This is a genomic window from Kitasatospora sp. NPDC051984, from assembly GCF_044593455.1.
GTDB lineage: Bacteria > Actinomycetota > Actinomycetes > Streptomycetales > Streptomycetaceae > Kitasatospora.
Map to the genome: position 1 here is coordinate 248357 of NZ_JBIUCB010000005.1, position 57078 is coordinate 305434.

Annotated in this window: 50 protein-coding genes (1 of these 50 running past the window's edge); 26 read left to right on the forward strand and 24 right to left on the reverse strand. The window is 73.1% G+C overall.

All coding sequences use genetic code 11. From position 1 onward, the window contains the following. The 6 genes from ACIHEI_RS12635 to ACIHEI_RS12660 all read left to right on the forward strand — a co-directional run. Window positions 1–1584, forward strand: a 1584-nt coding sequence (locus ACIHEI_RS12635) for a LuxR C-terminal-related transcriptional regulator (RefSeq protein ID WP_396606610.1), incomplete at its 5' end; no start/stop codon positions are given. 107 nt (window positions 1585–1691) lie between these two features. After that, window positions 1692–2660: an alpha/beta hydrolase gene (locus tag ACIHEI_RS12640; protein WP_392944329.1), complete on the forward strand. Its 969-nt coding sequence runs from the start codon at window positions 1692–1694 to the stop codon at window positions 2658–2660. Between the two features lie 587 nt (window positions 2661–3247). Continuing rightward, on the forward strand, window positions 3248–4249 hold the full coding sequence (locus tag ACIHEI_RS12645) for a helix-turn-helix domain-containing protein (RefSeq protein ID WP_392944327.1): 1002 nt from the start codon (window positions 3248–3250) through the stop codon (window positions 4247–4249). Then, window positions 4246–5196 carry a helix-turn-helix domain-containing protein gene (locus ACIHEI_RS12650; protein WP_396606611.1) on the forward strand — a complete coding sequence of 317 codons (951 nt, stop codon included), beginning with the start codon at window positions 4246–4248 and terminating at the stop codon, window positions 5194–5196. The genes ACIHEI_RS12645 and ACIHEI_RS12650 overlap by 4 nt, the downstream gene beginning before the upstream one ends. Window positions 5197–5658: 462 nt before the next feature. Continuing rightward, on the forward strand, window positions 5659–8337 hold the full coding sequence (locus ACIHEI_RS12655; protein ID WP_396606612.1) for an SdrD B-like domain-containing protein: 2679 nt from the start codon (window positions 5659–5661) through the stop codon (window positions 8335–8337). Between the two features lie 101 nt (window positions 8338–8438). Continuing rightward, entirely contained in the window at window positions 8439–9209 is a 771-nt protein-coding gene (locus ACIHEI_RS12660; protein ID WP_396606613.1) for a hypothetical protein, read from the forward strand. Window positions 9210–9216: 7 nt separating this feature from the next. Here the strand turns inward: ACIHEI_RS12660 and ACIHEI_RS12665 are convergent, their stop codons facing one another. Further along, on the reverse strand, window positions 9217–10551 hold the full coding sequence (locus ACIHEI_RS12665) for a nitrous oxide reductase family maturation protein NosD (protein ID WP_396606614.1): 1335 nt from the start codon (window positions 10549–10551) through the stop codon (window positions 9217–9219). Between the two features lie 31 nt (window positions 10552–10582). Between ACIHEI_RS12665 and ACIHEI_RS12670 the strand changes: the two genes are divergently transcribed. Both ACIHEI_RS12670 and ACIHEI_RS12675 read left to right on the forward strand, forming a co-directional pair. Further along, the gene (locus ACIHEI_RS12670) at window positions 10583–11737 is read left to right on the forward strand and encodes a Dyp-type peroxidase (protein ID WP_396606615.1); all 1155 of its coding nucleotides are present in this window, start codon (window positions 10583–10585) and stop codon (window positions 11735–11737) included. A gap of 115 nt (window positions 11738–11852) precedes the next feature. Continuing rightward, window positions 11853–12740: a hypothetical protein gene (locus ACIHEI_RS12675; protein ID WP_396606616.1), complete on the forward strand. Its 888-nt coding sequence runs from the start codon at window positions 11853–11855 to the stop codon at window positions 12738–12740. A 101-nt stretch (window positions 12741–12841) separates the two neighbouring features. Here the strand turns inward: ACIHEI_RS12675 and ACIHEI_RS12680 are convergent, their stop codons facing one another. The 5 genes from ACIHEI_RS12680 to ACIHEI_RS12700 are packed head-to-tail and all read right to left on the reverse strand — an operon-like array spanning window position 12842 to window position 19097. After that, complete coding sequence (locus ACIHEI_RS12680) at window positions 12842–13939, reverse strand: XdhC family protein (protein WP_396606617.1); 1098 nt, start codon at window positions 13937–13939, stop codon at window positions 12842–12844. 15 nt (window positions 13940–13954) lie between these two features. Further along, a complete protein-coding gene (locus ACIHEI_RS12685) occupies window positions 13955–15385 on the reverse strand; it encodes an NCS2 family permease (protein WP_396606618.1) in 1431 nt (476 codons plus the stop codon). 15 nt (window positions 15386–15400) lie between these two features. Beyond that, window positions 15401–17749 (reverse strand): xanthine dehydrogenase subunit D, encoded by a 2349-nt coding sequence (pucD, locus tag ACIHEI_RS12690; RefSeq protein WP_396606619.1) that lies wholly within the window; start codon window positions 17747–17749, stop codon window positions 15401–15403. Next, entirely contained in the window at window positions 17746–18231 is a 486-nt protein-coding gene (locus tag ACIHEI_RS12695) for a (2Fe-2S)-binding protein (protein ID WP_396606620.1), read from the reverse strand. The genes pucD and ACIHEI_RS12695 overlap by 4 nt, the downstream gene beginning before the upstream one ends. Continuing rightward, window positions 18228–19097 carry an FAD binding domain-containing protein gene (locus ACIHEI_RS12700; RefSeq protein ID WP_396606621.1) on the reverse strand — a complete coding sequence of 290 codons (870 nt, stop codon included), beginning with the start codon at window positions 19095–19097 and terminating at the stop codon, window positions 18228–18230. The genes ACIHEI_RS12695 and ACIHEI_RS12700 overlap by 4 nt, the downstream gene beginning before the upstream one ends. Window positions 19098–19384: 287 nt before the next feature. On the opposite strand from ACIHEI_RS12700, the gene ACIHEI_RS12705 reads away from it, so the two are divergent. Then, entirely contained in the window at window positions 19385–20944 is a 1560-nt protein-coding gene (locus ACIHEI_RS12705; protein ID WP_396606622.1) for a PucR family transcriptional regulator, read from the forward strand. Between the two features lie 52 nt (window positions 20945–20996). Here the strand turns inward: ACIHEI_RS12705 and ACIHEI_RS12710 are convergent, their stop codons facing one another. From ACIHEI_RS12710 to ACIHEI_RS12720, 3 genes are all read right to left on the reverse strand, one after another. Continuing rightward, entirely contained in the window at window positions 20997–22235 is a 1239-nt protein-coding gene (locus ACIHEI_RS12710; RefSeq protein ID WP_396606623.1) for an acyltransferase, read from the reverse strand. Window positions 22236–22237: 2 nt separating this feature from the next. Beyond that, window positions 22238–24325, reverse strand: a complete 2088-nt coding sequence (locus ACIHEI_RS12715; RefSeq protein ID WP_392945454.1) for a bifunctional polysaccharide deacetylase/glycosyltransferase family 2 protein — start codon at window positions 24323–24325, stop codon at window positions 22238–22240. Window positions 24326–24421: 96 nt separating this feature from the next. Then, window positions 24422–24865 (reverse strand): hypothetical protein, encoded by a 444-nt coding sequence (locus ACIHEI_RS12720; protein WP_396606624.1) that lies wholly within the window; start codon window positions 24863–24865, stop codon window positions 24422–24424. A 339-nt stretch (window positions 24866–25204) separates the two neighbouring features. Here ACIHEI_RS12720 and ACIHEI_RS12725 point away from each other — a divergent pair, with 339 nt between their 5' ends. Then, on the forward strand, window positions 25205–26170 hold the full coding sequence (locus ACIHEI_RS12725) for a glycoside hydrolase family 16 protein (protein WP_396606625.1): 966 nt from the start codon (window positions 25205–25207) through the stop codon (window positions 26168–26170). A gap of 54 nt (window positions 26171–26224) precedes the next feature. Here ACIHEI_RS12725 and ACIHEI_RS12730 read toward each other — a convergent pair whose 3' ends face one another. Then, window positions 26225–27304, reverse strand: coding sequence for an alpha/beta hydrolase (locus ACIHEI_RS12730; RefSeq protein ID WP_396606626.1), 1080 nt, complete (start codon window positions 27302–27304; stop codon window positions 26225–26227). Between the two features lie 323 nt (window positions 27305–27627). Between ACIHEI_RS12730 and ACIHEI_RS12735 the strand changes: the two genes are divergently transcribed. Then, a complete protein-coding gene (locus ACIHEI_RS12735; protein ID WP_387636799.1) occupies window positions 27628–28689 on the forward strand; it encodes an ROK family glucokinase in 1062 nt (353 codons plus the stop codon). Between the two features lie 70 nt (window positions 28690–28759). Here the strand turns inward: ACIHEI_RS12735 and ACIHEI_RS12740 are convergent, their stop codons facing one another. After that, window positions 28760–29074, reverse strand: coding sequence for a hypothetical protein (locus ACIHEI_RS12740; RefSeq protein WP_396606627.1), 315 nt, complete (start codon window positions 29072–29074; stop codon window positions 28760–28762). Window positions 29075–29262: 188 nt separating this feature from the next. Next, window positions 29263–29571, reverse strand: a complete 309-nt coding sequence (locus ACIHEI_RS12745) for a hypothetical protein (RefSeq protein WP_396606628.1) — start codon at window positions 29569–29571, stop codon at window positions 29263–29265. A 246-nt stretch (window positions 29572–29817) separates the two neighbouring features. Here ACIHEI_RS12745 and ggt point away from each other — a divergent pair, with 246 nt between their 5' ends. Both ggt and ACIHEI_RS12755 read left to right on the forward strand, forming a co-directional pair. Further along, window positions 29818–31611: a gamma-glutamyltransferase gene (gene ggt / locus ACIHEI_RS12750; RefSeq protein WP_396606629.1), complete on the forward strand. Its 1794-nt coding sequence runs from the start codon at window positions 29818–29820 to the stop codon at window positions 31609–31611. Between the two features lie 149 nt (window positions 31612–31760). Next, window positions 31761–32564 (forward strand): exodeoxyribonuclease III, encoded by an 804-nt coding sequence (locus tag ACIHEI_RS12755; RefSeq protein WP_396606630.1) that lies wholly within the window; start codon window positions 31761–31763, stop codon window positions 32562–32564. A gap of 7 nt (window positions 32565–32571) precedes the next feature. Here ACIHEI_RS12755 and ACIHEI_RS12760 read toward each other — a convergent pair whose 3' ends face one another. Then, the gene (locus tag ACIHEI_RS12760; RefSeq protein ID WP_396606631.1) at window positions 32572–33078 is read right to left on the reverse strand and encodes a hypothetical protein; all 507 of its coding nucleotides are present in this window, start codon (window positions 33076–33078) and stop codon (window positions 32572–32574) included. A gap of 115 nt (window positions 33079–33193) precedes the next feature. Between ACIHEI_RS12760 and ACIHEI_RS12765 the strand changes: the two genes are divergently transcribed. The 4 genes from ACIHEI_RS12765 (at window position 33194) to ACIHEI_RS12780 (ending at window position 37586) form a co-directional block, all read left to right on the forward strand. Beyond that, entirely contained in the window at window positions 33194–33721 is a 528-nt protein-coding gene (locus tag ACIHEI_RS12765) for a PadR family transcriptional regulator (protein ID WP_387634446.1), read from the forward strand. Further along, complete coding sequence (locus tag ACIHEI_RS12770) at window positions 33718–34404, forward strand: ABC transporter ATP-binding protein (protein ID WP_396606632.1); 687 nt, start codon at window positions 33718–33720, stop codon at window positions 34402–34404. The genes ACIHEI_RS12765 and ACIHEI_RS12770 overlap by 4 nt, the downstream gene beginning before the upstream one ends. Beyond that, a complete protein-coding gene (locus ACIHEI_RS12775) occupies window positions 34401–36815 on the forward strand; it encodes an FtsX-like permease family protein (RefSeq protein ID WP_396606633.1) in 2415 nt (804 codons plus the stop codon). The genes ACIHEI_RS12770 and ACIHEI_RS12775 overlap by 4 nt, the downstream gene beginning before the upstream one ends. A gap of 153 nt (window positions 36816–36968) precedes the next feature. Further along, a complete protein-coding gene (locus tag ACIHEI_RS12780; RefSeq protein ID WP_396606634.1) occupies window positions 36969–37586 on the forward strand; it encodes a hypothetical protein in 618 nt (205 codons plus the stop codon). 66 nt (window positions 37587–37652) lie between these two features. On the opposite strand, the gene ACIHEI_RS12785 is transcribed toward ACIHEI_RS12780, so the two are convergent. Continuing rightward, window positions 37653–38342, reverse strand: coding sequence for a lysoplasmalogenase (locus ACIHEI_RS12785; protein WP_392944283.1), 690 nt, complete (start codon window positions 38340–38342; stop codon window positions 37653–37655). Next, window positions 38339–39214 (reverse strand): sterol desaturase family protein, encoded by an 876-nt coding sequence (locus tag ACIHEI_RS12790; protein WP_387634433.1) that lies wholly within the window; start codon window positions 39212–39214, stop codon window positions 38339–38341. The genes ACIHEI_RS12785 and ACIHEI_RS12790 overlap by 4 nt, the downstream gene beginning before the upstream one ends. Before the next feature lie 241 nt (window positions 39215–39455). Between ACIHEI_RS12790 and ACIHEI_RS12795 the strand changes: the two genes are divergently transcribed. Both ACIHEI_RS12795 and ACIHEI_RS12800 read left to right on the forward strand, forming a co-directional pair. Next, entirely contained in the window at window positions 39456–40670 is a 1215-nt protein-coding gene (locus ACIHEI_RS12795) for a DUF2398 family protein (protein WP_396606635.1), read from the forward strand. A 78-nt stretch (window positions 40671–40748) separates the two neighbouring features. Next, entirely contained in the window at window positions 40749–40937 is a 189-nt protein-coding gene (locus ACIHEI_RS12800; RefSeq protein ID WP_396606636.1) for a hypothetical protein, read from the forward strand. Here the strand turns inward: ACIHEI_RS12800 and ACIHEI_RS12805 are convergent. The 6 genes from ACIHEI_RS12805 to ACIHEI_RS12830 all read right to left on the reverse strand — a co-directional run bounded on the left by ACIHEI_RS12805 (window position 40927) and on the right by ACIHEI_RS12830 (window position 46173). Next, a complete protein-coding gene (locus tag ACIHEI_RS12805; RefSeq protein ID WP_392944278.1) occupies window positions 40927–41139 on the reverse strand; it encodes a cold-shock protein in 213 nt (70 codons plus the stop codon). The genes ACIHEI_RS12800 and ACIHEI_RS12805 overlap by 11 nt on opposite strands. A gap of 76 nt (window positions 41140–41215) precedes the next feature. After that, on the reverse strand, window positions 41216–41392 hold the full coding sequence (locus ACIHEI_RS12810) for a hypothetical protein (RefSeq protein WP_387634423.1): 177 nt from the start codon (window positions 41390–41392) through the stop codon (window positions 41216–41218). Between the two features lie 32 nt (window positions 41393–41424). Next, window positions 41425–42534: a hypothetical protein gene (locus ACIHEI_RS12815; RefSeq protein ID WP_396606637.1), complete on the reverse strand. Its 1110-nt coding sequence runs from the start codon at window positions 42532–42534 to the stop codon at window positions 41425–41427. Between the two features lie 274 nt (window positions 42535–42808). Next, on the reverse strand, window positions 42809–44470 hold the full coding sequence (locus ACIHEI_RS12820; RefSeq protein ID WP_392944274.1) for a BCCT family transporter: 1662 nt from the start codon (window positions 44468–44470) through the stop codon (window positions 42809–42811). Between the two features lie 72 nt (window positions 44471–44542). Further along, window positions 44543–45163, reverse strand: a complete 621-nt coding sequence (locus tag ACIHEI_RS12825) for a TetR/AcrR family transcriptional regulator (RefSeq protein ID WP_392944272.1) — start codon at window positions 45161–45163, stop codon at window positions 44543–44545. Window positions 45164–45252: 89 nt separating this feature from the next. Continuing rightward, on the reverse strand, window positions 45253–46173 hold the full coding sequence (locus tag ACIHEI_RS12830) for an acyl-CoA thioesterase (RefSeq protein WP_396606638.1): 921 nt from the start codon (window positions 46171–46173) through the stop codon (window positions 45253–45255). A gap of 88 nt (window positions 46174–46261) precedes the next feature. On the opposite strand from ACIHEI_RS12830, the gene ACIHEI_RS12835 reads away from it, so the two are divergent. From ACIHEI_RS12835 to ACIHEI_RS12855, 5 genes are all read left to right on the forward strand, one after another. Next, the gene (locus tag ACIHEI_RS12835) at window positions 46262–47563 is read left to right on the forward strand and encodes an SWIM zinc finger family protein (protein ID WP_396606639.1); all 1302 of its coding nucleotides are present in this window, start codon (window positions 46262–46264) and stop codon (window positions 47561–47563) included. Then, window positions 47560–50211, forward strand: a complete 2652-nt coding sequence (locus tag ACIHEI_RS12840) for a DUF6493 family protein (RefSeq protein WP_396606640.1) — start codon at window positions 47560–47562, stop codon at window positions 50209–50211. Before ACIHEI_RS12835 ends, ACIHEI_RS12840 begins: the two co-directional genes overlap by 4 nt. Window positions 50212–50699: 488 nt before the next feature. After that, entirely contained in the window at window positions 50700–51764 is a 1065-nt protein-coding gene (locus ACIHEI_RS12845; protein WP_392944264.1) for a sodium:calcium antiporter, read from the forward strand. Window positions 51765–51873: 109 nt separating this feature from the next. Further along, window positions 51874–52407, forward strand: a complete 534-nt coding sequence (locus ACIHEI_RS12850) for a TetR/AcrR family transcriptional regulator (RefSeq protein WP_392944262.1) — start codon at window positions 51874–51876, stop codon at window positions 52405–52407. A 49-nt stretch (window positions 52408–52456) separates the two neighbouring features. Further along, complete coding sequence (locus tag ACIHEI_RS12855) at window positions 52457–52810, forward strand: hypothetical protein (protein WP_387634395.1); 354 nt, start codon at window positions 52457–52459, stop codon at window positions 52808–52810. Window positions 52811–52813: 3 nt separating this feature from the next. On the opposite strand, the gene ACIHEI_RS12860 is transcribed toward ACIHEI_RS12855, so the two are convergent. From ACIHEI_RS12860 to ACIHEI_RS12870, 3 genes are all read right to left on the reverse strand, one after another. Next, on the reverse strand, window positions 52814–54109 hold the full coding sequence (locus ACIHEI_RS12860) for an MBL fold metallo-hydrolase (protein WP_396606755.1): 1296 nt from the start codon (window positions 54107–54109) through the stop codon (window positions 52814–52816). A 371-nt stretch (window positions 54110–54480) separates the two neighbouring features. Then, window positions 54481–54939, reverse strand: coding sequence for a MaoC family dehydratase (locus tag ACIHEI_RS12865; RefSeq protein WP_392944260.1), 459 nt, complete (start codon window positions 54937–54939; stop codon window positions 54481–54483). Window positions 54940–55055: 116 nt separating this feature from the next. Further along, window positions 55056–55475, reverse strand: coding sequence for a pyridoxamine 5'-phosphate oxidase family protein (locus tag ACIHEI_RS12870; protein ID WP_392944258.1), 420 nt, complete (start codon window positions 55473–55475; stop codon window positions 55056–55058). A gap of 167 nt (window positions 55476–55642) precedes the next feature. Between ACIHEI_RS12870 and ACIHEI_RS12875 the strand changes: the two genes are divergently transcribed. Then, complete coding sequence (locus ACIHEI_RS12875; protein ID WP_396606641.1) at window positions 55643–56479, forward strand: hypothetical protein; 837 nt, start codon at window positions 55643–55645, stop codon at window positions 56477–56479. Window positions 56480–56620: 141 nt separating this feature from the next. Then, on the forward strand, window positions 56621–57078 hold the 5' portion of the coding sequence (locus ACIHEI_RS12880; protein ID WP_396606642.1) for a hypothetical protein. The gene runs 172 nt beyond the window's last position; only the first 458 of its 630 coding nucleotides appear in the window; it begins with the start codon at window positions 56621–56623; its stop codon lies off the right edge, out of view.

Here is a 57078-nt window from a genome sequence, read left to right on the forward strand (position 1 = left end):
CCGGTGGCCGGGTCGGCAGTTGACGCCGTCCTTGACGCGAAGCGGTCGTCCGAGCCCGCAGTCGGCGTCTTGGCCGGCGCCGCGCTGGACGCGAAGCCGGTGGCCGACGCCGCGCTCGACGCGAAGCCCGCAGCCGGTGCCGCATTGGACGCGAAGCCGGTGGCCGGGTCGGCAGTTGACGCCGTCCTTGACGCGAAGCGGTCGTCCGAGCCCGCAGTCGGCGTCTTGGCCGGCGCCGCGCTGGACGCGAAGCCCGCAGCCGACGCCTCGGCCGACGCCGCCCTCGACGCCAAACTGGCCGCCCTGGCGGCCGCCATCGCCGACCAGTCCGGCCTGCCCGAGCACCGCGGCCGGCTCGCCGAGCTGCTTGCCGCGCTCCGCGCACCCGCGCCGGGAGCACAGGACGCCACGGGTGTGCTCGCCGGTTTCGTGCAGGCCCTGGCCACCCGCCCCGGCGGCGCCCGCCGAGCCCCCACCCGCCGCAGCGCTCCCGGGAACGGCACCCCGGAAGCGCTGGTCCGCCGCCTCGCCGTCGCCTCCGTCGCCTACCTCTCCGACGAGCCCGACGACTGTCTGGAACACTTCCGCGCCGCCGACAGTCACCTGCGCGGCCGCCGGGCCTTCGGACTCCGGGCCTGGCACCTGCCAGCCCTGCTGGACAGCCTGCTGGGCACCGGCCAGTGGACGGAGGCGGCCGCGCTGCTGGACGAGGTGAAGGACCGGGCGGCCGTGCTGCGCCTCACCCGGATCCGAGCCGACCTGGACGCCTTTGACCTGTCGCTGCGCGCCCTGCGCGGCACCGCACCCACGGGCACGCCCGTCCCACCGCCCGTCCCGCTCGACGTGCACGAGAACCTCGCCACCCAGGTCCGGAGGGTGCGGGCGCTCGCCCAGGCCGCGATGGCCCATGGCGAATGGGCCGACGCCTACCGCAGGCTGCGCACGCTGTTCGCCGAGGACGGCACCCCCCGCCACCCCTTCCTCTCCTCGCGCTGCCTCGCCGACCTCGCCGTGGCCGCCCACCGCGCAGGCCTCGGCGACCGGGCGGCGCAGGTCCTGCACCGGGTGCAGGCCGCCCACGAGGAACGGCCGACCACCCGGATGACACTCCTGCTGCACCACGCCACCGCGTTGCTCGACCCCGGCCCCGACCCCGAACACCACTTCCGGCTCGCCCTGGTGAACGCCGACGGCGAACGCTGGCCGCTCGAACGGGCCCAGGCCCGGCTCAGCTACGCGATCTGGCTGCGCCGCGTCCGGCGCCCCTCCGAGGCCCGGCAGCAACTCGTCGCGGCCCTCGACACCGCCGAGGCGCTCGGAGCCCGCCCGCTCGCCGACGCCGTCCGCCACGAGCTGCGCGCCACCGGCGTCGCGACGGCCACCGACATCGGCCCGGCGCTGGGGCAGCTCACCGCCCAGCAGCAGCAGATCGTGCGGATGGCCGCCCAGGGCCTCTCCAACCGCGAGATCGGTGAACGGCTCTTCCTCTCACCGCGCACCGTGGGCACCCATCTGTACAACGTCTATCCCAAACTCGGTGTCAGCAGCCGCCACCAACTGCGCGACCTGCTACCCACCACGTAACCCGAAAGCCCCTGGTCGTCCACCGTGGGTACGGTTACGGTGGCCCCCGGGAGACGCCGGAGCGGACGCCGACCGCGGTGGCACAGCAGAACGAGAGATGAGGCGGCGTGGAGCCCGACGAGGACCTTCTGCCCCCGATCGTGCTGGACCCGGCGGTGGCGCGGCTGATCGCCGCCTCCGCCACCCCGCCCGGGCTCGACGAACTCGGGCCGGTGACCGGCCGGCAGGCCCTGCTGGAGTCCCAGGGCGATCTGATCGAGGACTGCGAGGTCGAAGCCGTCTTCCGGGTCGCCCCGGTCGGGCCCTGCGGACTGGTCGGCTTCTGGACCTTCCGCCCGGTCGGCGCCGAGGGCCCGCTGCCCGCGGTGTTCTACGTCCACGGCGGACGCTGGATGCTCGGCGACGCCCGGACCCACGCCCGCCTGATCAGCGACCTGGTCAACGGCACCGGCGCGGTCGCCGTCGTCCCCGAGTACAGCCGCACCCCCGAGGCCCGCTACCCCGTCGCACTCGAGGAGTGCTACGCCCTGCTCGAGTGGATCGCCGCGAGCCCCGAGCCGCTCGGCATCACCGCCGACCGCATCGCCGTCGCCGGTGACTGCGCCGGCGCCACCCTGGCCACCGCCGTCGCGATGCTCGCCGCCACCCGCGGCGGCCCCGCCCTGCGCGCCCAGGTCCTCTACTACCCGCTGGTGGACCCGGCCTGCGGAAGCGCGGCGCAGCGCCGCTTCAGCGCCGGCTACCTGCTCAGCCGCCAGGGCATGCGGCGCTACTGGCAGGAGTACCTCGGCTCGCCCGAGGACGGTTTCCACCCGACGGCCAGCCCGCTGCGGGCCGGCCCCGAACTGCTCGCCGGACTGCCCCCGGCCCTGGTCGTCACCGCCGAGGCCGACGTCGTCCGGGACGAGGGCGAGCAGTACGCCGACCTGCTGCGCGCCGCCGGCGTGCCGACCACCGCCATGCGGTTCCTCGGCACCGTCCACGACTTCGTCTCGCTGAGCGCGCTGCGCGACAGCCCGCCGACGCTGGCGGCCGTCCGGCAGGGCTGCACCTTCCTGCGCACGCACCTCGCCTGAGCTGTACCGCGCCTGGGCGGCACTGCGTCTAGGCGGCACTCACTGCGCCTAGGCCGCACCTCGCCTGAGCCGCACCTCGCCTGGGCCGCACCGCGTCTGAGCCGCACCGCGTCTGGGTGGCACTGCGCCTGGGCCGCACCGCGTCTGGGTGGCACTGCGTCTGGGTGGCACTGCGTCTGGGCGGTACTGCGCTTGGGCGGTACTGCGCTTGGGCCGCAGCGCGCTTGGGCCGCAGCGCGTCTGGGCGGCACTGCGTCTGGGCGGCACTGCGTCTGGGCGGCACCGCGCCTGGGCCGCACTGCGCCTGGGCCGCACTGCGCCTGGGCCGCACTGCGCCTGGGCCGCACTGCGCCTGGGCCGCACCGCGTCTGGGTGGCACTGCGTCTGGGCGGCACTGCGTCTGGGCGGTACTGCGCTTGGGCCGCAGCGCGCTTGGGCCGCAGCGCGCCTGGGCCGCACTGCGTCTGGGCGGCACCGCGCCTGGGCGGCACCTCGCCTGAGCCGCACCGCGTCTGAGCTGCACCGTGTCGGCAAGACCAGTCGTCCGACTCATGCGCCGGAGCCCACCGCTCAGGCATGCTGGCCGCATGCCCGCTCTCAACTCCCTGACCGCGCCCGGCCACCTGCTGACGACCCGTTCGGTCCCGGCGGCCGAGAGCCTGGAGTACTGGCACGACGCGGTGTTCGCCAACCTGGTCGGCATGGACATCCGGACCGCCGGCGACACCTACGACGCCGCCATGCACAACCGGACGGTCGGCGACCTGCGGATCAGCACCCTGGACTGCGACCCGGCGGAAGTCTCCCGCTCCCCGCGCTCCATCGCCCGCGGCGACGGGCAGTTCGTCTTCGTCGCCCTGCAGAGCACGGGCCTCTGCCAGGTCGAACAGGACGGCCGCATGAGCGAGCTGAGGGCCGGCGACATCGGCTTCTTCGAGACCATCCGGCCGTTCCGCAGCCGCTACCCCGAGCGCTTCCGGCTGAAGCTCTTCACCCTGCCGCGCGCCCTGCTCGGCCAGAGCGAGGGCGACATTCGCCGGCTCACCTCCCGGCCGCTGCACAGCGGCAGCGGACTGGGCCGGATGATCTCCCCGTTCCTGGAACGGCTCGCCGACACCGCCGGCGGCTACGCGGTGCCGCTCGCCGAGAAACTGGCCCGCAGCGCCGTGGACCTGCTCGCCGCCACCGCCGCCGAGCAGCTCGGCCGACCGGTGCAGGAACTGCCCGGCGCGCACAACGCCGTGCTGCTGCGCGTCCAGCAGTTCGTCCGCTGGCACCTGGCCGACCCGGGGCTGACCCCCGCCGTCATCGCCCGCGCGCACGGCATCTCCGTGCGCTACCTGCACCGGCTGTTCGAGGGCGAGGGGCGGACGCTGTGCCAGTGGATCCGGGAACAGCGCCTGGAGGAGTGCCGCCGCGCCCTCGCCACCGCCCCCGCCGACTCGGTGAGCGTGGGGCTCATCGCCCGGCGCTGGGGCTTCACCAGCGGTGCGCAGCTGAGCCGGGCCTTCCGCAGCGCCTACGGCCAGTCGCCGACCGACTGGCTGCTGACGGAACGCCACCGCCGCGCGACCGGGGAGGTCCGGTGACGGCCGCGGATCCGGTGCAGCGGGCCGCCGCCTGGCAACTGGCGCTGTCGCGGGCCTTCGCCCAGGTCGAGGTGGCCGCGCACGACCCGGCCTGGACGGGCTCGCTGGCCACCGTGCGCCTGGGCAGTCTGCAAATATCCGACGAGACCTCCGGGCCGGCCACCGTCCTGCGGGACGCGGCGGCCGTCGCGGCCGACCCGTGCTGGGACATCGCGGCCCGGCTGCAACTCGACGGCACCGCACGGGTGTTCCAGGGCGGCCGGGTGGTCGAGCTGCCGCCGCACTCGCTCACCTTCCTGGACCTGAGCCGCCCCTTCCGGCTCGTCCTCCCCCCGCTCCAGCGGGCCAGGACCCTGCTGGTGCCGAGGTCCGTCCTCGGGCTGGAGGAGAGCGCGCTGCGCCGGCTCACCGCGACCCAGGTCGGCTCCGGCGAGGGGAGCACCGGGGCGCTGGTGCTGCCGCTGCTGGCCAACGTGGGCGCCGCGCTCGGCGGGGCGTCGCCCGCGGTGCAGGAGCAGATCGCGCGCGCCGTGGCCGAGTTGCTGGCCGCGCTGGCCGTCGACCACGTGGCCCGCACCGGCCCGGACGGGCGGTGCGCCGCGCCGTCGCTGTTCGACCGGATCACCGCCTCCGTGGAGGCCTCGCTCGGCGACCCCACGCTGTCCCCGCAGACGATCGCGGACCGGCACGGCGTCTCGCTGCGCTACCTGCACCAGCTGTTCCAGCGCCGGGGCGACACCGTCGGCGGGTGGATCCGCGCCCGCCGACTGGCGGCGGCACGGCAGGAGTTGGCCTGCCCCGACGATCCGGGCCGGACCATTGCCGCCGTCGCCGCGCACTGGGGCTTCGCCAGCGCCTCGCACTTCAGCCGGGCATTCCGGGAGACCTACGGAATGTCCCCGAAGCAGTGGCGGGCGGAGCAGTCGGCCGACGAGGCGTCAGCGTGAATGTCTCAAAGTCGACTTGGCGGTAATGCCACACTTTGACAGCTGCGCAGTCGGGCCGTGATGATCTGCGGTCGTGCACCCGTGCCGCTCCCGGGAATTGGGGACGGGGATTTCCGGCCGTGCGCCCGGCGCTCGCGGAACGGGGGAGGGGCGCGGCCGAGGCGGTGTGCGCCCTGGTCGGAAGTGCAGGACGGTGGGTGCGGTCACCTGGGGGTGGTGGCCGAAAGCGCACGTCGGTGAGGTGCGGGGGGACCGGCCGCAGGGCGTGCGCAGGGGTCACCGGGGCGTGCGGAGCGCACGGCACTGATCGCTCGCGCTTCCTGATGAGACGTCAATTTGCGCGGCCGGTAAGCATGATGTGTCCATTCCGCTTATTATTCGGCCAAACGAGGCGCGCGCAGGACCGAATCGGTGATCTTACTGCGGGGGTTCGGCGTGCCTTCCTGACGACGAGAGCAGGGCATGACCCACACAGAACAGGAATCCCGAGCGCCCGCGCCCCGCGCGGGCCGGCGGACGGCCGAACGGGCCGCCGCCGTGGTGGCGGCCCTCGCCGCCGCCACCGCTGTCGCGGCTCCTTCCGCCTCGCCCCAGACCGCCGAAGGTTCGGTGACGGTCCAGGTGGTGCGGACGGTCGACGAGAGCGGAACGTGGTCGGGCCCGGCGATGGAACCGGGCATGGCCGGAGTGACGGTCACCCTGACCGGCGAGGACGGCACGGTCAGTACCGCCCTCACCGCCGCCGACGGCACGGTGACGCTGAAGCCCGGCAAGTCGACCGCCAGCGGCAAGTACCGTGTCCAGGTGGTCAACCCGAAGCCGGGCGTGCTGTACCCGGCGTTCGCCTCCCGCGAGGGCCTGACCGGCGCGCCGGACAAGCTCAGCAGCAACGAGGAGTTCGTCGACCTCTCGGCCGGCAAGCAGGCCAAGCTCACCACCGGCTTCTGGAACCCGTCCGACTACTGCCAGCAGAACGCCCCGCTGGCCACCGCCTGCCAGCCGGCCTCCCTGGACCCGGAGAGCGGGCGCACCCTGCTGACCTTCCCGTACCGGTCGCGTGGCGTGAACAAGGACGTCACCAACATCGGCACCACCGCCGACACCGGCAACATCTTCGGCATCGCCTGGAACCGGGACGACAAGCGGCTGTTCAGCTCCGCCCAGGCCAAGCGCGCCACCGTGTACGGCTCCGGCGGCCCGGGCGCGATCTACGTCACCGACCCGGAGACGAAGACCACCAAGCTGTTCACCACCGTCCCGAACGCCGGCAGCACCGCGCACGCCGGCAACGCCCAGGACGACGCCTTCGTCGCCCCGGTCGGCAAGGAGAGCCTCGGCGGGCTGAAGCTCAGCGAGGACGGCCGCGACCTGTTCGTGGTCAACCTCAACGACCGCAAGCTGTACCGCTACGACGCCACGGCGAAGTCGGTCGAGAAGCCGAAGGCCAGCTACACCATTCCGACCCCCGACTGCCCGTCGGCCGACGACTGGCGGCCGTTCGGCCTCGGCATGCAGGACGGCGTCGGCTACGTCGGCGGCGTCTGCTCCGGCCAGTCCACCCAGAAGATCAGCGACCTGCGGGCGATCGTGCTGCCCTTCGACCCGGCCACCGGGAAGTTCAGCGCGGCCGTCCTCGACCAGCCGCTCGACTACCACGGCACGCCGGCCGGGTGCAACGGCTACTTCTGGTACCCCTGGCAGGACACCGTGCCGATGACGAACGGGCAGGTCTGCGGGCTCAACCCGGAGCCCGAGCTCGGCGAGATCGGCTTCGAGACCGACGGCTCCATGCTGCTCTCGTTCCGCGACCGGTACGCCGACCAGGCCGCCGCCGCGCCGCCCGAGGGCCCGCTGCCGAACGGCTTCGTCTACGTGCTCGCCTCGGCCGACCTCAACAAGGCCTGCAAGTCCGGCGACAGCTACGTGATGGACGTCAACCTCGGCTGCGGGATCACCACCAAGGGCAAGGGCTTCTTCAACCTGAACCGCCCAGCCCCGGTCGGCCACCCCTACGCGTCGTTCGCCGGCATGGCACTGTCCAAGGTCGAGAACTCCATCGCGACCTCCGGCTACGACGTCTCCAACAACATCCTCACCGCCGGCACCATGTTCACCCTGCGCACCGGCGGCATCGACCCGGGCTTCGGCAACGAACTGTCCGACGGCCGCTCGCGCTTCGGCAAGGGTGCGGCCATGGCCGACCTCGAGGTGCTCTGCGACAAGGCGCCGCTCCAGATCGGCAACCGGGTCTGGTACGACCCGGAGCGCTCCGGCCTCCAACTGCCGCAGCAGAAGCCGGTTCCGGGCGCGACCGTCAATCTGTACGACGCCGAGGGCAAGAAGGTCGGCACCGCCAAGACCACCCCGCGCGGCGAGTACTACTTCGACAACACCAACGTCACCGGCGGGCTGAAGCCGAACACCAAGTACACGATCCGCCTCGACAACCCCGCCGACTACGCCAAGGGCGGCCCGCTGTACCACTGGGTCCCGACCAAGGGCAACGTCGGTGACAGCCGCCTGCTCGACTCCGACGGGACGATCCCGAAGGGCGGCAGCTACGTCGAGCGGGCGCTGACCACCGGTGGCCCCGGCCAGAACGACCACAGCTTCGACTTCGGCTTCATGCAGCAGCAGGGCGCGCTGCGCCTGGTCAAGCACGACCAGGACGGCAAGCCGCTGCCCGGCGCCGTCTTCCAGCTGTGGCACGAGACCAACGGCACCGACGGCCTCCAGGCCGACGGCGACAAGCCGGACACCAAGGTCGGCGACCCGTGCACCACCGGCGAGGACGGCACCTGTGCCAACAACGCCGACAAGGGCACGTACTACTGGCAGGAAGTCGCCCCGCCGAAGGGCTACCAGGCCCCGGAGCAGCCGGTCCTCGGACCGGTCGTGCTGGACGACGAACACCTGGAGGACGGCATCACCACCACCGCCGTCAACCAGCTGATCCCCCCGCCGCCCACCACCCCGGCCCCGACGCCCACGCCCACCCCGACGGCGTCGCAGCCCTCGGGCGGCCTGGCGTTCACCGGCACCAACGAGACGGTCCTGACGTACACCCTGGTCGGCGGAGCGATCCTGCTCGTCGCCGGCGCGGGTCTGCTGATCGCCGTCCGCAAGCGCCGCAGCCACTGACGCCTCGGCAGCAGTGACCAGGGGCCCCGGGATACTCTCCCGGGGCCCCTTCCCGCACCGAAAACCCCCGCACCGAACGCACCGAGGAGCTGGACGACCCGATGGCATCCGACAAGAAGCGCCCGTCCCGGCGCACGCTGATCGTCAGCGCCGTGGCGGCGGCCATGCTCGCGGGCGGCGGCGTGACGGCCTGGCAGCTGGTGGGCGGTCAGGAGGAGAGCCGTCCGCTGTCCACCGAGGAGGCGTCCCGGCTGGCGCTGTCCCGGCTGAACGTCTACCAGGCCAGCCCGCTCAAGGTGGCGCTGAAGGCCCAGGAGGGCGACGGCATGGTGGTCGAGGTGCAGGGCGTCGTCGACTACCGCACCAAGCACGCGGCGGGCAGCTACACCGTCACCAAGAAGGGCAGCACCGTCGACCACGGGCTGGTGGTGTGGGACACCGGCGGGCTGGGCCTGGCCAAGCAGCCCGACGGGGCGAGCGGCCCGGCCTGGGAGCAGGCCGAGCACGTGCCGCGGGCCGGCTGGACCTCGCGCAGCTACGGCACCGACCCGCTGGACGCCGGGCTCCAACTGCTCATCCAACTGGGCGCGGACCGGCCCGACAACCCGCTGCTGCTGGTCCAGGCCGGCCCGCGCTGGCTCGGCCGGGACCGCATCGACGGCCGCGACTACGACCGGATCGCCGGCCCCCGCGCGCGCGACGCCGCCGACAAGGACGCCACCTCGCCGGTCACCTACTGGATCGACGGCGACGGCGGCCTGCGCCGGGTCACCATGCGGATGGCCGGCCTCGGCACCCCGACCACCCTGGACCTCGGTGGCCGGGACGCCGAAGCCAAGCTCCCCGAGGCGCCCTGGGCGACGGCGGGCTGAGATGCCGTCAGACGGCCGCCGGCAGCGGGTAGCTGTCCGGATCGACCTTGCCCGGCAGATCGACGGCCGGGACGGCCGGCGCGTTCGGGTCGGCCATCGACGGCTGCGCGGGCGGTGCCGGTACGGCGTTGAACGCCATCCCCGGCGGGGCCTGCACCCCGGCGGCCCGGCCCGGCGGTACCTTGCCGCCGCCGCCCGCCCCGCACTTGGCCAACTGCTCAAGGTCCGGCGGGCTCTGGGTGCCCGGGCTGTTGTCGGAGAAGCAGTTGCCCGGGTCGGCGGCCGAACTGACCAGGTCCACCCCGTTGCCGGTGGCCTTGTTCCCGGTCACCCGGTTGTTGGAGGCGGGGTGCCCCGGCGGGTCGGTGACCACGACGCCCGCCGCCCGGTTGCCCTGGACGAGGTTGCGCTCGACCCGGTTGTCGGTGCCGCCGCCGATGCCGATCCCGATGCCGAAACCGCCGTCGGCCTGCTGCGGCGAGTCCGCCGAGTTGTTGTTCGCCACCACGTTGCCCGCGATCACCGCGGCGTGCTGCGGGGCCAGCGACTCCAGGTCGTTGGAGTTGATGGTCACCCCGACCCGGTTGTTGACGGCCCGGTTGCCCACCACGGTGAGGTTCTCCGAGGCGTTGGTGATCTCGATGCCGACCGCGTTGCGCTCCACCGTGTTGTTCCGCACCAGCGTGTTGCACGGCCTGCACTGACCGACGTAGATCCCCGAGTCGGCCTGCCCCGACGCGTACGAGTCCTCGATGATCCCGTCCCGCGCGTCGAACGCGTAGATGCCGTACAGGGCGTTCCCGTACGAGGTCACCTTGGTGGCCCGGAAGCCCTGCACAGCCGGGAAGCGGGTGGTGTCCAGCGGGTCGTACGCGGAGCCGCCCGCGCCGTGGCGCTGCAACTTCTCGTCGGTGACGCCGGTGAACAGCACGCCGTTGGCCAGGAAGCCGCGCACGGTGAGGTTCTCGACCACGGTGCCCGCGCCGGTCGCCGTGATGCCGTTGATCAGCTTCAGATCGCCGTCGAAGATCACCGTGTTGCGGTCCGAACCCCGAAGCACGACACGGGGCTTGGTGATCCGCACGCTCTCCTTGTAGACGCCCGGGTGCACCAGCACCAGATCGCCGGGATTGGCGACGTCCACCGCGCGCTGCACCGTCGGAACGTCCTCGGGGACCTGGATCACCGTGCCCGGCGGGTGACGGTCCGCGGACGGCGACGCCGACGAGGAACAGGCGGCCAGCGCCGGAAGCAGCAGACCCAGTGCCATCACGCCGGCCCGGAACCGGCGCGGACCGGTCCCTCGGCGTACCAACAGGTGGAAATCATGGAGGAGTTGCATGAAACGTGTTCTATCGTCTCCAATAGCGCCCATGCACATCGAATCGGGGAACCCGCAGGACACCGCCGCCGCCGGACGGCCCCGGTTCGGACGCCGCGCACTGCTGTCGGCGGGTGCGGTGCTGGCCGCGGGGGCGGGCGCGGCAGCCGCCACCGCCATCGGCCGTGACTCCGGGCACCCGGCCCCGGCCGCCACGCCCCCCGCCGCTGTTCCCCACTACGGCGCCCGGCAGTCCGGCCTGACGTACCGCCAACTCCCCGCCACCAGGCTGCTCGCGCTCGACCTGCCCGCCTCCGCCGACCGCGACGCGCTGCGCGGCCTGCTCGCCGCCCTCGACAAGGTGCTCGCCGCGGCCTCCGACGGCAGCCTCGCCGACCCGCGGCTGTCCGCCGCCCCGGTCTCCTCGCTGGCCGCCATCGGCCCGTCGCTGGCCGCCCGGCTGAAGCTGCCCGTGCCCGCCGAACTCGCCGAACTCCCCGCCTTCCCCGGCGACCGGCTCGACGCGGCGCGCAGCGGCGGCGACCTCCTCCTCCAGGTCTCCGCCGAACACCCGTGGACCACCGGCGTTCTGACGGAACACCTGCTCACCGCCGCCAAGCCGTTCGGTGTTTCGTCCCGCTGGAACCAGGCCGGCTTCCTGCCGTCCGTCCCCGACGGGGAGACCCCGCGCAACCTGTTCGGCTTCAAGGACGGCAGCGCCAACCCCGACCCCGCCGACCCCGGCCTGTGGAACGCCGACGGCACCATCCTGGTCTACCGCCGGATACGCATGGACACCGCCGCCTTCGCCGCTCTCCCGACCGACCGTCAGGAACTGTCCATGGGCCGCCACCTGATGTCCGGCGCCCCCCTCACCGGCACCGGCGAGCACGACGACCCCGACATCTACATCAAGCACCCCGACGGCTCCTACGTCATCCCCGTCGACGCCCACGTCCGCCTCAGCAGCCCCCGCCTCGACGGCGGCGCCCGCATGCTCCGCCGCGGCTACTCCTACGACGACGCCCCCGACGACCGCGGCCTGCTCTTCTGCGCCTTCATGCGCGACCCCGCCCTCTTCACCCGCGTCCAGAACCGCCTCGCCGAGAACGACGCCCTCAACCCCTTCCTCACCCACAACGCCACCGCCGTCGCCTGGGTCCTCCCCGGCTCCCAGCCCGACCGCCCGCTCGGTTCGACGCTCTGATCCCCTCCCGGCCGGACCATCGGTACCCTGGGGCCGCCGATCCCGGAACGTGCTCAACCACCGGGCCGGTGACGGGATCTGACGGATCCGAGGATTTGCCTGGATGGGGATGGACATGTCCGACAACGCACGGCTCGCCGGGGAAGTCCTGCTGGACGTCGGCAGCCCGGAGGAGTACCGGGCGACGGTCCTGCGATTCCTCACCGACGCGCTGGGCCGGATCGAAGTCCCGCTCGAGGCCCGGGTCGAGGAGCTTGCGGGCGGGAAGGCCGGACAGATCCACGGCGACGCGCTCACCGGCCTGATCCAGCTGTCGGCGGCCTCGTCGGAGCTCGGCGGCATGTTCCAGCACCGCCCGTACAGCCCGGAGAACCTCGACTGGCTCGCCGACCGGGCGGCGGAGGGCCGAAGCGTGTCCGCGACGGCGAAGATCGTCGGACAGGGTGGACTGACCGTCGAGGTCGTGGGCGTCCTGAGGGCCTGGCGGGACGACGCCGACGACCGGTGGGCCGTCCTTCGGATGGAGACCCCGACCCCCGGCACCCTGGTGGAGAGCATCCGCAGCGTGGCGGATGGGACGGACCCGGTGTTCGGCTCCATCGGCCACGGCGGAGACATCACGTGCACCGAGCTGGAGCACGCGCTGGGCCTCCGCGACCTGGGCGACACCTACGACGACGCCCGGCGGATCCTCCGCGGCTACGACTGGATCACCGTCGTTCCACGACAGTTGGCCACCGAACACGGCGGCGCCGCCGCCTTCGCCGGATCGAACCTGTCCTCCGTCGACGAGCTCCCGTCCGGCGCCCTGTGGCTGCGCGCCACCGACGACTTCACCGACTACCGCGGCTCGGCAGTGTGGGCGATGTTCCAGGCCGTGGCCCCCATGCTCCCGACCGGCCTGCCGGTCGAACGGGAGTGCCCGGGCGTGCCGCGGCAGGCGAGCCCGGTGGTCCTGGAGGACGCCGCGAAGTACGGCGCGACGCGGGCGTTCGATTCCTGATCACGATGGGCGGCACCCTCCGCGCGGATGTGGAACGCGAGGGCGGGGCTGCGGTCGAGGGCGTCGAGCTCACCGGCGGTTCCGAGGTGACCCGCTGAACCTCACCGATGGGTGGCACCGGGGTCGGGGTCGTGGTGGATCGGCCCCGTCGTCGTGGTGAGCGGGAGGTGGGTGCCGCCGCGGGTGTGGGCGACGATTTCGGCGGCGATGGAGATGGCGGTCTCCTCGGGGGTGCGGGCGCCGAGGTCGAGGCCGATGGGGGAGTGGAGGCGGGACAACTCGGCTTCGGTGAGGCCGGCTTCGCGGAGGTGGGCGAGGCGGTCGTGATGGGTGCGGCGGGAGCCGAGGGCGCCGACGTAGGCGACGGGGAGGCGCAGAGCCCGCTCCAGCAGGGGGAGGTCGAACTTGGCGTCGTGGGTGAGGACGCACAGGACGGTCCGGGCGTCCAATTGCCCGGCCTGGGTGTCGAGGTAGCGGTGCGGCCAGTCGACGACGATCTCGTCCGCGTCGGGGAAGCGGCGGCGGGTGGCGAACACCGGGCGGGCGTCGCAGACCGTCACCTGGTAGCCGAGGAACTTGCCGATCCGGACCAGGGCGGCGGCGAAGTCCATGGCGCCGAAGACCAGCAGGCGCGGGGGCGGGACGTAGGACTCGACGAAGAGGGTGCCGGAGTCGAGCGGGAGGAGGCCGGTGCGGCCGGCGGAGAGCATCGCGCGGGTCTCGGCGACCATCGGGTGTTCGACGGGGAGGAAGCCGTACTCCTCCAAGGGCGTGACGGTGAGGGTGCGGCCGAGGAGGGCTGACGGTCCGTCGACGATCCGGGCCACCGCGACGGGCACCCCGGAGGAGACCAGGGAGATCGCGGCGTCCAGGCCGGGGGAGGAGCCGGGGACGACGGGCTGGACGAAGACGTCGAGGGAGCCGCCGCAGGTCAGGCCGACGGCGAAGGCGTCCTCGTCGCTGTAGCCGAAGTGCTGGAGGACCGGGGTGCCGCTCGAGAGCACCTCCTGGCAGGTCTCGTACACGGCGGCTTCCACGCAGCCCCCGGAGATCGAGCCGACCGCCTCGCCGTACGCGTCGACGGCCAGCGCCGCGCCCGGCCCGCGCGGCGCGCTGCCCGAGGCGCGGACCACGGTGGCCACGGCGAAGGGTCGCCCGGTGGCGTGCCAGGCGTGGAGTTGCGCGGCGATGTCCTGCACGAGAACCGCTCCCTGTTAATGGACGCCCAGCCAGGTCTTGATCGGGGCGAGCGCGAAGTAGGCGACGAACACGAAGGTGAGGATCCACATCAGCACCCCGGGCTCGCGCCACTTGCCGGTGCCGGCCTTGACGACGGTGTAGGAGATGATGCCGGCGCCGACGCCCGCGGTGATGCTGTAGGTGAACGGCATGACCACGCTGGTGAGGAACGCGGGGATGGCGACCTGGCTGTCCGACCAGTCGATGAGCCGGGCCTGGCTCATCATCAGCGAGCCGATCACCACCAGCGCCGCCGAGGCGACCTGCACCGGCACGATGGCGGCGACGGGCGAGAGGAACAGCATCAGCGCGAACACGCCCCCGGTGACGATGGAGGCCAGTCCGGTGCGGGCGCCGTCGCCGACGCCGGTCGCGGACTCCAGGAAGACGGTCTGCCCGGACGCCCCGGCCACGCCGCCGATCGCGCCGCCCGCGCCGTCAATGAACAGCGCCTTCGACAGGCCCGGCATCCGGCCCTTGGAGTCGGTGAGTCCGGCTTCGGTGCCGACGCCGATGATGGTGGCCATCGCGTCGAAGAACCCGGCCAGCACCAGGGTGAACACCGCGACGGAGGCGCTGATCGCGCCCATGCTCTGTGAGCCGAACGCGCCGAACACGTCGACGTGGCCGAACAGCCCGAAGTCGGGCGCGGCGACCGGCGATCCGGGCCACACCGGTGCGGTGCCGCCCCAGTCCGCAGGGGTCAGGTGGGCGGCCTTGTTGACGATCATCGCGGCCGCCGTGCCCACCGCGAGGCCGAGCAGGATCGCGCCGCGCACGCGCCGGGCCAGCAGCACGAAGATCAGCAGCAGGGTGAGGCAGAAGAGCAGCACCGGCCAGCCCTCGAGTTCGCCGAACGGGCCGAGGGAGAGCGGAGTCGGCCCGCCGGTGTGCACGAATCCGGCCTTGACGAAGCCGACGATCGAGATGAACAGGCCGATGCCGATGGTGATCGCGAACTTCAGCGGCAGCGGAATGCCGTGCATGATCTTCTCGCGCAGGCCGGACACCACCAGCAGCACGATCAGCACACCGTAGATCACGCACAGGCCCATCGCCTGCGGCCAGGTGGAGTGCGGCACCACCAGCGCGGAGATCACGCCGGAGACGGACAGGCCGGCGGCGAGCGCGAGCGGAACGTTGCCGACCACGCCCATCACGATGGTGGTGACGGCGGCGGCGAGCGCGGTGGCGGTGGTCACCTGGGCATGGTCGAGCTTGTGGCCGGTGACGTCCGCGCCGCTCAGGATGATCGGGTTGAGCAGGATGATGTAGGCCATCGCCATGAAGGTGGTGAGGCCGCCGCGCAGTTCGGTGCCCACGGTGGAGCCGCGCGCCGAGATCTTGAAGTACGTGTCGAGCGTGCCGCGCGAGGTGGGGCCGGGCTCCACCGGGGTCTGTGCCATGTCGGTTCCCAAGGATCAGAGAGTCAGGTGCTCCGGCCGGACCGGGATGCGGGTGAGGGCCTTCCCCGTGGCTTGTCGGATCGCCGCCACGATCGAGGGGGTGGCCGAGACGGTGGGGGCCTCGCCGACGCCGCGCAGCCCGTACGGGGCGTGCGGGTCGGGGAGTTCGAGGAGTTCCACCGGGATCGGCGGGGTGTCGAGGACGGTCGGGATCAGGTAGTCGGTGAACGAGGCGTTGCGGACCTTGCCGTCGGCGATCACGATCTCCTCCATCACGGCCAGACCCAGTGCCTGCGTGCAGCCGCCCTGGATCTGGCCGACCACGGCGAGCGGGTTGAGCGCCCGTCCGACGTCCTGAACGGCCGTCAACTCGACCACCTTGACCAGTCCGAGCTCCACGTCCACGTCCACCACGGCGCGGTTCGCGCAGAAGGAGTACTGGACGTGGCCGAAACCCTGCCCGGTCTCCGGGTGCAGCGGGACGGTCGGGCGGTGGCGGTGCACCCGGGTCTGTTCGACGGCCTCGTCGCCGAGCAGCTCGGCCAGCGAGGTCAGCACCCCGGCGGACGCGGAGACCACCCGGCCGCCGGCCAGCGTCAGGTCGCGGTGCGTCCAGCCGTGCCGGCGCCGGCCCCGGTCGAGCAGCACCTCGCGGACCGCCTCGGCGGCGAGCTTGACGGCGCCGCCCGTCATGTAGGTCTGCCGGGAGGCGGAGGTGGAGCCGGCCGAGCCGATCTCGGTGTTGGCGGGGTGGATGGTGACGTGCTCGACGCCCAGCTCGGTGCGGGCGATCTGGGCGTGCACGGTGACGCCGCCCTGCCCGACCTCGGCCGCCGCCGTGTGCACCATGGCGACCGGCTCGCCGCCGATCACCTCCAGCCGGACCCGGGCGGTGGAGTAGTCGTCGAAGCCCTCGGAGAAGCCGACGTTCTTGATCCCCACCGAGTAGCCGACGCCGCGCACGATGCCCTCGCCGTGCGAGGTGTTGGACAGCGCCCCCGGCAGGTTGCGCAGGTCGGACGGGTCGAGCGGCGGCGGCAGCGGCCGGTCCTTGGCCCGCCGGAGCAGTTCGGCGACCGGCGCGGGCGCGTCGATCTGCTGTCCGGTCGGCATCAGGTCGCCCTGCGCGACGGCGTTCAGCTGCCGCAGCTCCACCGGGTCCATGCCGAGCGCGGCCGCGAGCTTGTCCATCTGCGACTCGTAGCCGAACGCGGCCTGCACCGCGCCGAAGCCGCGCATCGCCCCGCACGGCGGGTTGTTGGAGTACAGCGCCAGGGCGTGCATCGCCACGTTCGGGATGACGTACGGGCCGTGGCCGAGCGAGGCGGCGTTGCCGGCCACGGCGGGGGAGGTGGAGGCGTACGCGCCGCCGTCCAGCACGATCCGGCAGTCCGCGAACACCAGCTTCCCGTCACGGGTGGCGCCGTGCTCGTAGCGCATCCGGGCCGGGTGGCGGTGCACGTGCCCGAAGAAGGACTCGTCGCGGGAGTACACGATCTTGACGGGCCGCCGGGTGTGCAGCGCCAGCAGGCAGGCGTGGATCTGCATCGACAGGTCCTCACGGCCGCCGAACGCGCCGCCCACCCCGGCCAGGGTGAGGCGGACCTTCTCCTCCGGCAGGGCCAGCACCGGCGCCATCTGCTGCCGGTCCACGTGCAGCCACTGGGTGGCGATGTACAGGTCCACGCCGCCGTCCTCGGCGGGCACGGCGAGGCCCGACTCGGGGCCGAGGAACGCCTGGTCCTGCATGCCGACCTCGTACTCGCCGGACACGATCACGTCCGCCAGCGCCCGTACCCCGTCGGTGACGCCCCGGCCCGCGACCAGGCGCTGCTCGTGGCAGAGGTTGCCGTGCGCGCGGGCCTTGTACTCGTGCGGCTCGTGCACGTAGCCGTGGTGCTGAGGGTCGAGGCACTGCTCCTCGGTGGTGATCGGGGTGAGCACCTCGTACTCGACGACGATCCGTTTCGCCGCCCGGCGGGCCGTCTCCGGGTGGTCGGCGGCGACCAGCGCGATCGGCTCGCCCTGGTAGCGGACCTTGTCGATCGCCAGGGCCGGCTGGTCGGCGATCTCCAGGCCGTAGAACTTGGCGCCCGGGATGTCCTCGTGGGTGAGTACCGCGTGCACCCCGGGGACGGCGAGGGCACCCGAGACGTCCACGGACAGGATGTCGGCGCGCGGGTGCGGGGAGCGCAGCGCGGTGCCCCACAGCATGTCCTCGTGCCACAGGTCGGAGGAGTAGGCGAACTCGCCCTTCACCTTCAGCGTGCCGTCGGGGCGCAGCGGGGACTGCCCGATGCCGTGTTCGGACGCCTGGCTGATCTTCTGCAGGTTCTTCTCGGCCTGGATCGGACGGGTCGTCATTCCCGGCCCCCCGCCCCGTCGATGCGGGCCGAGGCCAGCCGCACCGCGTCCATGATCTTCTCGTAGCCGGTGCAGCGGCACAGGTTGCCCGACAGCGCCTCGCGGATGTCGGCGTCGGACGGCCGCGGGTCCCGGGCCAGCAGCGCGTCGGTCTGCACCAGCAGCCCCGGCGTGCAGAAGCCGCACTGCACGGCGCCCGCGTCCAGGAACGCCTGCTGGACGGGGCCGAGTTCGCCGTCCGGGCCGGTCAGGCCCTCGACGGTGCGCACCTCGCGGCCCTGCACCTGGCCGGCCGCCACCAGGCAGGCGCAGACCGGGACTTCGTCCAGGTAGACGGTGCAGGAGCCGCACTCGCCCTGCTCGCAGGCGTTCTTCGAACCGGGCAGGCCGACCCGCTCGCGCAGCACGTACAGCAACGACTCGCCCTCCCACACGTCGTCGGCCTCCACCGGCCGCCCGTTCGCGGTGAACGTCACCCTCATGCCGCCCTCCCGGGCCGATAGTCGTTCCAACACCACGTCAGCGTGCGCCGGGCCAGCACGGCCAGCGCGTGGCGCCGGTACGCGGCGGTGCCCCGGACGTCGTCGATCGGGTCGGCGGCGGCCGCGACCAGCTCGCCGAAGCGCCGCACCACCCGCGGGGCCGGCGGGTCGCCGGACTCCCACGCCAGTTCGCCCGCCAGGTACGCCTCGGCGTCCGAGGCCCGGCGCGGGGTCGGCGCGGCCGAGCCGATGCCGGTGCCGACCGTGCGGTCCTTCGGGTGCAGGGCGAGACCGAACGCGCAGACCGCGATCACCATCGCGTTGCGGGTACCGACCTTGGAGAACTGCTGCGGGCCGTCGGCGACCGGGATCCGCACCGCGCGGATCAACTCGTCCGGCGCCAGGCAGTGCCGCTTCACCCCGACGTAGAACTCGTCGATCGGGATCAGCCGCACCCCGCGCACCGAGTGCGCCTCCACCCGCACGCCCCGCCCGGCGGCCAGCAGCGCCGGATGCGCGTCACCGGCCGGCGAGGCCGCGCCCAGGTTGCCGCCGACACTGCCCCGGTTGCGGATCTGCGGCGAACCCACCGTCCGCGACGCCAGCGCCAGCCCGGGCAGCGGGCCGGACAGTTCGTCGATGATCCGCGCGTACGGCACCGCCGCGCCGAGGCGCACCGACGCCCCGTCACTGCTCCACCGGCCCAGCTCGGTGATCCGGTTCAGGTCGAGGATCGCGGACGGCCGGCGCAGGTCGAAGTTCAGCTCGACCATGACGTCGGTGCCGCCCGAGATCGGCAGCGCGCCGGGGTGATCGGCCATCGCCGCGAGCGCCTCGTCCCAGGTCGCGGGTCGAAGGAACTCCATGCGGTGTCTCCTCTCTTCGTCGACGCGGCTCGTCGTCGACGCAGCGCCCCCGGCCGGTGCGGCCCGGCGGTGTGCAGGCCAGTGAACCGCCGTCACCGGCATGGTCGGCAGTCACCGATGGCATGAGCGCCGACGGTGACCTGCGGCGCTGTCCTGTACGTTCGTCCAATGTGGACGATCCTCCAGCCCACCCGGGTCACCCTGGGCCGTCCCCGCCCCGGAATCACCCCCACGATTCATTCGCAGCACCCGCAGCACCAGCCGCACCGTCACGAAGGGCCCCGTCCATGCGCGTCCGCGACCTGCTCGCCCCCGGCGCACCCCGGCTGCGCCTGCTCGCCGGCGAGGACGAACTCGACCGGCAGGTCACCGGCGTGATGACCACCGACCTGCAGGACCCCGGCCGGTTCCTGCACGGCGGCGAACTCGTCCTCACCGGCATGCTGTGGCGCACCGCCCCCGCCGACTCCGCGCGCTTCGTGCGCACCCTGGTGGCCGGCGGCGCCGCCGCGCTCGGCGCCGGCGAGGTGGAGGTCGGGCCCGTCCCCGCCGACCTGGTCGAGGCCTGCCGCCGGCACCGGCTGCCGCTGCTCGCCGTCCCCGACGACATCGCCTTCGGCACCGTCACCGAGTACGTCGGCCGGCACGTCTCCGCCGGCCGGGCCGCCGACCTCGCCGCCCTCGTCGACCGGCACCGGCTGCTGGTCTCCGCCGCCGACACGGGCGGCCTCGACGCCGTCCTCGACCTGCTCGGCGGCGACCTCGACCTCGACTGCTGGGTACTCACCCCCACCGGCCACGTCATCGCCGGATCCGCCGACCGCCTCACCCCCGCCGACCGCGACCGCCTCGCCCGCGCCCACCTCGCCGCCCAGCAGCGCGGCCACCACCCCCCGCACCGGGTCCGACTCGCCGACTGCACCTACTCGCTGCTGCCCGCCGCCGAACCCGCCACCGCCACCGCGCTCGCCGACTGGATCCTCGCCGTCGCCGGCGACCTCACCGAATGGCCCGCCAAACGCCGCCAGCTCGCCGAGAACCTGTGCCGCCTGGTCGCCACCGAACGCACCCGCCGCGACGAGAGCCGCCGGCTGCGCCGCCGGCTCGCCGACGAACTCCTCGACCTGCTGAGGCACGGCGCCGCCCCCGCCGAGACCGCCCGCGCCCTGCGCGCCTCCACCACCGACGGCGCGGGCCACCCGCACTGGCTGGTGCTGTCCGCCGACGCCACCGGACTGCCCGACGGCGCGCTGCGCCCGGTCCTCGAAGAGGCACTGCCCGGTACGGCCCTGGTCGCCGCCGTCGGCCGCAGCGGCGCGGTCGCCGTGCTGCCTGCCCCGAACGCCGCCGACGCCGCCGTCCCCGCCGACGCGGTGCGCGCGCTGCTGGCCCCGCTGGAGGCCGGGCTCGACGCCGACGGGCGGATCACCGTCGGCGTGTGCGCCCCCGCCGCCGAGTCCGACGGCCTGCGCGGCGCCCTGGAGGAGTCCCGGCACGCCCGCCGGATCGCCGCCTCCCGCCCCGGCCGGATCCGGGTCGCCGGCGCCGAGGAACTCGCCTCGCACGTCCTGCTGCTGGCCGCCGTCCCCGCCGAGGTCCGGCGCGCCTTCCGGGCCCGGCTGCTCGACCCCGTCACCGCCTACGACCAGGAACACCAGGCCGACCTGCTGCACACCCTGGCCGCGTTCCTGCGCTCCGACGGCTCCTGGACGCGCTGCGCCGCCCAGCTGCACGTGCACGTCAACACGCTGCGCTACCGGATCGGCCGGATCGAGGAACTCACCGGCCGCGACCTGTCCCGGCTGGAGGACCGGGTCGACTTCTACCTGGCGCTGGAACTCGCCTGACCAGGGCCTGTCCGGCCGATCTTGCCGGGCGCGCGACGCCGGACAGGCCCCGTCAGGCGGCGCTCCGGCGCCGGCCGCGCGGGCGGCGCGGGTACGGGAACAGCCGGGGCCTGCGCTTTGCCGCCAGGTCCTCGACCCAGCCGAGGGCCATCACCAGCACGGCGAGCAGCGGGATCGCCACCAGCAGGCTGAACCACTGGCTGGTCAGCAGCCACCTGAGGTGCTCGTAGAAGTAGTCGACGTTCCACAGCGGGTCGATCAGCGGGAAGGCCAGCACCAGTGCCGGCACGTGCCACAGGTAGACGGTGACGGCCCGCGAGTTGAGCAGGCTCACCAGGCCGTTCCAGCGCTCCAGCCGCGCGGGCCACTGCTCCCAGGACGGGCTGATGTGCAGCAGCAGCGCGACGAAGCCGAAGGACCACAGGGCCTGGGCGATCGGCCAGAGCTCGATGTCGGCGGGCTGGCTCGGATCGACCGGCCGGGTCTGCAGGTACCAGAACCCCGCCACCATGATCAGCGGTGCGATCGACGGCAGCACGTACTGCGGGATCCGCCGCAGCAGGCCCTCCTGGTGGGCCATGCCGAGGATCCAGCAGGAGCCGAACATCGCGAAGTCGTTGACGGTCTCCCAGACCCGGCCCCAGACGACGTCCTGGCCGGCGAAGAACGCGTTCATGACGATCACCAGCGCCAGCGGGGCGAACAGCGTCACCACCGGGAAGCGGCGCAGCGCCTTCAGCATCAGCGGCGACAGCAGCACGTACCAGAGGTAGGCCCGCAGGTACCACAGCGGCACCACCAGCTGGGAGGCCCAGCCGGTCTCCAGGTGCCCGCCGAAGCCGTGCAGCTCGGTCGCGTACGGGGGAGTGCTCAGCGGCAGCACCCAGAACGCCAGCTTCGCCCACCACCAGGTGGAGTGGCCGTCGGAGTCCGGGCCGCCGCCGTCGAGGACCTGGAGGGTGACCACGACGGCGCCGAACAGCCACATCGGCGGCAGCAGGCGGCGCAGCCGGCCGCGGATCACGCTCAGCGCGGGGCGGCTCAGCGAACGCGTCATCAGCGAGCCGGCCAGGGCGAACATCACGCCCATCGACGGGAACACCAGCGGCAGCCAGAACCATTCGAAGTGGTGGTAGAGCACCACGCGGACCAGCGCCATCGCGCGCAGCAGGTCGAGGTAGCGGTCGCGGCCGGCCTTGCGCACGGACGCGACGAGCGTGTCCGGGGCGGTGTCGGGGGCCTCGTCCCGGCGCAGCTGCGGGGGGATCCGCAGTCGGATGGTGTCGCTCATGGTCAGGCCTCCACGGGGACAGCGACCTCGCCGGTGCGCCGGAGCTTGTGCCAGCGCAGCCGGCCGCCGGTCAGCGCGGTGATCGTGGACTGCAGCAGGACGATGTACATCAGCTGCCGGTAGACCACCTGCTGCAGCGGCAGGCTGATCAGGTGCCAGGGCTTCTCGTGGTCGAGCCGGAAGGCGTACCAGGACAGCAGGCCCTGGAGCGCGATGAACCCGCCCCAGCTGGCCAGCGTGATCGGCGCGTCCGTGAACAGCACGCCGTACAGCAGGAACAGGTCCACGAGCGGCGCCAGCAGCGGGGCGACCACGCCGAACAGCACCACCATCGGCAGGCCGATCCGGCCGAAGCGGCCGGCCGGGCCGCGGGAGATCACGGCGCGGCGGTGCTTCCACATCGCCTGCATCGAGCCGTAGCTCCAGCGGTAGCGCTGCGACCAGAGCTGCTGGAGGCTCGCGGGCGCCTCGGTCCAGGCGCGGGCGCGCTCGGCGTAGACGACCCGCCAGCCGGCGCAGAGCACCGCGATGGTGATGTCGGTGTCCTCGGCGAGGGTGTCGTCGCTCATCCCGCCGACCTGCCGCAGCGCCTCCTTGCGGAACGCGCCGACCGCGCCGGGAATGGTCGGGATGACGTTCAGCACGTCGTACATCCGGCGGTCCAGGTTGTGGCCGAGGACGTACTCGATGTGCTGCCAGGCACCGATCAGGCTGTCCCGGTTGCCGACCTTCGCGTTGCCCGCGATCGCGCCGACCTTCGGATCGGCGAACGGCTGGACCAGCTCGCGCACCGTGGACGGCTCGAAGACGGTGTCGCCGTCCATCATCACCACGATGTCGTACGAGGCGGCCGCGATACCGGCGTTGAGGGCGCTGGGCTTGCCGCCGTTGACCTTGCGGATCAGCCGGACGAACGGCAGGTTCATCTCCTCGACGATGTCCGCGGTGCCGTCCGTGGAGCCGTCGTCGATCACGATCACTTCGATCGGATAGTCGCTGGCGGCCAGCGAGTTCAGGGTGTTGGCGATGCACTCGAGCTCGTTGTACGCCGGGACGAGCACGGTGACCGGCTCGGTGACGGGCGGCCCCCAGGCGTCCTTGCGCTTGGAGCGGCGGGCGTGCACCGGGGCGAGGACGATCATCAGCGCGAACCGGCCGAAGTTCAGGAAGCCGACCAGCGCCAGCAGCCCGACCAGCACCGGCAGGGTGTACACGGCGACCTGGGTGGCCCAGATGAAGCCCTTGCCCGCCCACAGCTGGAAGCCGTGCACCGGCACCATCGCGTTGGACGCGCCGAGCGCGTCGGAGATGGTGGTGAAGCGGTAGCCCTCGCCCTGGAGCTTGACGATGATCTGCTCCAGCGCGGCGACCGTCTCGGTGCGGTCACCACCCGCGTCGTGCAGCAGGATCAGCTCGCCCGCGCCGGGCGTGGCCGGCATCGCGGCCTTCACGATCTCGTCGACGCCCGGGCGCTTCCAGTCGTCGGTGTCGCGGTCGATGAACGCCGTCAGATAGCCGTGCGCGCCCACGTACTGGATGACCGGGTAGTTCCAGTCGTCCAGCGCGTTCGCCTCCGAGGAGTACGGCGGCCGGAACAGCGAACTGTGCACGCCCGCGACACCGGCCAGCGCCAGCTGGGTCTGCGCCAGCTCCCAGCCGATCCGGGAGTGCGACTGGTACACCAGGTCGGGGTGGGTGAAGGTGTGCAGGCCGATCTCGTGGCCGCCCGCGACGATCTGCCGGATCAGGTCCGGGTTGCGGGTGGTCATCGCGCCGGTCACGAAGAAGTCCGCGCGGACGTCGTGCGCCTTCAGCACGTCCAGGATCTTCGGCGTCCACTCCGGCGAGGGGCCGTCGTCGAAGCTCAGCACCACCGTCTTGTCGGGGATGCGGTAGCTGACCGGGTTCGCCTTCCTGTCGCCGCGCGCGTCGATCACCGGGCCGCCCTTGAGCAGGTTCTCCGGCACGGTGTCCTTGTCCACCGAGGTCGCGATCCGGGTGTCGTGGAACACCTCGTTGGTGGCGAGCCCGCGCAGCACCAGCAGCGCCAGCAGGCACGCCAGCAGGGACAGCGGCATGACGAAGCGCAGCGGCGGCGCGGCCAGTCGGCGCGGCCTCAGCAGGGAATGCCGGCGGCGCTGGTGGCGGGACAAAGGGCGCTCCTGGAGGTGCGGTGGTGCGAACGATCAGGGGTGCTTGGTCGCCCGGCCCGAAGGCGTCCCCCCGGCGGGGGGCTTCGAGGTGCCGGCCGAGTTCCCCGCCTTGGGCGGCGAGGTGGAGCGGGAGGGTGCTCCGGACGCCGGCGCCGAGGCCGACGACGAGGCCGAGGGCGACGGGCCGGCCGACGGCGATGCCGAGGGCGCCGCGGCCGCCGGCGCGGGCTGCGCGGGGATCTCCATCGGCGGGGCGTCCGCCTGCACGCCGATCAGGCTGCCGCCCATCGCGACCGCCAGCACCGCGCCCACCACCGAGACCGGCCAGCCGAGACCGCGCAGCAATCGCCCGCGCAGGCCCGACTCGTCGACGAACACCGGTTCGGGCAGCGCCTCTTCGGGCAGCGGCTCGTCGACATCCGGGCCCGGGGCGCCGGACGGTGCCGGGTACGCCGATCCGGGCTCGGAGGACGTCATGACAGGGCGCACCGTGCGAGGCCTTTCAGGGCAGGGAGGGCGAAGACCGCGGGAGCGTGACTCGAACGCTAGTGCACCGACCTGGGCCGACCTGCGACGAATTGGGCCTGATGTCCACTTTCGACGCGTTCCCGGTCAGGGTTGTGACCGGATCGAGACCCCTACCGACGCGTACATGTTTAACCCGTGCACAGACCGTTCGACCTCGGCGGATGCGGGCCGTCCCGGCGGCGGAGCGGCCTGTGAGCCCCCGTTAGGATGACCGCCTCCGACCGGTCGTCGATTTCCCGCGCAGAGGGGCGTGTCCCAACTACCGCCGCTGCGCCCCAAGGAGCCCGTGTGCGAGCCCGTGTACGCCAGTCCAACCGCCTGCCCCGCCGTCGCGCGTGGAGCGTGATCGCGCTGCCGACCCTGCTGTGCACGCTCGCCGCGTGCAACGGCGACCCGGCCGCCGGTGGGGATTCCGCCGCGAAGGGCCGGTCCGCCAGCGCATCGCCGACGCCGTCCGGGCCGCCGGGAACGATGTTCGACACCTTCCACTACACCGGGCCCGACGACCCCCAGTTCGCCGCGCACGGCTGGCAGGTCCGGGACGGCGGCGGCGGCCCCGGCATCAAGGACACCTGGTCCGCCTCCGGCGCCGCCTTCCCCGAGGACCCGACCGCCAAGGGCGGCCGGGCGCTGCAACTGCGCTCGACCACCGACGGCACCAAGCAGGGCACCAAGCAGGTCGAGGTGCAGAGCACCGCCACCAACCTGTTCCACGGCACTTTCGCGGCCCGGATCAACTTCGGCGAGAAGCCCTCCACCGGCCGCACCGGCGACCACGTCGTCCAGACCTTCTTCCCGATCTCACCCGCCGACGACTCGGCGAACTACAGCGAACTCGACTTCGAGTACCTGCCGAACGGCGGCTGGGGCGCGCCCGGCCCGAAGCTCGACACCACCAGCTGGTTCAAGGCCGACCCGCCGGACCGCGTCACCAAGGCCGCCAAGCAGCGCCTCGAGGGCTGGCACACCATGATGATCACCGCCATGGACGGGAAGGTCACCTACTTCCTGGACGGCAGGGAGATGTTCACCAGCTCCGACAAGTACGTCGCGCGCGAGAAGATGGACATCCACTTCAGCAACTGGTTCATCGACCTGCTGCCCTCGATCAGCGGCCAGCGCAGCTGGGACATGAAGGTCAACTGGTTCTACTACAAGGCCGACCAGGCGCTCTCCGCGGCGGAGGTCGAGCAGACCGTGGACGGCTTCTACGGCGCCGGCACCGAGTACGTCAACACCCTGCCGAAGAACTGACGTTGGGCATGCGAAGGGCCCGGCCGCCGGCCGGGCCCTTCGGTGTGCGGTGGGTCAGTGCTGCGCGGGGATGATCGTGGTCAGCCAGGTGAAGATGCCCGGGACCAGCGGCTTCCAGACGTCGCTGCTGTGCGCGCCCGTGGTCTCCTGGATGGTCACCGTGGTCGGGGCCTTGGCGGCCGCCTTCAGCGCCTCGCCGCCCTCCAGACCGTCGCCCTTGTTGCCGGTGACGTACAGCGCGGTCTTCGGCGGGGTCTTCGCGGACTTCAGGATGTTCAGCGGGTTGGAGATCTCCTTCAGGTGCGGGTCCTTCGCGGTCAGCGACTTGTCCTCCGCGCCCGGGTCGTTGTAGCCGGAGAGGCTGATGCCCGCGCGGTAGCGGTCCGGGTGCTCCAGCGACAGCTTGGTCGCGCAGTGCGCGCCCGCCGAGTAACCGGCCACCGCCCAGCGGTCGGAGGAGGGGTCGGCCCGGAAGTTGTCCAGCACCATCTGCGGGACGTCCTTGGACAGCCAGGTGTCGGCGTTGACCTTGCCCGGGACGTCCGCGCAGCCGGTGTCGGTGCTGTCGCCCAGCAGGTTGGTGCGCGGCGAGATCAGGATGAACGGGGCGACCTGTCCGCTCTGCATCATCGGCTTCAACTGCTCGGAGACCCGCAGGGTGCCGAACCAGGTCTTCGAGGAGCCCGGCCAGCCCGGCAGCAGCTCGACCACGGGGAAGGTCTTGTCCTTGTACGCCGGGTCGTTGTACTGCGGCGGCAGCCAGACCAGCACCTCGCCGTCGACGCCGGAGACCGCGCCCTTCAGGTCGGTGGTCTGCACGTCGTTCGGCACCTTCGGGTCACCGACCGGCTTGAACTGCTGGATCACCTTGGTGTGTTGCTTGTTGTCGCTGCTCCCGCTGCCGCCGCCCTCGTTGGCAGCCACGTTCGGCACCGAGCGCACGTGGCTGCCGGTGCCCAGCAGGTCGTCCCAACTGCCGTAGATCAGGTTGGCGTTGTTGACCATGACGAAGACGGTGAGCACGGCGGTGATCTGGCAGAACAGCAGCATCACGATCCGGGACAGCGCCTGGACCGGCTTCGGTCCGCGCACCCGGCTCCAGAGCAGCAGGGCCGCCGCAAGGGAGATCGGCACCAGGATGATCGTCAGAATAAGAAAAGGGGTGCCTGTTAGCTGCATCAGGTCTCTCGAATCGGGTCGTCCGGCCGTCCGGGGCACGGTCCCCCGGTTCGCACATCACACTTGTCAGACTGCGTCAAACACACGATCAGTTGCTGGCAACACCCGCAGAAACCTGAGAGGAACATCACGTTTTCGTGAGAATCCGCTGTGCGTTCGCGGCCTAGTCTGCCAGCTCGTTCGGACCCCTCCAGCACCAGCCCGCACGTTTTACCGAAACCAGGAGCATTCATTCCGTGACCAGTGCCAACGGCCCCGCCCGCCCCGCCCTGCCCAGCCTGCTGGGCCTCGGCCCGCGCGCCGAACGCCGCCGCCGCACCCTGCCCGCCGGAGTGCTGCGGCTGCCCACCATCGGCGTGGACATCGGCGGCACCAAGGTGGTCGCCGGAGTGGTCGACGGCGAGGGGCGGGTCCTGGAGCGGCTGCGCACCGAGACGCCCGACAAGAGCAAGAGCCCCAAGGTGGTCGAGGACGTCATCGTCGACCTGGTCCTGCAGCTCGCCGACAAGCACGACGTGCACGCCGTCGGCGTCGGCGCGGCCGGCTGGGTCGACTCCGAACGCTCCACCGTGCTGTTCGCCCCCCACCTGAACTGGCGCAACGAACCCCTCCAGCAGGCGCTCAGCTCCCGGCTGCGGTTCCCCGTGGTGGTCGAGAACGACGCCAACGCCGCCGCCTGGGCCGAGTGGCGCTTCGGCGCCGGCCGCGGCGAGGACCACATGGTGATGATCACCCTCGGCACCGGCATCGGCGGCGCACAGGTCCGCGACGGCTTCGTCGACCGGGGCAAGCACGGCATGGCCGGCGAGTTCGGCCACATGCAGGTGGTGCCCGGCGGACACCGCTGCCCCTGCGGCAACCGCGGCTGCTGGGAGCAGTACTCCTCCGGCAACGCGCTGGTCCGCGAGGCCCGCGAACTCGCCGCCGAGGAATCCCCGGTGGTCCAGCCTCTGCTCGCCCGGGCCGGTGGCAGCCCGCTCGGCATCACCGGACCGCTCGTCACCGAGGCCGCACGCGAAGGCGACCCGGTCGCCACCGAACTGCTCTACGAGGTCGGCCGCTGGCTCGGCGTCGGCATCGCCAACCTGGCCGCCGCGCTCGACCCCGGCCGCTTCGTCATCGGCGGCGGCGTCAGCGAAGCCGGCGACCTCCTCCTCGGCCCCGCCCAGGACGCCTTCCGCCGCACCCTCACCGGCCGCGGCTTCCGCCCCGAGGCGGAAATCGTCCACGCCGCCCTCGGCAACGAGGCCGGCCTGGTCGGCGCCGCCGACCTCGCCCGCCAGGTCGCCCGCCGCTTCCGCACCGTCAAGCGCCGCCGGGTGGAACGCGCCACCCGCTGACGCGGGGCCGGCCCGGTGGGGCGTGAGGGGCTGGGGGTGGCCCGGCCCTGCCTGCCCCCGCCGGGCCGGGTCACTCGTTGCTGAGGAGGACGGCGTAGTCGATCGTGCTGCCTTCGATGCTCACCTCGGTGCAGACGTCGCGGCGGTCGAGCAGATAGCCGTTCGGCTCGCACCGCTGCCGGGGCCGGAGCCGGTCGGCGGCCTCCGCGGTCGGCACGCCGGGTGGGCCCGACAACTGGAGCGTGCGCCAGCAGACGGCGCTGTGGCCGTTGCCGCAGCCTTCGTCGGTGTCGAGGACGGTGTAGCCGGGCGGCGGCTCCGGCACGGCCCTCGCGGGCGGGAGCCTCGCCTCGTGGAAGGCCAGCAGCGCCGCCAGCGGGGTCATGGTGAGGACGAGGGCCAGCTGGATCTAGTGCCGCAACAGGCAACCTTTGCCCCGTCGCGGCCCGATGCATCCCGCCTGGACGCACCGCCAAAGCACCCAAGTACACCCAGTACGAGGGCGCTTCGGCGGCACGCCCAGCCGGGCGCCTCGGGCCGCTCCTTGACGGGCAAAAGTTGCCTGCCGCGGCACTAAAAGGCGATGCCCACCGCGCGGGGCCAGCCGGCCGGACGCCCGGTGCGCGGGCCGGCGATCCGCCGGTCCAGCCGCAGGCCGATCAGGACGGCCAGTTCGGCGAGCGGCGTGTAGAGCAGGTAGAGCTCGGCCCCGCTCCGCAGACGCGGCAGGTCGAACGCCACCGCGAGTACCAGCGCCAGCCAGAGCGTCAACGCGGCGGCGACGGGTACCCGGAGCGGCGTGGGACGGGCGCGCAGCAGCCAGTGGACGAGCGGTAGCAGCGCGAACAACACCCCGACGACGGCCCACATCACGATCCCCACGACCCGAAACCCCTCCCAGCGGTGGACGGCGGCAGCCCGGGAAGCGGGACGCCCGGGCAGTGATCGCCGGTTCCAGCGCGAAGGGCCCTGCCGGCCGGTGGCGTGGTGCCGGCGCGGGCTACGACCCGGTGGCGCTGAGGTGGCGACAGCGGGCTTGTGGTGTGCGGCAGTTGGCCGAACGTGCCGTTGTCGGGGGCGTGGTGGGTGTGGGAGAACGGGAGACCGTCGCCGTCCCAGGGAGATCGTATGAGAACCCTCGCCCGTCTCGTCCCCGCACTCGCACTCGTCACCGGACTGCTCTGCACCGCCGCGCCCGCCCAGGCCGACCCGTCCGCCGCCGTCACCGGGAAGCAACCCGAGGCGGTGGGCTGGGGCGGGGCGGTCACCAGTGTGGACGCCGATGCCACCGCCGCCGGGCTGGAGGTGCTGCGGCGCGGGGGGAACGCGGTGGACGCCGCCGTGGCCACCGCGGCCGCGCTCGGGGTGACCGAGCCGTACTCGGCGGGCATCGGCGGGGGCGGGTACTTCGTGTACTACGACGCCCGGACCGGGAAGGTCACCACGCTGGACGGGCGGGAGACCGCGTCCCGGACGGCCGACAGTTCGCTGTTCCTGGAGAACGGGAAGCCGCTGGCCTTCGCCGACGCCGTCACCAGCGGCCTGTCCGTCGGCGTGCCCGGCACCGCCGCCACCTGGGAGCAGGCGCTGCGCCGCTGGGGCAGCCGGGATCTCGCCGAGGTGCTGAAACCGGCCGAGCGGATCGCCGACCGCGGCTTCACCGTCGACCAGACCTTCCAGGACCAGACCGCCCTCAACCAGGCCCGGTTCCAGGACTTCCCGGCCAGCCGCGCGCTGTTCCTGCCGAACGGGAAGCTGCCCGTCGTCGGCTCCACCCTGCGCAACCACGATCTCGCCGCCACCTACCGGGAGTTGGGACGCGGCGGCACCGCCGCCCTGTACCGCGGCCCGATCGGCGCGGACATCGTCCGCACCCTCCAGCACCCGCCCGTCGACCCCGCCTCCGGCCGCAACGCCCGCCCCGGCAAGGTCGACACCGCCGACCTGGCGGCCTACCAGGTCCGCCAGCAGGACCCGACGCACGTCAACTACCGCGGCCTGGACGTGTACGGCATCGCCCCGTCCTCCTCCGGCGGGACCACCGTCGGCGAGGCGCTGAACATCCTCGGCACCAGCAGCGTGCCCACGGCCGACTCCGTCCAGTACGACCACCGCTTCCTGGAGGCCAGCCGGATCGCGTTCGCCGACCGCAACCGCTGGGTCGGCGACCCGAACTTCGTCCAGGTGCCGACCCGTCAGCTGCTCGACCCGGCCTACGCCGCCTCCCGGGCCTGCCTGATCAACCCCCAGCACGCGCTCAGCAGCCCGCTCGCCCCCGGCGACCCGTACCACCCCGCCGCCTGCGCGAGCAGCGGACAACCGGTCGCCGAACCGTACGAGGGCCAGAGCACCACCCACCTGACCGTCGCCGACCGGTGGGGCAACGTCGTCGCCTACACGCTGACCATCGAACAGACCGGCGGCAGCGGGATCACCGTGCCGGGCCGGGGCTTCCTGCTCAACAACGAACTGACCGACTTCAACTTCACCCCGCTCACGCCCGGCGTCCCCGACCCCAACCTGCCCGGCCCCGCCAAGCGCCCGCGCTCCTCGATCTCCCCGACCATCGTGCTCAAGGACGGCAAGCCGTACCTGGCGGTCGGCTCGCCCGGCGGCGCGACCATCATCACCACCGTGCTCCAGGTCCTCACCGGGCGGATCGACCGCGGCCTGACGCTGGAACAGGCCATCGCCGCACCCCGGGCCAGCCAGCGCAACACCGCCGCCACCCAGGCCGAACCGGCCTTCCTCGCCACGCCCGAGGCGGCGAAACTCCAGGCCATGGGCCACGTCTTCAGCGCCACCCCCGAGATCGGCGCCGCCACCGGCATCGAACGCCTCCCCGACGGCCGCTGGCTGGCCGCCGCCGAACCCGTCCGCCGCGGCGGCGGCTCGGCCGCCGTGGTGCACCCCTCGCGGTAGGGCCTGCCCGGCCGGCCGATCCGACGCGGTGTCGGGTCGGGCAGGGCCTGTCCGGCCGGGCGCTGTCGGCGGCGGGCGGTATGTTCGGACGGGGTGCCCGGCCTGTCGTCGGGTGGCCCGTCCGTCCGTACCGCCGAGGGAAGGCCGCCGTGACCGTCCGCATCGCCACCTGGAACATCAACTCCGTCACCGCCCGGCTGCCCAAGCTGCTGGAGTGGCTGGAGTCCGCCAAGCCGGACGTGCTGTGCCTGCAGGAACTCAAGTGCACCATCGAGGCGTTCCCCGCCGAAGCGATCGGCGAGCTCGGCTACGAGAGCGCCGCGCACGGCACCGGCCGGTGGAACGGCGTCGCCGTGCTGTCCCGGATCGGCCTGGAGGACGTCGTCCGTGACCTGCCCGGCCAGCCCGGCTACCTCGCCGAGGACGCCATGCTCCCGGTGGTCGAGCCGCGCGCCGTCGGTGCGACCTGCGGCCCCGTCCGGGTCTGGTCGGTGTACGTGCCCAACGGCCGCGAGGTCGACCACGCGCACTACCGCTACAAGCTGGAGTGGCTGGCCGCGCTGCGCGACGCCGTCCGCGAGGACGCGGCGGGCGAGCGCCCGTTCGCCGTTCTCGGCGATTACAACATCGCCCCCACCGACGCGGACGTCTTCGACATCGCCGCCTTCGAGGGCCTCACCCACGTCACCGCCCCCGAGCGCGCCGCGCTGACGGCCCTCCAGGAGATCGGCCTCCAGGACGTCGTCCCCCGCCCGCTCAAGTACGACCACCCCTACACCTACTGGGACTACCGCCAGCTGGCCTTCCCGAAGAACCGCGGCATGCGGATCGACCTCACCTACGCCAACAAGCCGTTCGCGGACGCGGTTTCGGACAGCTACGTCGACCGCGAGGCCCGCAAGGGCAAGGGGACGTCGGACCACGCGCCGGTGGTCGTCGACCTGGACCTCTGAGCGCCGGTCAGAAGAACGAGGTGACGGCCGACAGGATGACGCTGCCCAGCAGCGGATTGGCGTTGACGTAGTCCAGCTCCGCCCAGGTGTACAGGGCGACGGCGAGCACGTGCAGCCGGTCGGGCTCCGTCGGCGCCCGGCCGTCGGAGCGGGCCACCGTCCGGCCGTCTTCCAGGAGTTCGGCGCGGATCACCCCCCGGCGGACGAAGCGCAGGGTCCGGTCGCCGGTGCGGAACTCCACGAAGCGGCCGGAGCGCAGCAGGTGGCGGCCGCGGGCGCGGATGTGCAGTTCGGCGCCGTCGAAGGTGCCGGCGACGCCGCGGCGCGCCAGTTCGGCGACGTGGAAGCCGGGCTGCCCGAACCCGGGCAGCTCGGCCAGCGGGCGGCCGTCGAGTTCCACCCGCCAGCGCTCGGTCTGGTCGCTGTACAGCCTCGAAGGCGTCCGGTGCAGCGCCAGTTCGCCGAGCCGCGTGGTGGCTGACGCTCCGTCCGGCCGCATCTTCGTGAACTCCACCGCTTCGTCCCTCTGTTCGTGAAACCCCAGGTCAAGGCTAGTGGGTGGAGATTCCTGCGTCAGTATTCTCTGAGTGTATAGACGTGGAGTACACCTCCGGCGTACTCTTTCGATCATGAGCGTTCCACTCACCCTGCTCGGGCTGCTCGAACGCGAGCCCAGCCACGGCTACGACCTCAAACGCGACTACGACGCCTTCTTCGGGCGCGGCAAACCGCTCCCCTTCGGCCAGGTGTACGCGACCCTCGGGCGGCTCGCCCGGGACGGGAAGGTCGTCGTCGGGGAGCCCGAGGCCGGCGACGGGCCCGACCGCAAGCGCTACGTCATCACCGAGACCGGCGCCACCGAGTTCGAGGACTGGCTGCGCGAGCCCGTCGCCGCCGAACCCCACCTGCAGACCGTGCTGTTCAGCAAGGTCGTGCTCGCCCTGATGCTCGGCCGCGACGCCGAGCACTACCTCGACACCCAGCGCGCCGCCCACCTGCGGCGGATGCGCGAACTCACCGAGATCAAGCGCTCCGGCAGCCTGGTCGACGCACTCCTCGCCGACCACGGACTGTTCCACCTGGAGTCCGACCTGCGCTGGATCGACCTGACCGCCGCCCGACTCGACGCCCTTGCCGCAGAGGTGGCCAAGCAATGACCGACCCCCTGATCCACGCCCACGACGTCACCCTCGCCTTCGGCGAGACCCCCGCCCTGCGCGGCGCCGAACTCGCCGTCGAGGAAGGCGAGATCCTCGCCATCATGGGCCCCAGCGGCTCCGGCAAATCCACCCTGCTGCACTGCCTGGCCGGCATCCTCACCCCCGACAGCGGCGAGATCCGGTTCGACGGCCGCCGGATCGACAACCTCGGCGAACAGGAACGCAGCGCCCTGCGCCGCGACAGCTTCGGCTTCGTCTTCCAATTCGGCCAGCTGGTACCGGAGTTGACCGCAGAGGAGAACGTCGCCCTGCCGCTGCTGCTCGGCGGGCAGCGCCGCAACGCCGCGCTTCAGCGGGCCCGCAGCTGGTTCCCGAAGCTCGGCCTGGACGGCCTGGAGGCCCGCCGCTCCGGCGAACTGTCCGGCGGTCAGGCCCAGCGCGTCGCCCTCGCCCGCGGACTGGTCGCCGAACCGCGCGTCCTGTTCGCCGACGAACCCACCGGCGCGCTCGACTCCCTGACCGGCGAGCAGGTGATGGACCTGCTGGTCGGCTGCGCCCGCGAACAGGGCACCACCGTCGTCCTGGTCACCCACGAGGCCCGGATCGCCGCCTACGCCGACCGCGAGGCGATCGTCCGCGACGGCCGTGCCACCTCGCTGAGCGGACGGCTGACCTCATGATCCGGTTCGACATGGTACGGCTCGGACTGCGACTGGCCGTCAGCGGCGGCCGCGAAGCGCTCGTCCGCCTCGCCATCACCGCGGGCGCCGTCGCCATCGGCGTCGGCCTGCTGTTCACCACGCTCGCCGCGATCAACGGCGTGCACTCCCAGAACGCGCGCAACGCCTGGCTCAACACGCCGTTCGTCAAGCAGCTCCCCGCGAATCGGGAGGTTGCGGGGAGTTCCGGCGACGGTGGGGGCGGGACGGCGAATGCCTCCGGCGGTGCGGAGGGGGAGGGGAGTTCCGCCTCCGGCGGGGAGACGGGGGCAGGTTCGGGAACCGCCGGTGCGGCCGCGGGGGCCAACGGGCAGGCGAGCAACTCGGGGGTTGACCCGATGTGGTGGTCGACCCGGCGGGACACCGTGCAGGGCAAGGAGATCGGGCGGATCGACGTCGCGCTCACCGGGCCGCGGGCGGCGCTCTCGCCCGGGGTGCCGCGGATGCCCGGGCCGGGTGAGTACTACCTGTCGCCCGCGCTGGCGCGGATGGTCGACGAGATGCCGCCCGCGCAGCTGGGGGACCGGTTCCCCGGGCACCGGATCGGGATTCTCGGGGACGAGGCGCTGCCCGCGCCCGACAGCCTGCTGGCGGTGGTCGGCCGGGCCCCGCAGGAGATGAAGGGGCTGAGCGAGGCCGCGCTGGTTAACAAGGTGGCCACCACCAGGCCCGACCATTGCGCGGACTGTGTGGTGGGCATCAAGTCCGATGGTGTGGACCTGATCCTCACGGTGGTGAGCGGTGGGCTGGTCTTCCCGGTGCTGATCCTGATCGGCACCTCCACCCGCCTGAACGCCGCCCGCCGCGAGCAGCGCTTCGCCGCGATGCGGCTGGTCGGCGCGACCCCCCGTCAGGTGTCCGTGGTGTCGGCGGTGGAGGCGGCGGTCGCCGCCGCGGCGGGGGTGGTGCTCGGCTTCCTGCCGTTCCTGGCGATCCGCGGACCGGTCGCCAACACGGCGCTGACCGGCTCCAAATTCTTCCCCTCCGACATCTCCCTGACGCCGCTCCAGATCGCCGGCGTCGCCCTGGGCGTCCCGCTGGCCGCCGCCGTCGCCGCGCGGATCGCGCTGCGCCGGGTGCAGATCTCCCCGCTCGGGGTGACCCGCCGGGTGACGCCGAAACCGCCCCGGGCCTGGCGGGTGATCCCGCTGGTGGCCGGACTGGCGGAGCTGGTCGGGTTCCTGATCTGGCACCCCGGGACGGTGCCCGGGCAGATCAAGGGCTATCTGTCCTCGTTCCTGCTGATCGCGATCGGCCTGGTGCTGTCCGGCCCGTGGCTGACCATGAAGGGCGCCGCCCTCATTGCTCGCCGCACCCAGCGGCCGGCCACCCTGATCGCGGTGCGCCGGCTGGCCGACAACCCGGCCGCCGGGTTCCGGGCCGTCAGCGGACTGGTGCTGGCGCTGCTGGTGATGACCGCGACGCTCGGCGTCATTTCGACGATGACCGACGAGCGGGGCCGCCCCGCCGGCGGCCCGCAGTTCAACAACGTGCTGGTGAACGAGCTGAGCCAGGGCTACAGCAGCGACTACAAGCCGGTGTCGATGGGCAAGCCCGCCCCGCCCGAACTGATCGAGCGGCTGCACGCCGTCCCCGGCGTGCGGAACGTGCTGCTCGGGCACCCGGCCGACAAGGCCGTGGAGGTGCAGACCGCCGACGGCCCGGCCACCGCCCGGCAGGTCGTGGTCTGCGCCGACCTGGACCCGTTCAAGATGTACGGCCACTGCGCGCCCGGCGCGCAGACCGCCTACGTCCCGGCTTCCTGGTACGGCTGGAGCGACCAGCGCACCAGCGAGTGGCCCACCGCCCCGTTCACGCCCGAACAGCTCGCCGGGACGGGCGTGCTGAACGTGGTCGTGGAGACCGACGGCTCGACCGCCGCCGTCGAACAGACCCGCACCATGGTGGACGCCGCCTACCCGTCGACCCGGCAGGCGATGACGCTGAGTGAGGCGCGAACCCTCGCCGGGGCCGAACTGCGCGGCTACCAGCAGCTGGCCGACGTGGTGATCCTGGCGACCTTCCCGATCGCCGGCTGCAGCCTGGCCGTCAGCGTGGCCGGCGGCCTGAGCGAGCGCAAGCGCCCGTTCAGCCTGCTGCGCCTGACCGGCGTGTCGCTGGGCACGCTGCGCCGGGTGGTGGCGATGGAGTCGGTGGTGCCGCTGCTGGTGATGGCGGCGGTGGCGATCGGCGTCGGACTGCTCGCCGCCGACCTGTTCCTGCGCTCGCAGCTGCAGTACTCGCTGCACGCGCTCGGCGCCGGCTACTACCTGGCGGTGATCGGCGGCCTGACCGCCGCGCTGGCGATCATCGGGGCGACCATGCCGCTGCTGCGCCGGATCACCGGTCCGGAGACCGCCCGCAACGAGTAGGGCTGATCCCAAGGGGCCGTTCGGGTAAGGACCCGAACGGCCCCCGAGGTGTCGCCGGGCGCGGTGGGCCTGGCCTAGCGTGGTCGGCGACCAGGAGTAGCGGAACGGTTACGCAGCCGCTGCCCCCGCACCGATCCCCCCTGGAGGTACGGCATGCGCCCGACGCGCACCGTCGCCGCCGCCCTGCTCGGCACCACCGCCCTGTTCGGCCTGGCCACCGTCGTCCCCGCCCCCGCGTCCGCCAAGGGCAGCCAACCCGCCTGGGTCAGCCCGGCGCAGGCGCAGCCCGGGCAGTCCGTGTCGGTCAGTGTGAGCTGCGCCAGCAGTTCGACGAAGTCCGTCACCGCGTCCTCGCTGGCCTTCGCCGGCGGCTCGACCACGCTCAGCGTCGGCCCGGACGGCAAGTACTCGGGCACCGCGACCGTCATCTCCGAGCAGGAGATGGCCGGCGCCGCCGCCAAGCGGACCACCGCCAACGACCCGTCCTGGGGCATCGACGGCAAGTGCCCGAACGGGGACAGCTTCGTCGGCGCGGTCGCCATCGCCGTCGCCTCGGCCGGCGGGAGCGGCAGCAGCACCGGCGGCGAGACCGGCACCGGTGGCGAGTGGGAGGGTTCGCAGCTCCCGCACGGCGGGGTGGAGACCGGCGTGGGCGGCTCGGTCGGCATGGACGCCGGGCGGCTGGTGGCCGGGGCCGGGCTGGTGGCCGCCGGGGTGACCGGGTTCTGGCTGCTGCGCCGGCGCGGTACGGCCACCGACCGGGCGCTCTGAGCGGGCCCCGGGTACGGCGAGAGGGCGGCTTCCACCGGCGAGGTGGAAGCCGCCCTCTCGGGTTGCTCAGGCCGTCGCGGGGACGGTCTTCGGGGCGGGAGCGGCGTCGGTGCGCTCCAGGGTGCCGATGGTCAGCAGGTACTGTCCGACGATGTAGGTGAACATGATCAGGAAGCTGTGCGCGGGCAGGTGCTTCCAGCCGGCGATGTCGGTGGCGATCAGCGTGTCGGACAGCAGGAACAGCGCGCCGCCGACGCCCGCCCGCCAGTCGATCCGGGAGGACATCACCGCGGTGGAGGCCAGCAGCAGGCTGTAGCAGGCCATCGGGATCCGCATGCCGGCGTCCAGGTCGGGCAGCAGCATGGTGATCAGCGTCGCCCAGGCCACCGCGTAGCAGGCCGCGGTGATCGCGGTGCGGCGGCGGTCGGCGAGCGCGCCGAGCTTCACGAACATCGTCACGTAGCAGGCGTGGCCGGCCGCGAACGAGCCCATGCCGGCCAGGAACCCGGCGGTGCCGCCGACCTGCAGCAGGATGTCACCGCCCGCGCCGAACAGCAGCGCCGGAATCAGCAGCTTCGGCGTGCCGGGCCGCGCCGACGCCCACACCCAGGCGGCCAGCAGCGGCATCAGCAGCGGCTTGGTGGAGTACCGCAGGACGGGCACGTGAACGGCGATCGCCGTCAGGTGCGCCACCGAGACGACGGCGAAGGCGATCAGCAGGGCCCGCGTGGTACGCGGGTCGCGGGCGGAACTCATGCGGGGGCACTCTCCGGTGGGGCGGCGGGGGACTCGGGACGCGGCGCGGGCTGCCAGCCCGGGCCCTTTGCCAGGTGGCGCAGCCGGTCGCCCCAGGTGGTGGCACGGGCCACGTCGCGGGCGATCGCCGCGTACTCGTGGGTAGCGACCTTCAACGGATTGTAGGTCGTGATGTTCTTGGTCAGTCCGTACACCGGCTGCTCGGCCTCCGCCGCGAAGGAGCCGAACCAGCGGTCGAAGACGATCAGGATGCCGCCGAAGTTGCGGTCCAGGTAGCCGCCCTGCGAGGCGTGGTGCACTCGGTGGTGCGACGGGGTGTTGAAGACGTACTCGATCGGGCGGGGCAGCTTGCCGATCCGCTCGGTGTGGATCCAGAACTGGTACACCAGGTTCACCGAGCCGCAGAACGCCACCGCCGCCGGGTGCACGCCCGCCAGGATCATCGGCAGGTAGAAGATCCAGGTGGTGGCGGACGTCCAGGGCTGGCGCAGCGCCGTCGACAGGTTGTAGTGCTTGCTGGAGTGGTGCACCACGTGGCAGGCCCACAGCACCCGGATCACGTGGTGGCCGCGGTGCGACCAGTAGTAGAAGAAGTCGTAGGCGAGCAGCATCAGCGGCACCGTCCACCACAGCACCGGCACCCGAAGCGGCGTCAACTCGTACAGGAACGAGTAGATCCACACGATCGGGATCTTCCACCCGGCGTCGAACAGCAGTGAGCCCAGGCCCATCGACAGGCTGGTCGCGGTGTCCTTCGCGGCGTACCCCTGCTCGTCCTCGTCCGGGTGGAACCGGTAGGACACGATCTCCAGAACGGTGAGCAGCACAAAGGCCGGTATCGACCAGAGCACGACATTGGGTAGGTCAGGCATGCCGGAACCATAAGGGACGGTGGCGGGCGGCGGAAGAGGTAGTTACCGACGCGTAGTGTTCCGAACGGCGTCTAGGCTTGGGGGCGACATGGAGCGGCTTGAAGCAGCCGCCGGCGCCCTCGCGGCCACCGGCGGTACGGGGATCGGACGCGCGGGCGGGGCGAAACGGCCTGCGGCCCCGGCGCAGCCGTACCCGGGATCCGCCCGAAACGGAACCGAACTCGCCGATTCCGCACGGCAGTTGGCCGAACGGTTCGCCGCCGCCACGCCCGCCGGGGCCGAGCTGCTGGCCTCCGCCACCTTCGGCGTCCACGGTGCGCGGCACCTCGGCGGCGCACCCCAGCAGGCCGAACCCGGCCCCGGCACCAGCTGGTGGCACGGCCCGAGCGTCCACCACGCCACCTCGCCGCTGTTCCGGCCGCTCGGCTACCGCCGGATCCGGCGCGAAGCCCCCGCACTGCCCGACCCCCGCCCCACCGGCGGCGGCCGGCACCGCAAACCCGAACGCCCCACCACCGAACTGCGCATCGCCGCCCGGCTGCTGCTCGCCCACCCGCTGGTCACCGCCGACGGCCCGCACGGCGCCGCGCTCCCGCTGATCCGCCGTCACGCCGGCACCCTCGCCGAACGCTTCCACACCCTGCTCGGCTACCGGCTCACCCTCGGCCCCGCCCACGCCCGCCTGCACAAGGCCGCCCTGCCGGGCCGCGGCCTGCCCGGCCTCGACCCCGCCGGATGCGCCGAGTTGGTCCACGCGCTGGCCGCGATCGCCCACGGCGAGCAGCCGATCGCTCCCTCCGGGGCGGTGCGGGCGCTGCTCGACCAGTGGCGGCTGCCCGCCGAACTCGCCGCCGACCTGCTCACCGCACCCGAACTGCCGCCCGTCGGGCCCGAATTGACCGTCCGGCGGCTGCTCGCCGAAACCCCCGTCGTCCTGCTCGACGACCTCGCGCCCGCCGAACGCGCCCACCTGCGCGAGGCCGGCCCCGCAGAGACGGAACGATTCGCCGACGTACTCGGCCTCACCGCCGAGATCCGCGCCGAAGGCATCGCCCTGTTCGACCCCGCCGACGAACTCACCGACCTCGCCCTCCCCGGCACCGGCACCCTCGCCCAGGCCGCGCTGCTCCTCGCCGAACGCCTGGTCGAGGACCTCCGCCCGGTCGACGCCGAAACCGCCCCGCCCGCCGTCCTGATTCCCGACGCCCTCATCGACGGCACCCTCGGCGACATCACCGACGACTACGGCATGAGCGCCGGCTGGGACGCCGGCTACCTCGCCGACCTCGCCGCATTCCGCCGCGACGCACTCGACCTGCTCCACCGCATGGGCCTCGCCGCCCCCGCCGGCCGCAACTGGCTGCTCCGCGCCCCCGCCGCCCGCTACGCCCCCCGCGCCGAACTCCAGCCCGCCGCCGGCTCCGGCCGCCACTCCCGCGACCGGCAGGCGGTGTGAGGGCCACGGCCGGCAGGCGGCTCGCCCATGGGTATCGATAAAAAACGTGGTGGTCGGAGAGGGTCGGGTAGGACTCCGGTGGGTTCTGGTGCACGAGCCCGCACGCGGGGTGAGGTACGAGCGGAGCTGCCCCGCGGCCGGAGCGGCTGGTTCCTCGCGCTTGCCGCGCTGGAGGCGGCGGTCGTGGTCGGGCTGCCGGTGACGCTGCGCCAGGTCGGCCGGGTCGAGGCACGGCGGGCGGGCAAGGGCCGGACCGTCAAGGCGTGAGCGGGCGGACGTGTTCGGCGACCGGGCGGAATTCCTGGACGGTGGTGTCGTACTGGACGCGTTGGCCCTGGTGGAGGAAGCGGTTGTCGTCGGGGGCCAGGACGGAGTCGTAGTAGACGGCGACCTCGGGGCCGCCTCCGTCGGGGGTGATGTAGCCGTAGGCGTGGTGGATGTCGAACCATCGCACGGTGCCGGTCTCCATGGCGGGACTCCCTTCGGGCCGGTCGCCCTCAGTATCGGACGCGGCCGGGGGGGTCCACCACTCGTTCGGCCCAGCGTCAGCGCTGCGCGGCGCTCACGGCGTGGCCCTGGCGGACGGTTTCCACGGTGGCGGCGACGCCGAAGGAACCCAGGGCGACGGAGGCCGCGACGGCGGCGCAGGCGAGCATCCGGCGGTGGCGCTTGGGCAGGGGGAAGCGCGGAACCGAGGCGGACGCGGCAGTGCGGGCGTTCATGGCAGGGAGCCTGGCAGCTTGGCGTTACGCGGTCACGAAACGCGGGTGAAATCCCGACGGGATCTTGGCGTCGGAACCTCCATCACGGCATCGCCGCAGGTCGGACGCGTGATGGTAGGGGTACGCAGCAGGCCGGGAAGGAACGAGGCCAGCACCTGCTGGGCCGCGCCGTAGAAGAAGATCGGCAGCAGAACGGCGGGGTGGCCGCCGAACTGGGTACCGGCCAGGGCGGCCGCCGCGCTGGTGTTGTTCAGGCCGGAGGCGAGGGTCAGCGTGGTGCGGGCGGCCGGTGCGGTGGGGGAGCGGTGGACGGCCAGCCAGCCCGCCAGGAACGGCCCCGCGCAGACCAGCGCCCCGCACCCGGCGGCGACCGCGACCAGCCTGGGCTCGGGCCGCAGTTCGATCTCCCGGGCCACGCCCGCCGCGTTCAGGTAGGTGAGGGCGAGCGCGTTCAGCAGGCCGGCCAGCCGCAGCCGGGGGAGCAGTGCGGCGCGCAGCCGGCCGCGCAGCGGGCGGCGGGTCAGGCGGCGGGCGAGCAGCCCGGCCAGGCAGGGCAGCGCCACCCACAGCGCCATGAACCGGCAGGTGGCGTCGGAGTGGGCGAGCGTGTCGAGGATGCGGCGCGGGCCGCCGCTCTCCGGGCCCTCGGCGAGGGCCAGGCCGAGCGGGGTGGTGAGCGGGCTGAGGAGCGTGGTGGACAGGACCAGTCCGAGGCCCAGCGACGCGTCCCCGCCGACCCTGGCGCCCCAGGTCTGGGCGGCGCCGGCGACCGGCATCGCGGCGGTCAGCGCCAGCCCGACCACCAGCCAGCGTGCCTCCCGGACGTCCGGCCAGCACCCGGCGGCGGCCCGCTCCGCGCCGAGCAGCACCACCGCCCGCAGCACGAGTGCCACCCCCAGCCCGGCCAGCAGCAGCCCCGGCCGCAGCAGCGCCCGGCCGACGTCCGCCGCGCGGGTCTCGAACCCGCCGATGAACATCGCCGCCAGCAGCATCAGCATCGGCACCGTCACCCCGCCGGGACGGCAGTGCCGGATCGCGCCCGCCACGTCCGGCAGCAGGGCGCCCAGCAGGCAGGCGGCGAGGGTGGCGGCGGCGAGACGGCGGCGCAGGGCGCGGTCGAGAGCAGTGCAGAACGGGCGCATGGGGGCGGGGCTTTCGGACGGGGCACAAGGGGTCGCGAAGGGAGGGCAAGTGGGCGCGGGAGGCCGTGGCTTGTCGGACCGGCTCCGGCGGGCGCGGGCGGATGACGGCCGCCCGGCCACCGCTCGGCGTGGAGTCCGACCCGGCCCACCCTGCCACCGTCCCGGGGCGGCCTTGACCATTACGAACTCTTGGTAAAGGCAGACGAGTTGCCGCCCCGCCCAGACGCCGCACGGGGCCCGGGCCGCCCGGGCCGGACGCGGCGGCGCGGCCGTTTCACTCCTGCGGGCGAGACCGCTCGGGGTATTCGTCGCCGACGGCCGTGCCGACCGCCTCGCGCAGCCCGTGCGCGCCGGGCGCCCGCGCGGGCCCGGCGGCCGGGTCGGCGCGCAGCTCCCGCAGCAGCGCCACGCACAGCGCCAGCATCACCACCACGAACGGCAACGCCACCAGGATCGTGGCGTTCTGCAGCGCCGTCAGCCCGCCCGCCAGCAGCAGCGCCGCCGCGACCGCCGCCATCAGCGCGCCCCACACCACGACCAGCCAGGTCCGCGGGTGCAACGCGCCGTGCGAGGACAGCGAACCCAGCACCAGCGACGCCGAGTCGGCGGAGGTGACGAAGTACAGCATCACCAGCAGCACCGCGATCACGGTCGTCACCGAGCCCAGCGGCAGCGCCTTCAGCATCTCGAAGAGCCCGGCGTCCGCGCCGCGCGGAATGGTCGCCACCAGGTCGGCCGCGCCGGTGGACTGCAGGCGGATCGCCGAGGCGCCCATCACCACGAACCACACCGTGGTCGCCCCGCTCGGCACCAGCAGCACCCCGACCAGGAACTGGCGCACCGTGCGGCCGCGCGAGATCCGGGCGATGAACGTGCCGACGAACGGCGCCCAGGACAGCCACCACGCCCAGTAGAAGATCGTCCAGGAACCCAGCCAGTCCTCATCGGTGAACGCCCCCGTCTGGGTGGCCAGCACCGCCAGGTCCGACAGATAGCCGCCGACCGTCGACGGCAGCGCGTCCAGCACGAACACCGTCGGGCCGACCAGGAACACGAACGCCATCAGCGCCGCCGCCAGCACCACGCTGGTGGTGGACAGCCACTTCACGCCCCGGTGCACGCCCGACATCGCCGACAGCACGAACGCCCCGCCGAGCGCCGCGATGATGACCAGCTCCACCCCCTGGGTGGCCCGGACGTCCGTCACGTACCCCAGACCGCCCGCCACCTGGATCGCGCCCAGGCCCAGACTCGTCGCCGAACCGAACACCGTCGCGAACACCGCCAGCAGGTCGATCCCCCGGCCCGCCCAGCCGTGCGCCCGGCGCTCGCCGAGCAGCGGAACGAACGCCTCCGACATCCGGTTGCCCCGCCCCTTGCGGAACGTGGTGTACGCCAGCGCCAGGCCGCCCACCGCATAGATCGCCCACGGGTGCAGCGTCCAGTGGAACAGCGAGAACTCCAGCGCCCGCTGCGCCGCCGCCGGCGTCTGCGGCGCGATGTCCGACCCCGGCTGCGGCTGCGCGTACAGCTGGAGCGGCTCGCCGACGCCGTAGAACAGCAGGCCGATGCCCATGCCGGCGCTGAACATCATCGCCACCCAGGCCAGCGTCGAGAACTCCGGCCGCTCGCCGTCCCGGCCCAGCGGGATCCGGCCGAAACGGCTCACCGCGATCACCACCGCCAGCACCAGGAACACGTCCGCGGCCACCACGAACAGCCAGCCGAAGGAGTGCAGCACCCAGGACAGCGCCGTCCCCGACGTCCGGCCGAGCGAGTCCTGCGCGAACACCCCCCAGGCGACCACCCCCAGCACGGCGGCCGCGCCGACACCGAACACCACCCCGTCCAGCGGGAAGGCGTCGGTGCCCGGCGGCGCGGACCGGCGATCGGGCGCGGGTTGACGGTCCGGAGAAGGCTCTGAAGGCGTGGGCATACGCGGCACTATGTCCACAAACGTCCGACCGTCGAGGGCGGCACGCCGAGAGCCGGTACGGGCGGTCGGACGTCAGGCGGGCGGTGGTTCGTACGGCGCCAGCACCAGCCGGACCATCTCCTCCAGCCGGGTGCGGGCGTCGTCCAGGGTGGTCCGGCCGGTCACCCAGGCCGTCAACTCGCCCTGCCAGGCGTGCCCCACCATGTGCCGCACCAGATCCCCGGACGGCGACGGCACGTCCGGCAGCACCGCCCCCAGCGCGGCCCGGTCCGCCCGCGCCAGCCCCTGCAACGCCTCACTGGCGAACGGATCGGTGGACGTCGCCACCGCCACCCGCAGCCGGGCCAGTTCGGGCTGCCGCTGGTACGCCCGCATCCCCCGCCGCACGAACCGCACCGCCCGCTCGGTCGGCGAGGCACTGCGCCCCGCCCCCACCTCGCCGACCAGGTCGGCGAGCAGCAGCCGATGCCAGTCCGCCATCGCGGCGGCCAACAGGTGGTCCTTGGACGAGAAGTACCGGTAGGCCGTGCCGAGGGCCACTCCCGAACGCTCCGACACCTGTTTCATCTGGAGCCGCTCCACGCCGATCTCGGTCACCAGAGCCAGGGCGGCGGACAGGAGGGAGCCGCGGCGTTCGAGCTGACGGGGGGACATCGCCTCCACCGGACGAGGTGACAGGTCAACCTTGGTCACCCGAACCATGATAGGGGGCGGGCCCGCGCCGCGGTATGACGCGACAGGTCACCGCTCAGTGACGGTTGATCATCGGCCCCGGTGTGCGGCTACCGGGACTTGGCGCGCAGCTCGCGCAGCAGCGTCTCCTGGACGGCCGACGCCACCAGCGCCCCGTCCCGGTCGTAGAACTCGCCCATCGCCAGCCCCCGCCCGTCCGCCGCGGACGGGCTGCGCTGCGCGAACAGCAGCCACTCGTCGGCGCGGAACGGACGGTGGAACCACATCGCGTGGTCCAGCGAGGCCAGCGCCACCCGCGACTCCGTCACCCGGTGCACCGGGTGCGGCTGGAGGTGCAGCGCGGTGGTGGACGCCAACGTCAGGTCGGACAGGTAGGTGAGGGCGCACACCTGCAGCAGCGGATCGTCCGCAGGGAGCCGGGAGGCCGTCCTCAGCCAGACGAACTGCTGCGGCACACCCGGCAGTTCGGGCGGCAGGCCCGGGGCGTCGGCCGGGACGAAGCGCATCTGCAGGGCGTGGAAGATCGCGGACCGTTCGTACTCCTCGGGCGCGTTGTGCTGCCAGGCCGGGTACGGGTCCGGCAGCTCCTCCGGCCCCGGCACCGGCGGCATGGTGCGCTGACGGTCGCCCGAGGACTCCGGCCGCTTGAACGACGCCGACATGGTGAAGATCACCTCGCCGCGCTGCACCGCCGTCACCCGCCGCGTCGCGTACGAATTCCCGTCCCGGGCCCGGTCCACCTGGTAGACGATCGGCCGCCGCGGATCGCCCGGCCGCAGGAAGTACCCGTGCAGGCTGTGCACCCGCCGCGCCGCCTCCACCGTCCGCCCCGCCGCCGTCAGCGCCTGCGCCGCCACCTGACCACCGAACGCCCGCAGCGGCGCACCCGCGTGACAGTGACCCCGGAACAGGTTCTCGTCGAGCTCCTCGATGCCGAGCAGCTCGACGAAGGAAGGCGGGCTGGATACGGAAACTGGCGGCAGAGCGGCGGAAGCGGTCACGCGGCACATGCTAGAACACGTTGCAGTACGGATTGAGTGTGGAACGGGTCACGTCGGGCTGTGCCGATTGTCGGTGGTGATCGTTAGCGTTCGACGCATGACCACGGCCGTACACACCTTCCGGTACCCGCGGCCCTCCGCGCTGCACCCGCACCGCCTGGACCTCGCCACCCAGCACGGCCCGTTCTTCGACGGCGCCCTCCGCCACCCCGGACCGGCCGCCGCCGCACTGCTGGCCGTCGCCGATGTCGCCGCCGCCCGCTACCACCGCCCGCTCGCCGCCGCCTCGCTCGACCCCGTGGTCACCGCCGACGGCGACCGGCTGCGCTTCGAATCCTTCTCCGGCTGCGGCGGCGTTCACGCCCGGCTGGACCTGCTGCCCGAAGGACTCGACGGCGCCGGAACCGGCCACGGCACCACCAACATCGACATCGGCGCCCCGCTGCGCGAAGCCCTGCGCCTGCGCCTTCCGGACGAGCGGCTCACCCTCGCCGTCGGCACGGACGAGGTCGAAGTCGGCCTCGGCACCGACACGTTGATCGAACGGAAGGTGCCGCTGCCGCGGCGCTGGCTCAAGGGCTTCGCCGAAACCCAGGTCCTCACCGCCCGGTTCGACCTGCGCGCCGAACTGCCCGCCGCCGAAGCCGTCCGCTTCCTGCGCACCCTGCCCACCGGCGGCCGCAGCACCGTCCGCTGGATCCTGCCCACCGCCGGTGGACTGCGCGCCACCTCCCGGCCCGCCCCCGGCACCGTCTGCCTCCCCGGCCCCGAACGGCTCGCCGCGCTGCGCCCGTTGCTGCGGCACGCGCTCGGCCTGCGGATCTACGGCCCGCCCGGCACCCCCACCGCCCCCACCGCCTCCGCCTGGGAACTCGCCCTCCCCGGCGGCCGGATCACCCTCACCCTCTCGCCCGACGCCTCCCGCGGCTTCTCCGGCGAAGGCGCCCTGCTCGACCTGCTCGCCGCGTCGTCCGCCGCCGATGCTTTCGAGCTCGACGCGCTGCTCGACGCCGAGCCCCGGACCGACCTCACCGCGGACTGCGGCCTGCCGCCAGAGCGCCTCCGCGCCGCCCTGGCCCACCTCGCCACCGCCGGCCGGATCGGCTACGACCTCGCCGACGCCGCCCACTTCCACCGCCGCCTCCCGTACGCCGCAGGCCGGGTGGAGGACGCCAATCCGCGGCTGCGCGCTGCCCGCGAGCTGCTAGCCGCAGGGGCGGTAGGCCCGGTGGCCGGTGACGTGCGGGTGGTGGCGGTCGGCGACCACGTCCACCACGTCCGGATCGACGCGGACGGCCCGGTGGGCTGTACGTGCCAGTGGTGGGCGCGGCACCGGGGTGACCGGGGGCCGTGCAGCCATGTGCTGGCGGTGCGGATGACGACGGAGGAGACACAGTGAAGCAGCCCGAGACGGACCTGGTGGGGGCGATACGTCGGGCCGAGTTCGACGAAGTCGCGCGGCTGGTCGGTGGCTTGACGGCGCGGGAGCGGCGGGCCGAGGTGGCCGGGTTGAAGGCGTTGCGGCGCGAGTTGCGGGAGAGCACGTACTCCCGGGGCGGGGCATGGACCGCGCTGCTGGTTGCCGGGGCGGTCTGTCACAGCGCGCCGTCCGGGGCGGCCGACTGGATCGGGTCCGGGGACTTCGAAGACGTTGAGCGGTGGTACCGGCCGCCGCTGGGTGGCCTGTTGGAGGGGCAGGACGTCACCTGGCAGCGGGAGGTGGCGCTGCGGTTGGCCCGCCGGCCGGCCGGGCGGGACGGGTGGGGACCGTCCACCGGCTACCGCGTCGCGGAGCATCTGCTGCGGGTGAGCGATACGCCGCCGCCCGCTGAACCCGGCTTCGTCGTCGGGTGGATGACCGACCGCGGTGACCCCCGGCCCCGGTACGGGGCAGGGCAGTTGCCGCCCGGGGGCGATCTGTACGGGCGGCTCGTGTGGGACAGCTTCACGGCCGTCCTCGCCCCGCTGGTCTTCGATGCCGACACTGCCGGGCAGCTGTCCGGACCGTGGGCCGCCAAGGAGGATGCTCAGCGCTGGCCCGCCGTTCTCGCCCGGCTCGCCGATGAACGGGTCATCGACCGGGGCGAGTTGATCGCTCGCGGATTTGCCCGGCTGGTGCGCGGCGGTGGGGCTGGGGAGTTGCGGAGCTACCTCGCGGTGGTTCGGGCGCTGGCCCCGTCCGAGGAGGAACTCGCGGCGAATCTGCGGGCGTTGACGGCACTGCTGGACGGCCCCTCGCCGCTCGCCGGCTACGCGCAGGACTGCCTGATCGCCCTCGACCGGGCCGGGCGGCTCGACGACGCGACCGTGGCCGAAGCCGCCGAGGTGCTGCTGGCCCGGCCGGAGAAGAAGCTCGTCCGCGCTCAACTGGCCTGGCTGGACCGGGTGGCGGCGCGAGCGCCCGAGCTCGCGCTGCGGGCCGTGGCCCGGTGTTACGGGCACCCCGATCGGCAACTCCAGGGCCAGGCACTGAAAGTGACGGAACGTCATGTCGCGGGCGCGCGGGGCCGGTTGCTGGTGGAGCTGCGGGCGGCGGTCCACTTGTTGGACCCCGCGCACGCCGAGACCGCCGCCCAACTGCTCGGTATCTACGTCGAGTCGGTGGAGGAGGCGGAGGACGACCGGCTGCCCGAGCCGCCCCGGCCGGTCGCGATGCCCACGCCGCTCGGCAGCCCCGCCGAGGTCGCCGAGGAGCTCGCCGCCGCGCTGGCCGCCGCCGACAGCGACAGCGTCGCGTTCGAACGGGTCCTCGACGGGCTGGTCCGGCACGCCTGGCAGGACCGGGAGGCGCTCGTCGCCGCGCTCGCTCCCGTGCTCGCCGACGGAGCGTGGCGGTCGCTCGGGGTGCTCGCCGGTGCCGTTACCGGTGCGCTGCCCAAGCAACGGGCCTGGCGGTCACTGACGCTCGCGCACGCCAGCCCGTTCCGGACCTGGGAACTGCGCGGCGGAGTCGGAGAGTTGATCGCCGCCCGGCTGGAGGAGATCGCCTGGCGGCTGGCCGGTGACCCCGTCCCGCTGCTGCTGGCCACCCCCACGTGGCGCAACGGCGCGCTCGACCCCGGGGAGCTGGTGGCGCGGATTCGCCGGTACGAGGAACTCGGTCTCGAACCCGGGCCGGTGGACCTCGCCCAGGCCCTGCTGCGCACCGTCCCCGACGGCACCTCGGACGACAGCCTCGCGTCCCCGGCGGGTGCGGCGCTCGCCGCCTGGCTGCGGGCCGGTGGGCTGCGGCGGCAGGACACCACACTCGTGCCCGCCGGGACGGCGCGGCTCGGGGTACGGATGGCCGAGTACCGCCGTTTCTGCGACCAACCCGGCCTCGGCGAGGAAGAGTTGGCACTGCTCGGGGTGCCCGGGGCCGGCGCGCCCGGGGTGCGGCCGGAGGGCGGGGTGCCGGACGCGGTGCGGACGTTGCTCGGCCCCACCGAACGCTTCCACCGGCACTCCGAGGTGGAGCACAGCATGCCGGACGGGCGCTGGCTCGCCGTCCTGCCGCACCACCGCGAGGAACTCGCCGTCCGCCTGATCGGCCAACTCGCCGACTCCGCCGGTTCGACGCCCGTCCGCGGCTACCCCCAGCTCCTGCCGCTGCTCGCCGAGCAGGGCGGCCCGTCCGGGTTCGCCGTGCACCAGGCCCTCGCGTACGGCCTCGGGGCGGGGTTCCCCGAGGACCGCACCGCTGTGGTCGACGCCCTGCTGTCGCTGGCGGCGCAGGGCGAGTTGGACGCGCAGGCGCTCGGCCGGGAGACCGGCGAGCTGCTGCGGCTCGGCGCGGTCAAGCCGGGCCGGCTCGCCGCGACCTGCACCGAACTGGCCGACGCGGGCGCGCCGAGGCTCGCCTGGACGGTGCTGGCGGGCGTCCTGCCCGCGCTGCTGGACGGGCGGCCGTCGAGCAGCGCGGCGGGGCTGTTGACGGCGGCGGTGGAGTGCGCCCGACGGGCCGGGGCGCGCGGGGCCATTGCGGAAGTGACCCGGGTGGCGGCAAGTGGTGGGCGCAGCAAGTTGGTTGCGGAGGCGAGGGTCCTGGCCGGGCTGCTGGGGGAGTGAGGGGGCACCCGCTCGGTGGGGTGCTTGCCTGCGGTCTCGGCGGGGTTGGTGGAGTGCGCGTGGCGGTCGTGGGGGTGGCCCGGGTGGCGGTAAGTGGTGGGCGGAGCAAGCTGGTTGCGGAGGCGAAGGTGTCGCTGGGGGAGTGAGGGGAGCGACCTCCCGGCCAGGCCCTCGCCGGGGGCTGTACGGCCGTCGGCGGTGCTCGGCGGCTGTGGGGGGCGGCGATCTCGTCGGGTGGAGGGTTCCTGCCGGGCGTCTGTACAATGGGCGGCTGCGAAGGGGAGTAGCCCCGCGAACCGGTCGTCGACATGCTGGAGCCCGTTGCCGGGTTCCCGGTGGCCGGGCTCGTCACCGGTGATGGTGGGGGGCGGGCGAGACCTTCGGCCCGTTTGTCGACGACTGTGCGTGTCGGCGGGGCCGAAGTCGTGCTGCCCCTGTGCCGCCCGCCCTTTGGATTCCCGCCGGCGCGGGAAGGCCTGACGAGTTTCGTGATTCATTTCGTTTTGCTCATCGTGTGCGCGGTGGCGATCTATCTCTCGTGCGAGTGGTTCGTCAACGCGGTGGAGTGGCTGGGTGAGCGCCTCAACGTGGGGAAGATGGCGGTCGGCACGATCCTGGCCGCTTTCGGAACCGCGTTGCCGGAGTCGGTGGTCACCCTGGTCGCGGTGACCACCGGTGGTACCGAGGAGGCGAAGAACATCGGCGTGGGCGCCGCGATGGGCGGGCCCCTCGCGCTGGCGACCGTCGCCTACGGCGTCACCGGAGTCGCCCTGCTCATCAAGCGTCGCCGTGACCGGGTGTCGGCCCTGGCCACCGGCACCGCGATCGTTCCGGCCGGGCAGGCGCTGGGCACCGAGAAGGACATGCGGCGGCTGGCCAAGGACCAGAAGTGGTTCCTGCCGATCTTCTTCGTCAAGGTGTCGCTGGGCCTGGTCGCGTTCGCCTTCAAGCCCGCCCTGGGTGTGCTGTTCTTCGCCGCGTACGCCGCCTACTTCTGGCGGGAGATCCGGGCCAGCCGCGCCGAGGAGGCCGCGGGCGAAGCCGACGAGGACGAGGACGAGGAGGAGCTGGAGGCGCTGAAGCTCCAGCCGAAGAAGGAGTCGCCCGACACCTGGGCGGTGGTCGTCCAGACCCTGGCCACCCTCGTGGTGATCTTCTTCGCCGCGCACTACTTCGTCGCCCAGCTCGACGTCATCGGCCCGATGCTCGGCCTGTCCGCGACGGTGACCGCGCTGCTGCTGTCCCCGATAGCGACCGAGCTGCCCGAGATCATGAACGCGATCATCTGGGTCCGCCAGGGCAAGGTGAAGCTGGCGCTCGCCAACGTCTCCGGCTCGATGATGATCCAGGCCACCGTTCCCAGTGGCATCGGCCTGCTGTTCACCAAGTGGCACTTCGACGGCCCGCTGCTGTGGGCCGGTCTCATCACCATGGCAGCGATCGTCTACCTCCTGCTGACCATGCGCGCCCACAAGCTCACCCCGGCCCGGCTGGCCGTCGCCGCCGGCTTCTACGGCGTCTTCGCGATCGGGCTGGTGCCGATCCTGGCCTGAGCCACGGACCGCCGCGCCCGCGCGGCGGTCCGGATCTCCCGTTCGGGGCTCTGGAGTTTTGGAACGGTCGTTCTTGACTGAACGTTCTCGAATCCCTAGGGTCGTGGGCATGGGAAGACCACGGGCCTTTGACGAGGCCGAGGCGGTTCGGGCGGCGGCGGTGCTGTTCGCCGAGCGCGGGTTCGAGGGCACCTCGGTGGACGACCTGGTGCAGCGGCTCGGTGTGCACCGGGGCAGCTTGTACAAGGCGTTCGGCAGCAAGCGCGGGCTCTACCTGGCCGCGCTGCGGCACCACTTGGCGGACGAGGTGCTGCCGACCGTGGCCGCGCTCACCGTCACCAGCGGGCCGAAGGAGGCGCTGGGTCAGGCGGCGGGCGGGTTCGACGGCGGGGCGGCGGCGGGGTTGCTGCTGTCCGCGGCGGTCGAGCGGGCGCCGGAGGATCCGGACGTCGCGGCGCTGGTCGCGGACGGCCTGCACGCGCTCGAACGGGCGCTCGCGACGGTGCTCGGCGAGCCCGTCGACAGTCCGCTGGTCGAGGCGCTCGGGGCGAGCGTGCTGGGGTTGCGGCTGCGTGACCGGGCGCTCGGTCCGGCGGCGTCCGCGCAGGCGGTACTCGCGCTGGCGGCCCGGCTGGCCGGCTGACCGGCCGTCACATCACTGTTTTCCACCGTACGAGGGAGGGTTCACCGACATGGCTCGAGTGGCTGTCGACAAGGAAACGCTGGTCGTGGAGATCGAGGGCCTGGACAAGCTCTGGGCGATCAAGAGCCGGATCGAGATACCGCTCGCCAACGTGCGCGGCGCGACCGCGGACCCGGGGGTCGCCTCGGAGCCCAAGGGGCTCAAGGTCGGCGGCACCCAGTGGCCGGGGCTGATCACGGCCGGGCGGTTCCGCCGCCACGGTGAGCTGGTGTTCTGGGACGTGAAGAACCCGGCGAAGGCCGTGGTGATCGAACTCGCCGACGAGCACTACGCCCGGGTGATCGTCGAGGTGGACGACCCGCGCGCCGCAGTGGCCCTGATCGAGGGCGCGCTGCGGCACTGAGAGTCAGAACAGCGGGTCCGGGCCGGGGGGCTGCTCGGGCGTGGCGGCGCGGGGCTTGCGGGCGGCCGGCTTCGGCTTCGCGTCTGTGGGCCCCGCGGCGGGCCTCGCGTTCGCCAGCGGCGCGTCCGGGCGCGGGGTGGGCGCGAGGCGTGTCGCGGAGCCGGGGGCGGCGGTGGTGGGCGGGGTGAGGCTCTCGGGGGCGAGGACGTCGGCGCCGGACGGGGTGGCGGCGACGGCGCGCCACCAGAGTTTGACGGGTGGCGGGTCGGCCGGCTCGAAGGACTTGCCGGGGCGGGGGACGGCCAGCGTGACGCCGGCGGCGTTCGCGGCGGCCACCGTCCGTTCGGCGGGTTCTTCCCAGGGGTGCGGGGCGAGGTCGAAGGTGCCCCAGTGCATCGGGAGCATCACCTTGCCGCCCAGGTCGCGGTGCGCCTGCACGGCCTCCTCGGGGGTCAGGTGGACCTCCGGCCAGTGTTCGGAGTACGCGCCGACCTGCATCATGGTGGCGTCGAACGGCCCGAAGCGGTGGCCGATGTCGGCGAAGCCGGGGAACCAGCCGGTGTCGCCGCTGTGGAAGAGCCGGTGGTGCTTGCCCTCCACCACCCAGGACGACCAGAGGAACTTGCCGCTGGGCCGCGGGCCGCGCGAGCAGTAGTGGCGGGCGGGAGTGGCGGTCAGCCGCAGGCCGTCCAGTTCGGCGGACTCCCACCAGTCCAGGTCGACGATCCGGTACGGCTCGACGCCCCAGTGCTCCAGGTGCGCGCCGATGCCCAGCGGCACCGCGAACACCGCGTCGCCCGCGGCGAGCGTGCGGATGGTGGTCATGTCCAGGTGGTCGTAGTGGTCGTGCGAGATCACCACCACGTCCACCGGCCCGAGTTCGGCCAGGGGCAGCGGCACCGGGTGCAGCCGCTTCGGGCCGATCCAGCCGAACGGCGAGACACGTTCGCTCCACACCGGGTCGAACAGCACCCGGACGCCGTCCAGTTCGGCCAGCACGGTGGCGTGGCCGAGCCAGGTCAGGCGCAGCCCGGAGGCGGGCGGGGTGGCCAGTTCGACGGGCAGCAGCCGGTGCACCGGCACCGCGGCGGCGGGGCTGCGGCGGTCGCCGTCCGCGGCCAGCTTGGTGCGCATCAGCGCCAGCGGGGTGTGGGCGTACCGCAGTCGGCGGGTCGGGACCGGGTTGCGGAACGAACCGTCCACGAAATGCTGCGAGTTGCGGACCCGGTGCCAGCGGCCGCCCCGCGGGTCGGCGCCGAACGCCTCGGTGCGCAGCCGGTGCCAGCTGTCCCGCGGCAGTGTCCGGTACGAGCGCTTCGCGTCGCGCAGGGCGAGCCCGGCCTCGGCGGCCAGCTCACCGGCGCGGAACAGCCAGGAGACGGGACGGGACAAGGCACCTCCACGGTCGAGCACCCGAACGGTGGGGCTTGCCGGGACGGCGGGACGAGTTGGCGCCCCGGACGGGTCGACGGCAGGCCGGATGGCGCCGCCCGGGCAGCCGGGACCCCGGCGGGGACGACGCGTTTCAAATCGGGACACTACCGCCGTAAACGGGACTGAACCAGCCGAACGGGTCGGCGGCGCGCCGGTCGCCGCGAACGGGAACGGACCGCCCCGGCAGGCGGGACGGTCCGTCGAGGAAGGGCCGGGGAAGGGCGGAAAGGCGCAGATCAGGCCGCCGGGTAGAAGCGGGTGATGGTCTCCGCCACACAGTGCGGCTTGGCACTGGCCTCACTGGAAATGGTGAACCGGACCACCGCCTGCACGCCGCCCGGCACCTCGTCGGCCGACACCAGTACCGCCGTCGCCCGGACCGCCGTGCCCACCGGCAGCGGGGCCGGGAAACGGACCTTGTCCGAGCCGTAGTTGAGGGCCATCGCGATGTTCTCCACCGCGTAGCACTCCTTGGCCAGCACCGGCAGCAGCGACAGCGTCAGGTAGCCGTGCGCGATCGTCCCGCCGAACGGCGATTCCTTGGCGCGCGCCGGGTCCACGTGGATCCACTGGTGGTCGCCGGTCGCCTCCGCGAACAGGTTCACCCGCTCCTGGTCGACGGTGTGCCACTCGCTGGTGCCGAGTTCGGTACCGACGGCGGCGGTCAGGTCGGTGAGCGAGGCGAAGGTCGTCACGGTGCGCTCCACAGGTGCGACGGGGCAGGGGACGGCCCGTCCGGGCCGCCCCGCAGAGTATGCCTACTCGCCGGTCACCTGTCAGTGGGGTCCCGCGGTGAGGTCAGAGCACGTGGTCAGAGCGCGTGGTCAGGGATCAGCCGGCGGCCGGAGACCAGCTCCGGAGTGATCGCCACGTACTCCGGGCCCGGCTCCGGGATCCACGGGCGCAGACCCTCCGACTCCAGCGCGGCACGCTCCTCCGCGTCCCGCACCACCTCGGCGCGGCCGTGCACCAGCACGCTCCAGCCGCAGCGGCCCGCCGCGTCGAAGTCGTCCACCTGGAACGCCGCCACCGTCCCGTCCAGCGCCCGGGCCACCCGGGTGCCGGTGCGCAGCGCCAGAATCAGCCGGCCGTCCTCGGCCAGCCGAAAAGCCACCGGCAGCACGGCCGGCAACGCGTGCTCGGTGTACACCACCCGCCCCAACGGCACGGCGCCGAGCAGGCGCAGGCACTCGGCCTCGCTCAGGGTCTCCACCCGGTCGTCACGGTCCATAAGGACGATGGTGCCCCCCGCGCACCGGCCGCGAACAGGGCCCATGGTCCCTGAGCTGGGGCTCATCGGGCCCATTTGGGCCCGCGCCGACACCGCTCGGCGATACCTTGGCTCAGGCCGCAGCACTCACTGGTGGCCGGAAATGGCGGGCGAGGGGGCGGTACAAGGTGAGCGGTGGCATCGAACTGGTGGTGATCGGCGCGGACGGCGGCCCCGAACGCGGGCACGGCGGCTCCGCCCGCGCCGCCGACGGCGCCCGCACCCTCGCCGCCGCGCTGCCCGGCCGCACCTTCGACGCCGGCACTCGCGGCAGCACCGTCACCCAGCCGCCGGCCGACGCCGACGCCAACACCCTGCTCACCGCGCTGCGCCAGGCCTCCCAGCGCCCGGCCCGCTGGCTGGTGGTGTGCCTACTCGGCCAGCTGGTCGCCGACCCGCGCGGGCGCCGGGTCGCGCTGGTCACCGCGGGCTCCACCCCCGACAACGCCTACCGGCGCGGCCTCGCCTGGGACTGGATCACCAGCGCCATGGTGCACGGCGAACAGGAGGAGACCCTGTTGATCGTCGACGCGGTCGCCGACCGCGACACCTGGGCGGCCCTGCTGCGCGAGGACGGCGCGGGCGAACTGCTCGGCCACTCCCGGGTGCCGCTGTGGGGCCGGATCGGGCGCTGGAACGCCGGGCGGCGGGGGCGCGACGGCGTACTGCCCGGCGCGGAGGGCTCGTTCAGCTGGGCGCTCGGCCGGGTGCTGGAGCACGGCGTGCCCGGCGCGCCCGCCGCCGTCGGCCCGCTCGACCTCCAGCCCGCCGTCGAGGGCCAACTCGGCTGGGGCGAACCGGCCTCCGCCGGCGAGGCCAGACTGCTGGTGCCCCGTGACGGAGGGAGACTCCTGATGCGCAACCGCGCCGCAGTGCGGGGAGCGCTCGCCGGACTGCCGCTTTCCGATGAACTTTTGGCGGTTCTGTGGCGAGAAAGTGCCCCAACGGATCCGCCTTCCGCGTAAGGTCAGGACGCCCCGGGTGTTGCCGTGCCGGGGCGGGTTGGCGAAGAATCGACCTCCGAGCCGCCCGGAATCACCACAGGGGACGGCAGACGAGATCGGCGGCCCGGACCCACCACAGTTCGGCCGCGACAAGGTGGGGCTATGCGGCAGCGCGGAATTCCGGTGCGCCCTCGGGGAGTTGGGATCAGCGGGCTGCTTCTGCCATTCCTGCTGACAGCTCTCACGGCATGCGGCGCCACCGAAAAAGGCTCCGCCGACCGCCTCGGCACCCCCGAATCCGGACTGCCCCGCGCCACCAACTCCGCCACCGGGAAAGCCGACCCCAGCCGCATCCCCGTCCCCGACCAGGGCGACCAAGGGCTGGAGGCGCACAGCGTGGTGACGGCCTATCAAGCCTGGTGGGACGTCCGGGCCGACGTGTTCGAGCGATCGAATTCGGACGGAACCGCGCTCGGCCAGTACGCCACCGGGCCGGCGCTCAGCGAAGCGCTGCTCTCGCTGACCCAGTTGCACGATGCCAAACTCGTGATGACCGGCCGGCCCAGAACCTCACCCGTCGTCAAAAGCATGAATCTGCAGGCGAGTCCGCCCACCGCGAC

What these genes read in the sequence shown, in the direction of transcription:
- ACIHEI_RS12645 (WP_392944327.1), top strand. Translation starts at nt 3,248, where the DNA reads ATGCCCGCTCTCAACTCCCTGACCGCGCCCGGCCACCTGCTGACGACC.
- ACIHEI_RS12655 (WP_396606612.1), top strand. Translation starts at nt 5,659, where the DNA reads ATGACCCACACAGAACAGGAATCCCGAGCGCCCGCGCCCCGCGCGGGC.
- ACIHEI_RS12660 (WP_396606613.1), top strand. Translation starts at nt 8,439, where the DNA reads ATGGCATCCGACAAGAAGCGCCCGTCCCGGCGCACGCTGATCGTCAGC.
- ACIHEI_RS12665 (WP_396606614.1), bottom strand. Translation starts at nt 10,551, where the DNA reads ATGCAACTCCTCCATGATTTCCACCTGTTGGTACGCCGAGGGACCGGT.
- ACIHEI_RS12670 (WP_396606615.1), top strand. Translation starts at nt 10,583, where the DNA reads ATGCACATCGAATCGGGGAACCCGCAGGACACCGCCGCCGCCGGACGG.
- ACIHEI_RS12675 (WP_396606616.1), top strand. Translation starts at nt 11,853, where the DNA reads ATGTCCGACAACGCACGGCTCGCCGGGGAAGTCCTGCTGGACGTCGGC.
- ACIHEI_RS12685 (WP_396606618.1), bottom strand. Translation starts at nt 15,385, where the DNA reads ATGGCACAGACCCCGGTGGAGCCCGGCCCCACCTCGCGCGGCACGCTC.
- pucD (WP_396606619.1), bottom strand. Translation starts at nt 17,749, where the DNA reads ATGACGACCCGTCCGATCCAGGCCGAGAAGAACCTGCAGAAGATCAGC.
- ACIHEI_RS12695 (WP_396606620.1), bottom strand. Translation starts at nt 18,231, where the DNA reads ATGAGGGTGACGTTCACCGCGAACGGGCGGCCGGTGGAGGCCGACGAC.
- ACIHEI_RS12700 (WP_396606621.1), bottom strand. Translation starts at nt 19,097, where the DNA reads ATGGAGTTCCTTCGACCCGCGACCTGGGACGAGGCGCTCGCGGCGATG.
- ACIHEI_RS12705 (WP_396606622.1), top strand. Translation starts at nt 19,385, where the DNA reads ATGCGCGTCCGCGACCTGCTCGCCCCCGGCGCACCCCGGCTGCGCCTG.
- ACIHEI_RS12710 (WP_396606623.1), bottom strand. Translation starts at nt 22,235, where the DNA reads ATGAGCGACACCATCCGACTGCGGATCCCCCCGCAGCTGCGCCGGGAC.
- ACIHEI_RS12720 (WP_396606624.1), bottom strand. Translation starts at nt 24,865, where the DNA reads ATGACGTCCTCCGAGCCCGGATCGGCGTACCCGGCACCGTCCGGCGCC.
- ACIHEI_RS12740 (WP_396606627.1), bottom strand. Translation starts at nt 29,074, where the DNA reads ATGACCCCGCTGGCGGCGCTGCTGGCCTTCCACGAGGCGAGGCTCCCG.
- ggt (WP_396606629.1), top strand. Translation starts at nt 29,818, where the DNA reads ATGAGAACCCTCGCCCGTCTCGTCCCCGCACTCGCACTCGTCACCGGA.
- ACIHEI_RS12765 (WP_387634446.1), top strand. Translation starts at nt 33,194, where the DNA reads ATGAGCGTTCCACTCACCCTGCTCGGGCTGCTCGAACGCGAGCCCAGC.
- ACIHEI_RS12770 (WP_396606632.1), top strand. Translation starts at nt 33,718, where the DNA reads ATGACCGACCCCCTGATCCACGCCCACGACGTCACCCTCGCCTTCGGC.
- ACIHEI_RS12775 (WP_396606633.1), top strand. Translation starts at nt 34,401, where the DNA reads ATGATCCGGTTCGACATGGTACGGCTCGGACTGCGACTGGCCGTCAGC.
- ACIHEI_RS12780 (WP_396606634.1), top strand. Translation starts at nt 36,969, where the DNA reads ATGCGCCCGACGCGCACCGTCGCCGCCGCCCTGCTCGGCACCACCGCC.
- ACIHEI_RS12785 (WP_392944283.1), bottom strand. Translation starts at nt 38,342, where the DNA reads ATGAGTTCCGCCCGCGACCCGCGTACCACGCGGGCCCTGCTGATCGCC.
- ACIHEI_RS12790 (WP_387634433.1), bottom strand. Translation starts at nt 39,214, where the DNA reads ATGCCTGACCTACCCAATGTCGTGCTCTGGTCGATACCGGCCTTTGTG.
- ACIHEI_RS12805 (WP_392944278.1), bottom strand. Translation starts at nt 41,139, where the DNA reads ATGGAGACCGGCACCGTGCGATGGTTCGACATCCACCACGCCTACGGC.
- ACIHEI_RS12810 (WP_387634423.1), bottom strand. Translation starts at nt 41,392, where the DNA reads ATGAACGCCCGCACTGCCGCGTCCGCCTCGGTTCCGCGCTTCCCCCTG.
- ACIHEI_RS12815 (WP_396606637.1), bottom strand. Translation starts at nt 42,534, where the DNA reads ATGCGCCCGTTCTGCACTGCTCTCGACCGCGCCCTGCGCCGCCGTCTC.
- ACIHEI_RS12820 (WP_392944274.1), bottom strand. Translation starts at nt 44,470, where the DNA reads ATGCCCACGCCTTCAGAGCCTTCTCCGGACCGTCAACCCGCGCCCGAT.
- ACIHEI_RS12830 (WP_396606638.1), bottom strand. Translation starts at nt 46,173, where the DNA reads ATGTGCCGCGTGACCGCTTCCGCCGCTCTGCCGCCAGTTTCCGTATCC.
- ACIHEI_RS12835 (WP_396606639.1), top strand. Translation starts at nt 46,262, where the DNA reads ATGACCACGGCCGTACACACCTTCCGGTACCCGCGGCCCTCCGCGCTG.
- ACIHEI_RS12850 (WP_392944262.1), top strand. Translation starts at nt 51,874, where the DNA reads ATGGGAAGACCACGGGCCTTTGACGAGGCCGAGGCGGTTCGGGCGGCG.
- ACIHEI_RS12855 (WP_387634395.1), top strand. Translation starts at nt 52,457, where the DNA reads ATGGCTCGAGTGGCTGTCGACAAGGAAACGCTGGTCGTGGAGATCGAG.
- ACIHEI_RS12870 (WP_392944258.1), bottom strand. Translation starts at nt 55,475, where the DNA reads ATGGACCGTGACGACCGGGTGGAGACCCTGAGCGAGGCCGAGTGCCTG.